51 protein-coding genes and 2 tRNA genes (1 of these 53 running past the window's edge) are annotated in these 57,671 nt (G+C 38.4%); 24 read left to right on the forward strand and 29 right to left on the reverse strand.

The genetic code is table 11. The features are described from left to right. The first annotated feature begins 196 nt into the window (after positions 1-196). Entirely contained in the window at positions 197-1,972 is a 1,776-nt protein-coding gene (locus J2743_RS11065) for a ribosome biogenesis/translation initiation ATPase RLI (protein WP_209627192.1), read from the forward strand. Between the two features lie 90 nt (positions 1,973-2,062). On the opposite strand, the gene J2743_RS11070 is transcribed toward J2743_RS11065, so the two are convergent. Beyond that, entirely contained in the window at positions 2,063-2,449 is a 387-nt protein-coding gene (locus tag J2743_RS11070; protein ID WP_245248297.1) for a PepSY domain-containing protein, read from the reverse strand. 139 nt (positions 2,450-2,588) lie between these two features. Between J2743_RS11070 and J2743_RS11075 the strand changes: the two genes are divergently transcribed. Then, positions 2,589-3,347, forward strand: a complete 759-nt coding sequence (locus J2743_RS11075) for a hypothetical protein (RefSeq protein WP_209627196.1) — start codon at positions 2,589-2,591, stop codon at positions 3,345-3,347. Positions 3,348-3,500: 153 nt separating this feature from the next. Here J2743_RS11075 and J2743_RS11080 read toward each other — a convergent pair whose 3' ends face one another. The 3 genes from J2743_RS11080 to J2743_RS11090 form a co-directional block, all read right to left on the reverse strand. Beyond that, complete coding sequence (locus tag J2743_RS11080) at positions 3,501-4,661, reverse strand: pyridoxal phosphate-dependent aminotransferase (protein WP_209627198.1); 1,161 nt, start codon at positions 4,659-4,661, stop codon at positions 3,501-3,503. A 182-nt stretch (positions 4,662-4,843) separates the two neighbouring features. Next, positions 4,844-5,542 (reverse strand): DNA repair and recombination protein RadB, encoded by a 699-nt coding sequence (gene radB, locus J2743_RS11085; RefSeq protein WP_209627200.1) that lies wholly within the window; start codon positions 5,540-5,542, stop codon positions 4,844-4,846. 111 nt (positions 5,543-5,653) lie between these two features. Then, entirely contained in the window at positions 5,654-6,259 is a 606-nt protein-coding gene (locus tag J2743_RS11090) for an L-threonylcarbamoyladenylate synthase (RefSeq protein WP_209627203.1), read from the reverse strand. Between the two features lie 193 nt (positions 6,260-6,452). Here J2743_RS11090 and J2743_RS11095 point away from each other — a divergent pair, with 193 nt between their 5' ends. Further along, the gene (locus J2743_RS11095; protein WP_209627205.1) at positions 6,453-6,863 is read left to right on the forward strand and encodes a hypothetical protein; all 411 of its coding nucleotides are present in this window, start codon (positions 6,453-6,455) and stop codon (positions 6,861-6,863) included. A gap of 4 nt (positions 6,864-6,867) precedes the next feature. Here J2743_RS11095 and J2743_RS11100 read toward each other — a convergent pair. The 7 genes from J2743_RS11100 to J2743_RS11125 all read right to left on the reverse strand — a co-directional run bounded on the left by J2743_RS11100 (position 6,868) and on the right by J2743_RS11125 (position 11,749). Beyond that, positions 6,868-6,950: transfer RNA gene (locus J2743_RS11100), tRNA-Leu, on the reverse strand. Between the two features lie 66 nt (positions 6,951-7,016). Beyond that, on the reverse strand, positions 7,017-7,151 hold the full coding sequence (locus J2743_RS12190) for a hypothetical protein (protein ID WP_280904800.1): 135 nt from the start codon (positions 7,149-7,151) through the stop codon (positions 7,017-7,019). 276 nt (positions 7,152-7,427) lie between these two features. Continuing rightward, positions 7,428-7,691, reverse strand: a complete 264-nt coding sequence (locus J2743_RS11105; RefSeq protein WP_209627207.1) for a hypothetical protein — start codon at positions 7,689-7,691, stop codon at positions 7,428-7,430. Between the two features lie 277 nt (positions 7,692-7,968). Continuing rightward, positions 7,969-8,051: transfer RNA gene (locus tag J2743_RS11110), tRNA-Leu, on the reverse strand. Positions 8,052-8,367: 316 nt separating this feature from the next. After that, a complete protein-coding gene (locus J2743_RS11115) occupies positions 8,368-8,823 on the reverse strand; it encodes a hypothetical protein (protein WP_209627209.1) in 456 nt (151 codons plus the stop codon). A gap of 444 nt (positions 8,824-9,267) precedes the next feature. Next, on the reverse strand, positions 9,268-9,666 hold the full coding sequence (locus J2743_RS11120; protein ID WP_209627211.1) for a response regulator: 399 nt from the start codon (positions 9,664-9,666) through the stop codon (positions 9,268-9,270). Between the two features lie 34 nt (positions 9,667-9,700). Then, positions 9,701-11,749 (reverse strand): sensor histidine kinase, encoded by a 2,049-nt coding sequence (locus tag J2743_RS11125; RefSeq protein WP_209627213.1) that lies wholly within the window; start codon positions 11,747-11,749, stop codon positions 9,701-9,703. Between the two features lie 442 nt (positions 11,750-12,191). Here J2743_RS11125 and pgsA point away from each other — a divergent pair, with 442 nt between their 5' ends. The 3 genes from pgsA (at position 12,192) to J2743_RS11140 (ending at position 13,768) form a co-directional block, all read left to right on the forward strand. After that, on the forward strand, positions 12,192-12,767 hold the full coding sequence (gene pgsA / locus J2743_RS11130; RefSeq protein WP_209627215.1) for an archaetidylinositol phosphate synthase: 576 nt from the start codon (positions 12,192-12,194) through the stop codon (positions 12,765-12,767). Between the two features lie 16 nt (positions 12,768-12,783). After that, positions 12,784-13,026, forward strand: a complete 243-nt coding sequence (locus J2743_RS11135) for a DUF357 domain-containing protein (protein ID WP_209627216.1) — start codon at positions 12,784-12,786, stop codon at positions 13,024-13,026. Between the two features lie 85 nt (positions 13,027-13,111). Beyond that, complete coding sequence (locus J2743_RS11140) at positions 13,112-13,768, forward strand: DUF434 domain-containing protein (protein WP_209627218.1); 657 nt, start codon at positions 13,112-13,114, stop codon at positions 13,766-13,768. A 107-nt stretch (positions 13,769-13,875) separates the two neighbouring features. On the opposite strand, the gene J2743_RS11145 is transcribed toward J2743_RS11140, so the two are convergent. From J2743_RS11145 to aksF, 3 genes are all read right to left on the reverse strand, one after another. Next, complete coding sequence (locus tag J2743_RS11145; protein WP_209627220.1) at positions 13,876-14,721, reverse strand: hypothetical protein; 846 nt, start codon at positions 14,719-14,721, stop codon at positions 13,876-13,878. A gap of 226 nt (positions 14,722-14,947) precedes the next feature. Then, positions 14,948-16,045, reverse strand: coding sequence for a fructose-1,6-bisphosphate aldolase/phosphatase (gene fbp / locus J2743_RS11150; protein WP_209627222.1), 1,098 nt, complete (start codon positions 16,043-16,045; stop codon positions 14,948-14,950). Between the two features lie 231 nt (positions 16,046-16,276). Beyond that, positions 16,277-17,290: a homoisocitrate dehydrogenase gene (aksF, locus tag J2743_RS11155; RefSeq protein ID WP_209627290.1), complete on the reverse strand. Its 1,014-nt coding sequence runs from the start codon at positions 17,288-17,290 to the stop codon at positions 16,277-16,279. 430 nt (positions 17,291-17,720) lie between these two features. Between aksF and J2743_RS11160 the strand changes: the two genes are divergently transcribed. Both J2743_RS11160 and J2743_RS11165 read left to right on the forward strand, forming a co-directional pair. Continuing rightward, positions 17,721-18,278: a HEAT repeat domain-containing protein gene (locus J2743_RS11160; RefSeq protein WP_209627224.1), complete on the forward strand. Its 558-nt coding sequence runs from the start codon at positions 17,721-17,723 to the stop codon at positions 18,276-18,278. Between the two features lie 177 nt (positions 18,279-18,455). Beyond that, positions 18,456-19,409 carry a malate dehydrogenase gene (locus J2743_RS11165; protein ID WP_209627226.1) on the forward strand — a complete coding sequence of 318 codons (954 nt, stop codon included), beginning with the start codon at positions 18,456-18,458 and terminating at the stop codon, positions 19,407-19,409. A gap of 181 nt (positions 19,410-19,590) precedes the next feature. On the opposite strand, the gene J2743_RS11170 is transcribed toward J2743_RS11165, so the two are convergent. Beyond that, a complete protein-coding gene (locus J2743_RS11170) occupies positions 19,591-19,848 on the reverse strand; it encodes a hypothetical protein (RefSeq protein ID WP_209627228.1) in 258 nt (85 codons plus the stop codon). 430 nt (positions 19,849-20,278) lie between these two features. Between J2743_RS11170 and pdxT the strand changes: the two genes are divergently transcribed. The 12 genes from pdxT (at position 20,279) to J2743_RS11230 (ending at position 31,581) form a co-directional block, all read left to right on the forward strand. Then, positions 20,279-20,863: a pyridoxal 5'-phosphate synthase glutaminase subunit PdxT gene (gene pdxT / locus J2743_RS11175; protein WP_209627230.1), complete on the forward strand. Its 585-nt coding sequence runs from the start codon at positions 20,279-20,281 to the stop codon at positions 20,861-20,863. Next, positions 20,851-21,768, forward strand: coding sequence for a class II glutamine amidotransferase domain-containing protein (locus tag J2743_RS11180; RefSeq protein WP_209627231.1), 918 nt, complete (start codon positions 20,851-20,853; stop codon positions 21,766-21,768). Before pdxT ends, J2743_RS11180 begins: the two co-directional genes overlap by 13 nt. Positions 21,769-21,779: 11 nt before the next feature. Continuing rightward, positions 21,780-22,469, forward strand: coding sequence for a GltB/FmdC/FwdC-like GXGXG domain-containing protein (locus J2743_RS11185; protein WP_209627232.1), 690 nt, complete (start codon positions 21,780-21,782; stop codon positions 22,467-22,469). A 2-nt stretch (positions 22,470-22,471) separates the two neighbouring features. Continuing rightward, the gene (locus tag J2743_RS11190; RefSeq protein WP_209627233.1) at positions 22,472-23,602 is read left to right on the forward strand and encodes a Coenzyme F420 hydrogenase/dehydrogenase, beta subunit C-terminal domain; all 1,131 of its coding nucleotides are present in this window, start codon (positions 22,472-22,474) and stop codon (positions 23,600-23,602) included. Next, the gene (locus tag J2743_RS11195; RefSeq protein ID WP_209627234.1) at positions 23,603-25,102 is read left to right on the forward strand and encodes a glutamate synthase-related protein; all 1,500 of its coding nucleotides are present in this window, start codon (positions 23,603-23,605) and stop codon (positions 25,100-25,102) included. Between the two features lie 515 nt (positions 25,103-25,617). Continuing rightward, complete coding sequence (locus J2743_RS11200; RefSeq protein ID WP_209627235.1) at positions 25,618-26,850, forward strand: ammonium transporter; 1,233 nt, start codon at positions 25,618-25,620, stop codon at positions 26,848-26,850. A 95-nt stretch (positions 26,851-26,945) separates the two neighbouring features. Then, positions 26,946-27,284: a P-II family nitrogen regulator gene (locus tag J2743_RS11205; RefSeq protein ID WP_209627236.1), complete on the forward strand. Its 339-nt coding sequence runs from the start codon at positions 26,946-26,948 to the stop codon at positions 27,282-27,284. A gap of 452 nt (positions 27,285-27,736) precedes the next feature. Continuing rightward, entirely contained in the window at positions 27,737-28,948 is a 1,212-nt protein-coding gene (locus J2743_RS11210) for an ammonium transporter (RefSeq protein ID WP_209627237.1), read from the forward strand. 29 nt (positions 28,949-28,977) lie between these two features. Then, positions 28,978-29,316, forward strand: a complete 339-nt coding sequence (locus J2743_RS11215) for a P-II family nitrogen regulator (protein WP_209627239.1) — start codon at positions 28,978-28,980, stop codon at positions 29,314-29,316. A 182-nt stretch (positions 29,317-29,498) separates the two neighbouring features. Continuing rightward, a complete protein-coding gene (locus J2743_RS11220) occupies positions 29,499-30,206 on the forward strand; it encodes an MBL fold metallo-hydrolase (protein ID WP_209627241.1) in 708 nt (235 codons plus the stop codon). Between the two features lie 81 nt (positions 30,207-30,287). Next, on the forward strand, positions 30,288-31,103 hold the full coding sequence (locus J2743_RS11225; protein ID WP_209627243.1) for an Fpg/Nei family DNA glycosylase: 816 nt from the start codon (positions 30,288-30,290) through the stop codon (positions 31,101-31,103). 118 nt (positions 31,104-31,221) lie between these two features. Next, entirely contained in the window at positions 31,222-31,581 is a 360-nt protein-coding gene (locus J2743_RS11230; RefSeq protein WP_209627245.1) for a PepSY domain-containing protein, read from the forward strand. A gap of 157 nt (positions 31,582-31,738) precedes the next feature. Here J2743_RS11230 and J2743_RS11235 read toward each other — a convergent pair whose 3' ends face one another. From J2743_RS11235 to pdxS, 5 genes are all read right to left on the reverse strand, one after another. After that, entirely contained in the window at positions 31,739-32,434 is a 696-nt protein-coding gene (locus J2743_RS11235) for a hypothetical protein (RefSeq protein ID WP_209627247.1), read from the reverse strand. Positions 32,435-32,471: 37 nt separating this feature from the next. Continuing rightward, entirely contained in the window at positions 32,472-33,785 is a 1,314-nt protein-coding gene (locus J2743_RS11240) for a hypothetical protein (RefSeq protein ID WP_209627249.1), read from the reverse strand. An 84-nt stretch (positions 33,786-33,869) separates the two neighbouring features. Then, positions 33,870-34,655: a tetratricopeptide repeat protein gene (locus tag J2743_RS11245; protein ID WP_209627251.1), complete on the reverse strand. Its 786-nt coding sequence runs from the start codon at positions 34,653-34,655 to the stop codon at positions 33,870-33,872. Beyond that, the gene (locus J2743_RS11250; protein ID WP_209627253.1) at positions 34,639-42,918 is read right to left on the reverse strand and encodes a NosD domain-containing protein; all 8,280 of its coding nucleotides are present in this window, start codon (positions 42,916-42,918) and stop codon (positions 34,639-34,641) included. Before J2743_RS11250 ends, J2743_RS11245 begins: the two co-directional genes overlap by 17 nt. A 250-nt stretch (positions 42,919-43,168) precedes the next feature. Further along, positions 43,169-44,050, reverse strand: coding sequence for a pyridoxal 5'-phosphate synthase lyase subunit PdxS (gene pdxS / locus J2743_RS11255; RefSeq protein WP_209627255.1), 882 nt, complete (start codon positions 44,048-44,050; stop codon positions 43,169-43,171). 372 nt (positions 44,051-44,422) lie between these two features. On the opposite strand from pdxS, the gene J2743_RS11260 reads away from it, so the two are divergent. The 3 genes from J2743_RS11260 (at position 44,423) to J2743_RS11270 (ending at position 46,343) form a co-directional block, all read left to right on the forward strand. Further along, positions 44,423-44,875, forward strand: a complete 453-nt coding sequence (locus J2743_RS11260; RefSeq protein ID WP_209627257.1) for a hypothetical protein — start codon at positions 44,423-44,425, stop codon at positions 44,873-44,875. Positions 44,876-45,464: 589 nt separating this feature from the next. Next, a complete protein-coding gene (locus J2743_RS11265; RefSeq protein WP_209627259.1) occupies positions 45,465-45,950 on the forward strand; it encodes a tetratricopeptide repeat protein in 486 nt (161 codons plus the stop codon). A 90-nt stretch (positions 45,951-46,040) separates the two neighbouring features. Beyond that, positions 46,041-46,343 carry a 4a-hydroxytetrahydrobiopterin dehydratase gene (locus tag J2743_RS11270; RefSeq protein ID WP_209627261.1) on the forward strand — a complete coding sequence of 101 codons (303 nt, stop codon included), beginning with the start codon at positions 46,041-46,043 and terminating at the stop codon, positions 46,341-46,343. A gap of 192 nt (positions 46,344-46,535) precedes the next feature. Here the strand turns inward: J2743_RS11270 and J2743_RS11275 are convergent, their stop codons facing one another. The 6 genes from J2743_RS11275 to J2743_RS11300 all read right to left on the reverse strand — a co-directional run bounded on the left by J2743_RS11275 (position 46,536) and on the right by J2743_RS11300 (position 54,145). After that, a complete protein-coding gene (locus J2743_RS11275; RefSeq protein ID WP_209627263.1) occupies positions 46,536-47,669 on the reverse strand; it encodes a DUF763 domain-containing protein in 1,134 nt (377 codons plus the stop codon). 141 nt (positions 47,670-47,810) lie between these two features. Next, complete coding sequence (locus tag J2743_RS11280) at positions 47,811-49,565, reverse strand: MJ1255/VC2487 family glycosyltransferase (RefSeq protein WP_209627265.1); 1,755 nt, start codon at positions 49,563-49,565, stop codon at positions 47,811-47,813. Between the two features lie 49 nt (positions 49,566-49,614). Continuing rightward, entirely contained in the window at positions 49,615-50,625 is a 1,011-nt protein-coding gene (locus J2743_RS11285; protein WP_209627267.1) for a hypothetical protein, read from the reverse strand. 51 nt (positions 50,626-50,676) lie between these two features. Continuing rightward, complete coding sequence (gene nadA / locus J2743_RS11290; protein ID WP_209627269.1) at positions 50,677-51,588, reverse strand: quinolinate synthase NadA; 912 nt, start codon at positions 51,586-51,588, stop codon at positions 50,677-50,679. A 237-nt stretch (positions 51,589-51,825) separates the two neighbouring features. Then, positions 51,826-52,605, reverse strand: a complete 780-nt coding sequence (mtnP, locus tag J2743_RS11295; protein ID WP_209627271.1) for an S-methyl-5'-thioadenosine phosphorylase — start codon at positions 52,603-52,605, stop codon at positions 51,826-51,828. A gap of 91 nt (positions 52,606-52,696) precedes the next feature. Further along, entirely contained in the window at positions 52,697-54,145 is a 1,449-nt protein-coding gene (locus tag J2743_RS11300) for an RtcB family protein (RefSeq protein WP_209627274.1), read from the reverse strand. Positions 54,146-54,450: 305 nt separating this feature from the next. On the opposite strand from J2743_RS11300, the gene J2743_RS11305 reads away from it, so the two are divergent. After that, entirely contained in the window at positions 54,451-54,804 is a 354-nt protein-coding gene (locus J2743_RS11305) for a hypothetical protein (RefSeq protein ID WP_209627276.1), read from the forward strand. 71 nt (positions 54,805-54,875) lie between these two features. On the opposite strand, the gene J2743_RS11310 is transcribed toward J2743_RS11305, so the two are convergent. The 3 genes from J2743_RS11310 to J2743_RS11320 form a co-directional block, all read right to left on the reverse strand. Beyond that, positions 54,876-55,838, reverse strand: coding sequence for a DUF2927 domain-containing protein (locus J2743_RS11310; RefSeq protein WP_209627277.1), 963 nt, complete (start codon positions 55,836-55,838; stop codon positions 54,876-54,878). Between the two features lie 128 nt (positions 55,839-55,966). Beyond that, the gene (locus tag J2743_RS11315) at positions 55,967-56,410 is read right to left on the reverse strand and encodes an archease (RefSeq protein WP_209627279.1); all 444 of its coding nucleotides are present in this window, start codon (positions 56,408-56,410) and stop codon (positions 55,967-55,969) included. 29 nt (positions 56,411-56,439) lie between these two features. Then, positions 56,440-57,671, reverse strand: the 3' portion of a protein-coding gene (locus J2743_RS11320; protein ID WP_209627281.1) for a CDC48 family AAA ATPase. It continues 1,051 nt past the right edge of the window; 1,232 of the gene's 2,283 nt are visible here — the last part of the coding sequence; its start codon lies beyond the right edge, outside the window — the gene reads right to left on this strand; the stop codon is at positions 56,440-56,442.

Genomic DNA, 57,671 nt, shown 5'->3' on the forward strand with positions numbered 1-57,671 from the left:
AATAAGGTTAAAAACCCAGAAAAACAACCAAAAAATAAAAAAAATAAAAAAATACCAAACCAAAAATAAAAAAACAAAGTAAAAAGAAAATCTCAATAATTTACAACAACCATAACATGTTCAACTAAAACTTATTGATTAAAGAATCTACATCTTCTTTGAATCTGAATAAAAGTTATTTAAGGTTTTGATAATTTTGAGTAGAATATCTATATTAGACCATGACCGCTGCCAGCCCAAAAAATGTAACTATGTATGCATTGAATACTGTCCTGGTGTGCGCATGGAAGAAGACACCATCACCATCGACCCCAAAACTAATAAACCAATTATATCCGAAGAGTTATGTTCGGGATGTGGTATATGCACCAATCGCTGCCCATTCAATGCAGTGAGTATTATTAACCTACCCGAAGCATTAGAAGACCCTATCCACCGTTACGGGCAGAACCAATTCGAATTATTCGGTTTACCCACGATAAGAGAGGGTTCAGTGGTGGGACTTCTGGGACCTAACGGTATTGGAAAATCAACTATCATACGCATATTATCCGGAGAACTGCACCCTAACCTTGGAAATTTTAATGAAGAAGTACCCTGGGACGACATAATCAACTTTTTCAAGGGTAACCAGCTGCAAAACTACTTCCAAAACCTTAGAGATGGCAATCTGAAGGTGGTACACAAGCCCCAGATGGTGGATCTTCTGCCTAAATTTGTAAAGGGAAATGTGGATGATCTTCTAAACAGCGTGGATCAGAGAAAACGTCTGGACTTTGTAACCGAATCCCTGCAACTGGAACCAATAATAGGGCGGGAAATAGCTAACCTTAGTGGTGGTGAGCTTCAGAGAGTTGCTATTGCCGCTGCCGTCCTTCGGGAGGCGGATTTTTATTATTTCGACGAGCCCACCAGCTGGCTTGATGTCCGTCAAAGATTATACGCCATTAAGGTTATCCGGGAACTGGCCAGTGAGGGAAAATCCATCCTAGTAATAGAGCATGACCTGGCAGCACTGGATGCTATTTCTGATTATGTGCACATCCTTTACGGTCAACCCGGAGGGTATGGTGTTGTCTCCCAGATGCGTGGTGTTCGAGTGGGAATAAACACCTACATCAATGGTTATCTCAGGGAAGAGAATGTCCGTTTCCGGAAACAACCCATTGAATTCCATGTGCGGCCTCCCGCTGCTAATGTTGATAGTGAATCCATATCTGCATACAGTACCCTTGAAAAATCCTATGACGGCTTCCATCTACAAGTGGATGAAGGAGAAGTGCAACACGATGAAATATTAACCGTTTTCGGACCCAATGGTATTGGTAAAACCACATTTGCCAAGATGCTGGCTGGAGTGGAAAAACCTGATGATGGGAAGATAAAAAAGAAGGTTACCATCTCCTATAAACCTCAGTATCTGATTTCCGATTACACTGGAACAGTACAGGAGTTTTTATACACCACAGCCCCCAATTATGGTACTAATCTCTTCAAAACCGAGATCATGAAACCATTCCTCCTGGAAGAACTGTTAGAGAAGAAGATGAATGAGTTAAGTGGTGGTGAACTCCAGCGATTAAGTGTGGCTATTTCCCTTTCCCAGGAAGCAGATATCTACCTTTTCGACGAGCCCACTGCTTATCTTGATGTTGAGCAGCGCCTGAGGGCAGCCAGGGCAATACGTCGAGTGGTTGAAAGCCGTAACGCCGCTTCAATCATTGTTGACCACGATATCGTGTTCATTGATTATATTTCCAGTAGGGCCATGGTTTTCACTGGACAGTCTGGTGTGGAAGGCCATGCCACCAGCCCCATGGATCTGCGTTCTGCTATGAACACATTTCTGTCTGAAGTTGGTGTTACCTTCCGCCGTGATAAAGAAACACGAAGACCCCGGGTCAACAAGGAGAACAGTTACCTGGACCGGGAGCAAAAAGAGAAGGGAGAATATTACTACCTGAAAAGTTGAATTACCTCCCCTTTTTTACAATTTTTTTAAAATCTACCTTAAAAAAACCCATTTAACCTAAAATTCTTTAAATTTAATGTATTAAACTCTTTAATCTACTTTTTTACCTGTCCTGGCATCAATATAGATATTATTTATGAACTTATGGTCCCTGGTATAAACCGGAACCTGCCAGACATTTATCCTTTTATAGGTGGTCTTCACTGGTTTTCCCAAGATAATACCAGGCCCAACATATTTTTTTGCCAGCTCTCTGGCCTTCTCTGGTGATATATCATGAGGTGGGGGAGGGTTATTTTCTCTGGGCTGGTTGGAAACTGTAGTGTTATTTACAGTGGTATTATTAGCTGTGCTAACATTTACAGTGCTATTGGTGATGTTAGTTGTGTTATGGGTAGGAAATAGGTCTACGGTAAACAAAAAAGCTGCTATGGCAATAATAACAACGGCAATGACAACCATGGCCACAGTAATCATCTTCAACACTTCACTCCCCTAATTTATAATTTCATTCGAATAAATTATAGCTCATACTATTTTATGATTTTAACCATTTGTAAATATTAAAAATCAGACAACAACTATTATAATTGATTTTTTTATATATAGAAAAATAATGATCAACACCATCACCACATACACAACCACAACAACTTATAGCACTTCTCCTACCCTCACCCTAATTGTCCTAGTTTTTACAGTAGCTTTCCTGGTTGTGGTGGGTTTTATATATCACCTAATCCGGAATAAAGAGTATAAAAACACACTACCGGCTAGTATTATAATTGGATTTGTTATCAGTTTGTTATTCATTTTAGGGAGTGATATGGCCTTTGATTCTGTATCCTATAATCTGAAAGTGATTCAAAACACATTATTTTTTATCATCTCAGTTATGATAGGTGGTTTCGTTGCTGTAAGCCTGAAAAAATTAGTTTATGGAGATAAAGTGAAAGAATCTCAGGAATCATCTCCAGAAAAAAGCTCAAAAGATTCGGAAAAATGGTGGAATAAGCAAAGTCTAAGAACTCAGTCTGTAATTATTTTAATTTCCTGTTTATTATGTCTTATCCTGCTTATTGGTGCGGTTTATCTTTTTAACCCGGTTAAGAATTCTGTTGAAAGTAAGGTTAACCTTGGTCTTAGTAGTTCTTCCGTAAATGAAGTTATAAGCATGAATTACACTGATGATGCCGAAGGTTTCATCATCATCATTCCCAACAACACCACCAAGTTCAGCTTAACTGGTTATTCAGAGGCCAATTCAACAGTTAAAATAACTTCAAGGGATCTTAACTTATATAACCAGACCATGCCCCTAGATTTAAACGATCCATTATTTGAAGGTGGGATATATCCATTTAATTATAAATAAACATACCTGAAAATCTTAACGTTGTTAAAATTACATTGAAGGCAACAAAACCTGGAAAAAACAGTACTTCCATGAATGTGACCCTTAAAAAAAATAATTAGTAACTGAATTGATTTTAAAAAAAATTAGTCAACTAAAATAAAAAAAATAGAATTATTTAGAAGCCTTCAAGGCTTCCATTCCTTCCAGGAAACATTCAACAAAGTATTCCACCTGGTTGGTGGGTATGGAGAAGCTCACTCTGAGGTAGCGGTGACCGAATTCTTTGCTGGTGTAAGATCCTTCTCTGGTGAATATTTTACGCTCTATGAGATAGTCTGCCATTTCTCGGGGTGTGACACCGGTGTCGATCATGTCAATGGCCATCATATTACCGTCTGAGGGGTAAACTGGTATGAAGGCTCCTTCCACCTGGTCCACGACCTGTTTAATGATGTCCTGGTTCTGGCGGGTGATTCTTTTGACTCTGCCCAGCCATTGTGGTTTGGATTCTATGGCTGCCATGGCACCGTTCTGAGCTACCAGGTTGGTTCCCAGGTCGTTGATGACAATGGAGCGTATGGAGTTGATTATTTCCGGTACTCCTACCACTGCACCGATTCTCATGCCAGCCATTCCATATATCTTGGAAAAACTGTACACAGTGGCGGTGTGTTCTGGACAGATCTCTGCCATGAGCTGATGCTCACGTGCAAAATCACGATAAGTGATATCATGTAAAAGGTAGATATCATGATCTTCTGCAATATCCTTGAAGTCCTTTCGCTCCTGTTTGGTGTAAGATGATCCCAATGGGTTTAAGGGATCCACCAGGGATATCAGTTTGGTATTCTTGTCCAGATTCTCCCTAACCAGTTCAGGGGTGAGTTTATAACCACATTCTGCACTGTATATAGGCACAGATTTGACATGGTCCCCAAAACGACTGGCAAAATTATCAATGATCAGGTATCCGGGGTCGCAGGTGATGGTGTTATTCTCTGGTTCCAGAATGTCATTGGCACATAGATACAGCGATTCTGTGGCCCCGGCAGTCACCAACATATCGTATTGGCTGCCCAGTCCCAGATCCTCCATGATCAGTTCCCTAAGACGAGGGAACCCTTCTGGTGGTGGATATTTACAGTAATCATTGTCCCGGATGCTGGCCATCATGGCTTCCATGACCCCGTTCTGGCCATGGAGATGGTTGGTGTTTTGACCCATCCAGATCATGTCCGGGTCATTGTAAACATAGTTAAAGAATTCATTAGCTGTTTTAAAGCCTTTAGGTAGTACTTTTGCTGCTTTAGCATACTTTTTGGGTGAAATCATATCTCTCAACACACAAATATCTTCACTATTTTGTTTTATATGTGTAAAATTAGGATTACCATGAGCGAAATTAAAAGCCCCTCTAAATTATGGTAATCGCCAAAATACCATTGGTGAAGGTGAATTACGATTCTATTTTATCTCATTCTAATTTCTATTATCACTTAATTTAAAACTATCCCTTACCTGAGCCCATTATCAACAATGTGAAAGCGAGTACGCAGTCCTTCAGGTCGGCTGCGATGCCGTTTTAAAATGGCGTATCTTTCCCCACTAACATCTCCCCTTTCCAGTTCAACCATGATCTTACTGCGATACTTGAGAATAGTACCTCCCACTGGTTCCACCATGCCTTCACCCTCAAAACTGGCGTAAACCTGGTTGGTGATCACCACAGCAATGTCGTGTTTGCGGGCCAGTCTGGTGAGGAGACCCATCTGCTTTCCGAGTTCTCGTTTTATCTGGGATGCATCACCATCAAGGACCCTGTAAAGGGCCACTGCAGAGTCCAAAATAATCAATTCCGGCTTTTCCCCAGATAAAATCATTTGTTCAATTCTGCGCAGGACAGCATCCTGCTCAGCAAAGGTAGATGGTTCGAACACAATTATATTAGAGGCAAGTTTACTGAAATCTGTTCCTGAAATCTGTTTAACTCTTTCAATGGACAAACCGCCCTCAGTATCGATGAAAATTCCAGTACTGCCGTTTTTGGCATTCCGAACCAGGAGATTGAGGACTATGTTGGTTTTACCTGATCCAGGTGGGCCATAGAATTGGGTGATAACTCCCTTCTCCACCCCACCCCCAATAAGGGAGTCTATGGGTGATGAAGTGAGTATCTTACCCTTCTGTTTCATGTTGGATAAAATTTCGGACATTTAACCCCTTTACAGATTATATCTTTATTATTCTAATTAAATTTCTATTATCTTTCTATTAAATATAAAATTGTTTGTTATATTTTTAATTTGCAATCACTACCCTCATAACTAGAGTAGTTTTTCCATTCCTGCCCCTTCCCTTAAGATGAGTGGAGGTGTGACTGTGAGATCCAGCACCGTAGAGGAAACTCCACCAGGACATGGACCAGAATCAATGATCATATCCGGATGATCATCCAACTCATCACGTGCCTCCTGGGCAGATTTAGGCGACGGATGCCCAGATATATTGGCACTAGTAGTGGTTATGGGGAATTCCCTGGAAAGTTCCCTGCAAATAGCATTATCAGGAATTCTGATCCCGATTTTATCTGTTCCAGGAGTGATCCATGACGGAACATCATCCTTCCTGTTGAGTATGAGAGTGTATGGTCCTGGGAGGATCTTACGAATAATTTTTTCAGTCTGCTGGTTCAGTTGTGCCACCATTTTAATGTCTTCTGTTTTTGAGAGGCAAATGGAGATGGGTTTATCTGAAGATCTTTTTTTCATCCGGTAAATATTGTAAACTGCTTTTTTATGGAATATATTTGCTGCCAAGCCATATACAGTGTCTGTAGGATAAACTAAAGTTCCACCCTGCTGTAATATGTCCCTGGCCATTCTTATTTTTTCCTTTTCCGGATTTTCTGCATTGATTTTAATAATTTTCATTTGATCTTCCTTAAATAGTGATGTTTCAACTTGTTATTAAACCAATGATAGTTTACTGCAAGATAGTTATTTAGTTATTCAAGATAAAAGATGTAGTACAATTGGAAGATATGCGTGGATGTTGTAAGGGGAATATTCTCCAGTGATCTGATATTATGTGTGTAAAGCATCAAAAAATTTATTGGTGGGATGGATGATGGAACAAATTGCAGAAACTTTCAATAATCGTTTTGACCATTGGAATATCACTTTACCTGAAGGGGATGTTGAAGGTAGGTGCAGTGGGCATGTCCAGCGATCTGGCTGGCTGATCCAGTACTGTTTTGGAGAAGATGAGAATGGGGAATATCTGGATTACTATGCAACCCATAGGATGACTGATGATGAGCATGTGCGTATCCATGCAGATGGTGAGGTGAAGGATCTGCCAGCTTTAAGCAGTATACATTTGGTCAGTGAGGACCCTGAAGAAAATAATCGGCTGGAAAAGGAATACTACCAGGAAAATCAACGGGTTGCGAGAATGCTGGCTGAGAAGGGTTTTGATAAATTCACCATTAACATGTTTCTGCATGCTGGGCTGGATAAGAAAACAGAAGATTGAAAAGTGCAGGGGAAGGGATTCGAACCCTTGAAGGCCTACGCCAGAGGATCTTGAGTCCACCCCCGTTGACCGCTTGGGTACCCCTGCATCCATATAGGTATGGATCAAACCAGTATATCTAATTTTTTTTAAGATCAATCATCTAGGGTAGGACTATCTGTGTTGTTTGATATATTCTTTGATGGCATCTTCAAGTCCTTTTCTTCTGGATGTGTATCCATTTTTCTTTAAAACTCTATCAAATTCGTTTATTAATTCTTTTGGTAGTGTGGTACTTAATCTGTTCATATGGTTATCCTCCTTCTATCGCCCCCATAACTTGCATTATTATTACTTTTTTTAAAATTTATATTATATAATCCTTTTGGCTTATTAAAATTGTCTTCGTTTTCATCCTAACTCACATTCTTAGTTCGTCCTATAGGAAGCTTCAAAAAGTTAGGGATTTAAAGGAAAAATATCCTTTTTTTTAATTTCTTTTTTTTAATTGTATACAGTATTTATGGTTGAGAATATAAAATCTAAAAAAAGTTTTGGGTTGAATCTATCTCACTTATGTGGAATTCATTCCTTGCAAGTGGTTATCATATAGTTTATATCTTCTTTTATAAGTTCTAACCTTTCATCGATGGTTTCATTGGAGACAAGTTCTTTTTCACTTATAGAACTAACAATTAAGATGTCGTCACCTTTTTTCTTGATATGGTAGTGCGCTAAATGTTCCAGTGGGCCTATATCACATGTTTCAAATTCTTCTTCAGTCAATTTGACTTCAAATGATACATCCCACATTACGTATTTTTCAAATTTAACCATTTCAAGATCCATAACATCACCATTTTCTTAGGATATATTTTGTTTACCTCATTGAAATTAAGATGTAATAATTTTACATACTATGATAAATAAATCTATTGTAATTTTTGTATAATTTAGTTATTTCAACAAGTTAAGTTATTAACCGTCCCTTTTCTTGTCAAATTTTGATGTAACACGTTTCATCCCCCCCAATTTTATCAAATTTTATTCTTTAACAAGTCAATAGAATAATTTTGAGAATTTTAGTAAAAATATCCATAAAATCAAATTTTAAAATCAGATTGAGTGCAGGGGAAGGGATTCGAACCCTTGAAGGCCTACACCAATAGGCCCTGAACCTATCCCCTTTGACCGCTCGGGAACCCCTGCATTTTAATATATTTTTTGTGATTGTGAAAAAAATATCGGCAGTTAGAAACTTAGACACTGGATATATAAATAGTTTGGTTTCATATCCCGAACTTCTCAAACTTCACATTTCCAATATCCCCTAACGTTCTAAACCTTTTTTAAAATCACCTAATTCCTATCTGGATATAATACTAGTTTTGTAAACTTAATAAATTGATCCATTACCATCTACCCAAAAATGGGAAAAAATAAAGTTAAAAATAAAAATCCTTTAAAAAATAAACAGGAAATCCGTTTGGATGAATCTCATCCAAGGTTTCTACAGTAATCACATTCAAGGTGGTTCATTTATGGTTTGACCAGTAGTAATGTCCTGTGATTCTATCCCTATGACTTCACCAGTAATAGCATCGACCTTAACATAGCCCACCACTGTTCCTTTGGCATCTTGTGCATCATCACTGGTCACAACCATTGGAACATAGTACACATCCCCTTTCAGGGTAGGGCTGCCTGCTCCAAAATTCGAATATTTAGAACTGGAACTTAAATAATTTGAAGCAATGGTTTGGGCCTTGGATGCGGATATAATATCAGACTGAGAACTCTGATCCTGCTGATTCTGACTATCTGATGTACCAACGTTGTTGTCACCATGCGAAATGTTGATGGTACCATTGGTACCATTGGAAGTAGTATTTTCAGATGATTGCATCAAAAGGTATCCAACAGCAACTATTGCAATAAGAAGCACTATCACTACTAAAATAAGAATATGTCTCATCCTCATCTAATAAAACCCCCTAAATTTTTATATGCCCCTACGGGATAATGATATTAATCCATCAAATATTTAAGATGTTAATTATAATCTCAATGGGACGGTTAAGTATAATTAGAGACAATATTATGATTAGGAACTTTAAAACATAATTCAATGTTTTAAAAGGATTCTGTACACTTCGTTGGATTACTATATCCATCCCGATATCACTATTTATAAAATATGTATTTACTCTTATATTATAATTATTAAAATCAAATGTTAATATTTTTAAAAAGGTTCCCTTGAAAATTTAGATATCTACCTAAGGTATCGTTTTGGCGGGAAATATCATCTTTTTATTTTTTTTGGGATATTCCCAGTAAAGATCTCATTAGGATGGTGAAGATTATTGTTCTGCCTGTAAATATCAATTAGGGAGAGATAATGAATATACATTGTAAGGGTTAATTATTCTTTTCCAATTCTCGGACCATTTCCCACACCCTGTTTCATGACCATTTCCAACGCAAGCTTCAACTCACCGTCATTAAATGGTTTAACAAAGTAGGCAAGTGGAGAAGTTTCATAGGCTCTTTCCATCATATAATCCGTTGAATGAGCAGTAATATATATCAGAGAGACTTCCATCTCATCCAAGATTTTCCAAGCAACTTCAACTCCATCTTCGTCTCCCCTGAGTCTTATGTCCATTATCAATACATCTGGTCTCAACTCCCGGGCCATTTCCAGGGCTTGTTCTCCTGAAACAGCAATTCCCACTGGAGTGTAACCCCAGTTACTGAGTTTATTTTCCAGTTCAAGTGAAGTTATACATTCATCTTCCACTATCAATACTTTCTTATTCATAAATATATCTCCTAACTGCTCCCAAACCATTTTTTTAATTATCTTTTCCTCTTTTTTGATTGTTAGCGGGAAATTTTATAACGAATTTAGTGCCTTTCCCCTCTCCTAACGTTATAAATCCATCAATTTGACCCACCAACCTGTTTACAAGTTGTAATCCAAGTGTTTCAGTCCGATCCAACTGGAAATCATCAGGTAAACCTATTCCATCATCTGCAACCGTCAAATGATAATAATCACCAACTAAACAGACATTTAAAGTTATTTCTCCCTTACCCTCAGGAAAAGCATATTTTAAAGAGTTGGTGATAAGTTCATTAACGATAAGTCCTAAAGGTGAGGCTGTTTTAACATCGATTTCAGCTTTTTCTGCACGTATAACTGTTTTTATTTGGTGAAATTCCATTTTATAATTGTCAAGAAGGTATCGCATGATTTGGTGTAGGTATCCTTCTAAATCAACACTGGAAAGGTCTTTACTTTGATAAAGTTTCTCATGGACCATTGCCATGGACTGCACCCTGTTTTGACTTTCCTGGAGGGCGTTTTTAACTTTTTCATTGTCTAAATACATGGATTGAAGTCTCAATAAACTGGATATCACTTGCATGTTGTTTTTCACCCTATGGTGGACCTCCTGGACCATGACCTCTTTTTCAGCCAGAGATTTTTTTAAAGTTTTTTCATATTCTTTTCTATTGGTGATGTCTCTCGCCACTGCCACCACCACATCATGACCGAAATAGGTTCCCTTATTGATTTTGATCTCCTTAGGGAATATTTCACCATTTTTACGCATCCCCCAGAACTCAAAGGTCTGGGTTTCTCCATCCAATGCCCGGTAACCTGTATTCACAACTTCAGTCATGTCATTTTTCCCAGGAGCCGATAGCATGTCCAGAGATTTCCCCAATATCTCCTGTCTACTGTAACCATACATGTCCAAAGCTCCCTGATTAACCTCTAAAAACTTTATTTCAGGATTTATTACATAAACTGCATCGTTTATTGTGTTTAAGATACATTGATACGTCTTTTTACTTTCTTCCAGTTTTGCATAGGATTTTCGAACTTCTTTATTGCTAATTGCCGCCCTTATGAGTGCCAAACCAATTAAAAGTCCCCCTCCAAATAATAAAACTTCAAAAACACTTTCAAAACTAAAATATGCCCATATAAGTAGAATGTATGCTACGCCCCCCAGTAGTAAAGCAACATTGGTTTCAAAGGGGATTTTGAATCGCCAATATTCAATGGAAAGATCCTTAAGTACTTCTGGAGGATGGCAGCGGATCTGTACCAGGCTGGCCAGGATTATGCACAGACAGGCAGCAATCCAGAACAGGTTTTCCATCATTCCAATAGAGTATGCTCCCAAAATGTTTCCATAAGCGAAGGTTATGGTTGCTAAAACCTGGAATGCAACACTAACAATAATATATGGCATTGGCCCTTTTTTAAGGTTGCCAGCGTATGAAACAAACAAGTAAATAGTGAAAAACATTAGGGCAGATATTAATATGATGTTCAACCATATGACTGTTAAATCAACAGAATCGATCTGGTTCCGTCCAATAAACGGTAATATCAAAAAAGACCAGAAGAACATGGTGAGTGTAACCAGCACCATACAGATTTCAACCAACCTCCGGTACAAGTTCAGGATGTCAGTATGTGGTTTTGGCATTAAATACAGACTTATACACAAGAAGACAATCCTAAAACCAAAGCAAACATAACCGTAGGTCAAAAAAGATGGATCTGTGAGTTTGGAATTCCATATTGACCATAAAATATCACCCATAACCCAAAATGCCTGAGCTATCAATAAAAACAGCCATGCATGATAATAACTCTTTCCATATGTTTTGGAACGTTTCACAGCATAGTATACCATGATCAAAGTCACTGCACTGATGATGGGAAGTAAAAAATTGCTTATACCATCAAAAACACTTGAATTATTGATAAATATTATGGTAAAGAAAGCATAACCTACAATAATAAGGATAGATAGTAAAGTTACTTTTTTGAAGGCTTTGGTTGATATTTTACCTGTGGAAATGTTTTCTATAAATTTCATATAAATACTGAATTCTCCAGTTGTTACAATCTCCTGAATTAATTTGATCTTATTAACTAATAAAATTGTTGGTAACAAACAATTTCCAGTTTGGACAATAATGAAACATGCCGACTAATTAATTAATGAAATTTCAAACAAACAAAATGTGACAAATCAGCCAAAATTACAATATTTTGTTTATTAGGGTTTTATTCAGAGTTTGAATGTTTAATACAATTTATTGTAGAATAATATAAGTTTACAGGTTTTTTATAATTAGAGATCCACAAATTAGGGTACAACCTCTAAATTTTAGAATTTTTTTTATACTTCTTTAGGCAAGGTTTTAATAATATCAGCTTTTAATTGGATAATATTGTTAATTTAGATCACAGAATTAATTATGAATTTAAAATTAGAGAAATCTGTATATAATATTATGAATATTCGGTGTTAAACTATGCTAAACAAATTAAGGCCCCAATTTCAAAGATTAATCAGTCCCCTGGCCAGTAAAATCAGCTTACACCCTAACATCCTCACTATTATAGGTCTACTAGTAAGCCTCCTGGCAGCCTATGCCTTCTCCCAGAAAAACCTCCTGGCGGGGGCACTCCTAATACTCTTAAGCGGCTTTTTCGATGTGATTGACGGGGCAGTAGCCCGGAACAACAACACTAAAAGCAAATTCGGAGGGTTACTGGACTCCACATCCGACCGTTTCGCAGATGCCTTCATAATCATCGGAATCATATACGGAGGATATGTGAACTGGCTCTGGGGAGTTCTGGCACTCATAGCCTCATTCAGCGTTAGTTACGTACGTGCCCGGGCCGAAGTGGAAGGAATAAAGTGTGATGTGGGAATAGCAGAACGAGCCGAACGCCTAGTTATAATTCTAGCCGGTGCATTCATTGGATACTTTACAAATCCCCACTTTTTTATGTCAATGGCCATTCTCCTGGTAATAATACTGGGATATATTACAGTACTGCAACGAATTTATCACTCCTGGAAGGAACTTAAAGAACTTTGAAGTGTTAAGTGATAATATGGATGCAATAGAAAGAATCGAAAAGGATTTAGACCTTTTTGCAAAAAATATAAAAGAAATAGAATCTATAAAAGTCCGTGGTGAAGAGGAAAAAATAGTCCAGATGGCCAAAAACTACAGAGATGATACCCGATACTACTTGGAGCAAAAAGATTATCTGACATCATTTGGCTGCATAACCTATGCACATGGACTTCTAGATGCAGTAAGAATTTTACATGACTTAATTGTTGATGAATGATGTTTTACTTTCTCTGTTAACAGTAAATCCTCTTTGAATCAAATAAATTTAACAAAAATATTCCAGATAATATATTAGGGATTAAATGAATACTCAAGATGAATCATTATTAGAAGCCAAAAAAGATTTCAGATATCTTTTAAATCGTGCATTTCCCAGGACTGGTGCTTTAAAGTTTGTGGGTGATCATTACCTCCTGGATGAGACCCAGAGAAACTATCTCAACCGCACTGTTTTCTCCAACCAAAAAATGGAAACCCGAAAAAGGAAATTAATCCTTTTATCAGAGATAAAGGATAAATACGTCCTGGTAGATGGTTATAATGTCCTTATCACCACTGAAAGTGTGTGTAAAGAGGAGGAAGAACTTCTGGTAGACTGTGATGATGGTGTTACCCGTGATGTTAAAGCGGTTTTCGGTAAATACAAAGAAAACAAAGCCACCAAAGAAGCTTTAACTTCCATTATATTACTTCTGAAAATTTTCAACCCGGAAAAGGTACTCTTTTTTTATGATAGTCCGGTGAGTTTAAGTGGAGAGCTTGCCAGAACCACCCAGGAAATCCTAAAATTCCATAATGTTCCTGGGGATGCTCAAACTGCAGCCAATGTAGATGGCAAGATCATCCAGTTATCCCATGATATGGACAGTGTGGTGGCTACTAGTGATGGTATAATAATTGATAAAGTGAACCATGTTCTGGATATACCGGGTTACGTTTCAAGAGCCCGTAAAAAATAAAATTAATTAAGGACACCATTTTGAATTTAACATAGCATGTAACCTATTGACTGTATGCCTCCATAATAATGATTGTTTATACCTCCACACTACTGATTTGAACCACACTACTCACCCTCTTTTACAAGATATTCATAGGTAAAAATAGCAATTATTGCAAAAATAACGTCCATACTGTTTCGGATAATAAAATCCAAATAAGTTTGGAGGATGAAACTCACAATCAAGGCATAAGCAAAGTTCAGCATGAATAGATAAACTCCAAATATTATTCCAAAACGTAGTGATGTATGAAGCGGTGAATCTGTTTTTATAGCTGGCCTCAATATGTAGTAGTACAGTATACCTATTCCCAATCCAACACCCAGTACCCATATTGTTGTATTTAAAGGTAGAGTTTGAAAGTTGGAGTAAACCCGGAATACATTGTAACTTATTAATCTACCCAAAAGGAAGATTATGGGTATGACCAGGATCAATAATTTGTTTGAACTTTTTTCCATGTTTTCATCGAGTTTTGTGTTAGTTGCTAAGACCCATCCTAACAAGATACCCAGTATGAGAAATTGACCACCATCAACAAGCATCCACACCAAATTGGTAAATGAAAATGTTGTAGTGGAGGGTAAAGGTTCTAAGTAAAGTAAAAAAGTTAATATACAGAAAAAAAGACCGTATATAAACCCTTTAATCAGTTTAGTTTTTTGGAGTCTTTCCTGAATAAATACAAATATGCATCCCAGTAAAACAAAGTAAATAAATCCGTAGATAAAAAATGCTAAAGGTAATAATCCTTGCTGCACAATCACACTTGGTTGCATTACTGATTCTCCTGAAGGGAGTATTCCATGCAGCAAAACATTGAATGAAGATGCTAAAAAAGCTGCAACCAATAGTTTCCACCATTGTTTCTTTAACTTGTCGATGCTAATATCCCTACTATTTGAAATCATTGAACATCTCATCTATTAAACAATTATTGACTATACTGGTGTTGTAATTTAACAATCTTAAATATGATGCCATTAAGCCTGAAAAAGAGTGTAAAAAAATCAGAATTTTAGTCTTTATATGATATGGATTTAAAAAAAATCCGAATTAAAAAAAAATAAGATTTTTGAACTTCATAAGGCATATTACGAAGCTCGTAGAATAATCAACTAGTTTTCAGTGGAGATATTATTCAATATCTTCAAATCTGTTGCCTAATTTTTCCATCACACCAGGAAGTGTGGTGTATTCCATTTCATCAGCGGGTAATCTGTGAGGTTCAAATGGTCCATGTCTTCTCATGTAATCAGCAATATCAGATGCCAGTGCTCTGGATCTGTCATATGATGGGTCATCAAACATGTCGGATGGTCCCACAAGTTCACCATCAGCTATCTGGAAACCAAGAGCCATGATCCTTGGAGGTCCGTCGAATCTGACGGGGTAGGCGTTTTTCTGGGCTACAGGCATTAGTGGCCCGTTGTGTGATCCCCTCATCCATCCACCAACTAGGTGTGGGAATGCGAATGGTTCCACAACTTCTCCAGCTGCTGGGAATCCTGATTGTGCTCTTACAACAGCTACTGGGTCATCTTTACCCACGTATTTTCCTGCCATGAGGTTTAATCGTTCGGTACTGACGGATGCAGCTATTTCATTATCGTCTCTTCTACGGATACGTTTTATGACGTATCTGCTGATGGTTCCAAGAAGTGCCAGTAAATCGTACATTTCATCAGGACAGGTCATTTTAACTTTTTTGTGTTCCATGACGTCATACACTTCAAATTCAAATCCGTTGTGCATGGATGGGTCAATTACCAGACCTGCGGTGGTGAATGGGTCTGCGAACATTTTATATAGGGGCATGTTAAATGCACCTGGTTCGGTTTTGTCACAGCAGAAAACAACCACTGGGTCACTGGGTCGTTCTTTAAATTCCATTTCTGCAACACCAGGACCCATACCTTTGATGTTTCCTGAAAATGTGTCTGATAGAAGGTCCTGACCTGCACCGTATAGTTTAAGTTCTTTTGCAACAGCGGTTCCTTCTAAAAAGGCATGCCATGCCAGTTTGTGGATCTCTTCGTTTTCTTCACCCTGCTGGTGGGTCATGATGAGCTCAGTGTCATCACCACAATTGGTCACATAATAATCAATGAGAAGCTCTTCTTCCTTGGCTTTGGCGAGAATATCTTCACATTTTTTTAATATTGCGGGGTGAGCTAATCCATGACCTGCTATACTACCAACGTCTGCTTTTATTACACTAATGGTGGTTTTCATACTTTTACACCTCTAAAAAATCATGAACTTCTAAAACAGCATTATTCTGAATGCTGTAAAAGGGCTGTTCGAGATAATGAATATAAACCAGTCATCTTAATGAGAACTAGCTTAGAAACAGATTTAAACTGTTTAACAAACCCTTTCTTATTGATGAATTATGATGAAGTAGACATATAAAATTTACTACTATATTTTTCCCATCCCTCTGATTTTTGACAATCATAACGGTTAATTTTCATCGAAATATTCTCTGACTAACTGGGCCATCTGCATGGTGGTAGATGTTCCTCCCATGTCCGGTGTGGTGGCTACTCCTCCCTTTAGAACCCTTATAAGTGCCTGTTCAATTTTAAATGCATCCTGGTGTTCTCCCAGAAACTGTAACATTAGACAAGAAGATAGGATCATGGCAGCAGGATTGGCAACACCTTTACCTGCAATATCCGGGGCAGATCCATGCACCGGCTCAAATAAACCATTATCATCCCCAATGTTAGCCGATGGTGCCATTCCCAAACCTCCTACCAGTCCTGCACCCTCATCAGACAGTATATCCCCAAAAAGGTTGGTGGTGACCATTACTTGAAAGCGATGTGGATTGGTAACTAGAAACATGGCAGCAGCATCCACATAAACTTCATCGGTCTTTATATCCTTATAATCATCCAAATTTTTGTATTCTTCTGCAACTTTCCAGAAGGTTTCTTTGAATACTCCATCTGTTTTTTTAAGTACATTGGCCTTATGTACTGCACTAACTCTGGATTTACCCTGTTTAAGTGCCTGTTGAAAGGCAACTTTTGTTATTCTTTCTGATGCTTTCTTAGTGATGACCCTTAGAGCGGTTGCCCCGTCTTCAGTGTATTCTTCAATTCCAGAGTAAAGACCTTCTGAGTTCTCCCTAACAATGAGCAAATCCAGATCATCGTACATTGATTTTGCTCCAGGATATGATTTGATGGGTCTTAAATTGGCATAAAGATTCAACTCTTTCCTGAGGGTGATTATTGCACTTTTTTGACCTGGAACCGTAGTTACTGCGCCAAAAAGTGTTGCATCAGAATTTTTAGCCATCTTGATAGTTTCATCAGGCAAGGTAGTCCCGGTATCATTATAACAAGCATTACCTGCCTTGGCTTCATGAAATTTGAATTGGATGGGAGTTGCTTCTAAAATGTAGAGTGCTGCTTCAGTTACCTCCGGCCCTATTCCATCCCCATGAATCACAGTTACATTGTACATAAGAAGAACTAGGTTGATTAAAGTATAAATCATTAATTATCAACAAAATTAATTAAATAAAAAATGAAAATAAGATGATTAAATCCATTTTAAAAGTCATATACTGAGTTGATGGTTGCATAAATCAGGTTTTACTTGTGATTGTTCATAAAAAATAGCTTGGGAAGTTAATCATTTTGTAGGCATACTATTACGCTATATATGTAGACTATCAAAAAAAACCCAGTACCATTCCGTGATCACCTTGTGTTTTGCACAAATTTTACGTAAAAATTATGATTATATAAAAAATAGTGATGGAACTATACTAGTATCATAACAAAAAAATATATGGACCATTAGAAACATAATACTATTTTTAATCCATATTATATGGAACACACATTAAAAAACCTCAATTTACATTAATTTTTCTAGGGGAGATACTATTATGGAAGTTGAAAAAAACGTTGCAAGACTGATTGAAACTTTAAAGGATGACGATGAGCATGTACAGGTTCAGGCCACAGAAATGCTGGAGGAAATCGGAGAACCTGCAGTGCCTCAGCTTATAGATGCCCTGGATGATGAAGATAAAAATGTAAGAAAGGGATCTGCAAGAGTTTTAGGGCTTATTGGTGATGTACGTGCCATTAAACCCCTTATTGAAACCATGAAAGATGATAATAAGTGGGTGCGTAGGGCTGCCTCAGGAGCCTTGAGTAACATGGACAAACGTGCAGTAGAACCCCTGATCCAAACTCTTAAAGACGATGACTGGAGAGTGAGGGGAGGAGCTGCCTGGGCACTTGGAAATATCAAAGCCCCTGAATCATTAGAACCCCTGATGGGGGCAATGAGTGACGATAACGGCTTTGTCAGGGCTGGTGCTACTATGGCCGTTGGAAATATTGGAGGAGATGCTGCCCAAAAGGCACTCGAGGGAGTTCTTAATGATAAAAGCAGTTACGTCCGTAGAGTTGCTGAAAGTTTCCTAAACAAGGAATAACAATCATTATTTTTTTGCATTAAGAGCATTAAGAAAGATGAACACCTAGATATAATAATATAAAAATTAGATCAAATTGGATGGTTAAAGAGAGATATAATCAGAAATGGATTAAAATCCTGTAAAATAAGATAATCCTGGGCCAGATCTGCCGTTATATCTCTAGAAGGTATCAATATGAAAGTTAGTGTTATTGGAGCATCAGGTCGGGTGGGTAAAGCTGCTGCATTCTGCCTGGCTGAAGAAAGTGTTGTAAGTGATATGGTGCTGTTATCACGAGAAAAAAGTCTGGATCAGATCCAGGGAGAAGCCCTGGACATGAAAGATGCACTGGCTGCTAAGGATATTGGAGTGTCCATAACCCCTTCTTCTAATTTTGAGAATATGGAAGGTTCTAAAATTGTGGTAATTGCTGCTGGGGTCCCCCGCACTCCAGATATGACACGCATGGATCTGGCCATTCCCAATGCAAAGATTGTAGCTCATTATTCAAAGTTAGTGGCCAAATATGCTCCGGAATCCATAATTCTGGTCATAACCAATCCAGTTGATGTGATGACCTATGTTGCTTATAAAGCTTCTGGATTTCCCCGAAACAGAGTTATTGGACTGGGAAATCACCTTGATTCATTGAGGCTGAAAAACCTTTTTGCCAAACAATTCAACATTCACGTCAGTGAGGTACACACTCGAATAATTGGGGAACATGGCGAACACATGGTCCTGCTTTTAAGTTCCACTTCTATTGGTGGAATACTGTTTAAAGAGTTTTCCCAGTACCAATCATTGGACTTGGATGCAATCATAGAGAAAGTTAAAAAAGCAGGAAGTTACGTTATCAACAAAAAAGGAGCAACTGAATACGGACCTGCTTTTGCCATTTCTAATATCGTGAAAACTATACTTAACGATGAAAAGAGGATACTGACTCTCACCACATTCCTGGATGGAGAAATTTATGGTACCAATGATGTTTGTCTGGGAGTACCTGTTAAGTTAGGGAAAAATGGTGTTGAAAGAATAATCAAAGTCAATATGAGTGATGATGAATTAAAAGAGTTCAAGGTAGCTGCAGAGGCTGTGAAAAGTTCCACTCAAGAGTTAATGTCAAAACTCCCTGAAGACTTATGAATTGATAACTTCTTTTTTTAATAACTTACTTTTGAACTTATTTTTCACTAATATGGAAGATAATCCAATTATTTTATTAAAAATCTGACAATATCTGGATCAGATCAGTTCCCCAAAAAAATAAAAAAAAATGTAGGGCCCTTTTTTTAACCCTATTTAAAAAAATTAATTTAATTCCATATTAAGTGGTCTGATTAGTTGGTGTATTGGTAGGTTCGTTCTTGGGTGTATTCGTTGGTGTCTGTGTGTTAGTATCTGTTGTAGGTGTATTATCTTCTACTGCTGTATTTTGAGTGTTCCTGTAATAGGTGTAGCCACCATCCTCATAGTCATTACTAGCTGTATCATCAGAATTGTTAGTTATGTTAAGTGTTAGATTCCCGGCAGAGTTTAGAATACCGGTGAAATAACCACCAACAAATGCTAATACAACTAGCACCGCAATTAATGCGATTGGTATTTTATCCATAATAATGCACTCCCTAATTTCATATGATAAACTTGTAGATCATCCTATATTCGAAATTTCAAATTTCAAAAAATGTCATTTATGCATCTACTTTAGTGTATCTTCTTATATATTTCCCTATATAATAAGATTCCTCCTCATAATTCAACAAGATCCCCCTACATTGATCTTATTAACACCACTCCATAAGAAAAATTTATATAAATGTTCATTATAATTAATATTAGAATCTATATTTTAAACATTGTATAAATAAAGTACCTGATTGAGAATTTTGTTTCAAAAATAGTGCATATCGGAAAAGGATTTCCGGTAAGTTTATATTCTAGGTATAGTAAATATGATTGCTTATCAACGATAACAAAAACTACACAAAAACAATAATAATAAAGGCAATAAAATGATTAAAATTGGAATTTTAGACTTGCAGGGAGATGTTTCCGAGCACCTGGAAATGACCAGGAAAACTTTAAGGAAAATGAACGTGGAATCAAAGGTTTCAACAGTTAAAACATCAACCGAAGTTGCAGAATGCCATGGAATCATTATCTCTGGAGGAGAAAGTACTGTTATCGGCAGACTCATCCATGAAAAGGGCATTGACCAGATTATTAAGGAAAACAAAATCCCTGTAATGGGGACCTGTGCAGGAATGGTGATATTAGGACAGGAAACTGACTATGATCAACCATTACTGGGATTAATACCAATGAAAGTTAAAAGAAACGGTTTTGGAAGGCAAAAAGCCTCATTTGAAGCTGAATTAGAATTAAAAATAACAGAAAATCATTATCCTGGAGTTTTCATCCGAGCTCCCTATGCCTTAACCGTTGCCCAAGAAGCAGTTCCCCTGGGCAAAATCCATGATAAAATCATCGCTGTAGCCTACAAAAATCATGTTGCTACAGCATTTCACCCCGAACTTACTCGCGATACTAGAATTCATGAATATTTTATAAAGGAGGTATTAAATTGTGTGGAATAGCCGGAGTGGTATTTAAAGATAAAAAACTTCATCCAGTTGGCAAGTTCATGACCCACATGCTAAACGCTCTACAGCATAGGGGTCCTGATTCAGCAGGTTTCGCCCTTTATGGTGGTCTTGGACTTGGAGAACATGAATATCTACTGAACATAGAAGTTAAAGAAAAACCAGGACTCCTCGAAGACGTTAAAGCCAAAGTGGAAACAGCCTTCCCCATTGAAAGTGAAGAAATCATTCCTTCGGTGGAAAATTACATCATATACCGTTGTAAAGTTAACCTGGACTCATTCTCACAACTGAAACCACTGATTATGGATGTGGATGAAATTGATGATGTTATCGTCTTGAACGGAGCCCATTCTTTTGAGATGATTAAAGATGTGGGACTGGTAAAAGACATAGCTGCCCGTTACAACACTGAAGATAAGATGGGTACACATGCCATTGGCCACACCCGTTTCTCCACTGAAAGTATAGTGGACCGGTACCATGCCCACCCTTTCCAGAGTTACATCATACCCGATATCACCGTGGTGCACAATGGCCAGATCACCAATTACTGGAAAATAAGAGACCCCTTAGAGCGTAAAGGCCATATCTTTGAAACCGATAACGACACCGAGTGTATTGTGCATTACATTGCAGATAAATTAGCCCAGGATTACAGTTTAGAAGAAGCTCTGGAACAGTCTGTGAAGGACATGGACGGTCCTTTCTCCTATATTGTAGGCACACCCAATGGGGTGGGAATTGCCAAGGACCAGTTAGGCCTCAGGCCAGGGGTTATGGCTGAAAATGATGAAGTGTTTGCAGTTGCCTCTGAAGAAGTGGCCCTCCGAGAAGTAATGGACACCTCAGATATTGATCAGATATCTCCAGGAGAAAGCCGTGCTTACACCATTTAGGATGTGGGAAAATGAAGGAATTGAAAATTAACGCTCAAGAAAAATCACCCCGGGAAATTAACCGGACAGTTAAGCAGGCAACCAAAGAGAACGATCGTATTGTGATTGAAAACCCCAATGCAATGCATTACCTCCTAGCCGGACTAACCGAACCAGTTGATGTGGTGATAGATGGATCTGCAGGTTACTTTGTAGCAACTATGATACACGGAGCCAGAGTACATATCAATGGAAATGCTGGCTGGTTCCCTGCAGACAACATGACCGCAGGCGAAGTCATTATCGATGGTTCAGCTGGAGATGGTGTAGGCCAGGGAATTTACGGTGGAACTGTTGTGGTACATAAAGATGTAGGTTCTCGTACCGGAGAAATCATGAAAAATGGAACCATCATTGTGGGAGGAAATTCCGGATTCATGAGCGGGTTGTTTATGATGGGCGGCCGAATAATAGTCCTTGGAGACATTTCAGATGATGCAGGAGAATCCATAATCCGAGGAACCATCTACGTAGGTGGCGAGATCAAAAGTCTGGGTAAAAATGCTAAAATAGAAGAACTGGAAGAAGAAGAAACATCCGAGTTAAAAGAACTCCTGGAAAACTACGACTTCCACCTTGAAGAAACCAGTTACCAAAAATTCCGTAAAATCGTACCACGCAGTGCCAGGCCATTCTATGGTCAGGAATCAGAGGAGGGATGAAAATGACCCAACCCCCTAAAGACCAAAAGAGTGTGGCTCTGGTGGGAACTCCCTGCCACATCATAGCTGCAGAAAAAATGGACCACTACCACGATATCATTGGTGATGTTCCAGTGGATTTCAAGTTAGGACTCTTCTGTATGGAAAATTTCTCACACACCTACCTTAAAACATTCTTATCTCAAAATAACATCAAAATGGATGATGTGAAAGAGTTCAGAGTGGAAAAAGGCCAGTTCTGGGCCTACCTGAAAAACGGCGAGGTATTCAAAGTACCATTATCCAAAGCCAAGGCCTGTATGAGGAAAAACTGTCAAGTGTGCATGGATTACACCTCAGAACTGGCTGATCTTTCAGTGGGTAGTGTGGGCTCAACTCCAGGATGGTCCACAGTCATCGCCAGAACCGAAAAAGGCCTTAAAGCATTACAACAAGCTGAAAATGAGGGTTACATAGAAACCAAACCCATCAAAGAGTCAGGAATTCTTTTATTAGAGAAATTAGCTAATAAAAAGAAGGAAGAAAACAAGGAAGAAATACGAAAAAGAGAATCTGTTGCTCGCCCTGTTCTCTACCGTAGATACATTAACGACGAGGAATTCACTGAAGAAGTTGCTTCCTGCCAGTTTGATGACCTGAAATCCGATGTTATTGATGTGGGTAGCTGTGTACTCTGTGGAGCCTGTTACTATGTCTGTCCTGAGAACATAATAACCATTGAAGATCGAAAACCACAACTAAAAGGGAATTGCCCCCCGGAATGTAACCTCTGTTATGTAGCCTGTCCCCGCACCTACCTATCACAGGAAGTTTTAAACCGGGACCTGGATCAGGAAGCCCTGGGAAACTACATGAAAATAGTATCTGTCCGTGCAACCCGTGCTAAGGGTCAGGATGGAGGAGTGGTTACTGCTCTTTTAAATTACCTTTTAGATGAGAATATAACCCAACAGACCATTGTGGTGGATAAAAGGGATGATAATCCCTGGAAACCAGAGGCCATTCTAACTTCCCAAGTGGAAGATGTGATTAAAGCCGCTGGTACCAAATACTCTGCCTGTCCTGTTTTCAAAGTACTTAAAGATAACACTGAAAAGAATTCCGAAAAAGAATCTGCAAAGGAGGTGTCCTAGATGCCTTTTAAAATAGAAAGAAACCGGGACTTGTGTCTTAACAACTTTGACCGTCCAGGTTGCTGCTGGTATCTATGTGATAACCGGGATGAAAATCTCTGTAAAAACTGCTATTCCTGTTACAACAACTGCCCACATGATGTTTACGAGATAGTGGATGATGAACCATACCCCCTGCACCATGAAAACTGTGTGGGTTGCCGTATATGTGAGGAAATGTGTCCCAACAATGCTATAGAAGTCAGGGCTGTGCCTCAGGATGTGCGAAATGTGTGGAGCTTCAACGATCTGGTGGAAATAAACCGTAAATCCACCGAAGGATCCTACAAGGTCCGAGGATGCGGTGCCACTCGACCCATTCCCACCTTTGATGACCTGGTGATTGTACCAGCCCAGGTTTCCCGACCACCCATCGACAAGTACAGGGAACCTTGTAACACTAGAGTAGTTCTGGGAAGTCGTTACGCTGAAAACCCACTGGTTCTGGACACACCTATCATGATCGCGGCGATGAGTTTCGGAGCTTTATCCAAAGAAGCCAAAATCGCCCTGGCCATGGGCGCCACCCTGGCTGGTACTGCCACCAACACTGGTGAAGGAGGAATGCTCCCTGAAGAGCGCAGATATGCCAATAAACTCATTGCCCAATACGCATCTGGCCGTTTCGGTGTCAGTGCTGAGTATCTGAACAATTCAGATGCAGTTGAGATTAAAATAGGCCAGGGTGCCAAGTCAGGTATGGGAGGCCACCTCTTAGGTGAGAAAGTCACTGCTGAGGTTTCTAAGATAAGGATGATACCGGAAGGCACTGACGCCCTGAGCCCAGCCAGGCACATGGACATTGTGGGGCCCGAAGATCTGAGCATGAAGATCAGCCAGCTCCGGGAGATCACCGATTGGAAAGTACCTATAATGGTGAAATTCACCAGTGGAAGGGTCAGTGATGATGTGAAGATCGCTGCCAAAGCCGGAGCTGATATTGTCGTAGTTGATGGTATGCAGGGAGGAACCGGAGCTGGACCTGATGTGGTCACAGAACACAGTGGTGTTCCTACCATTGCCTCCATTGTCGAGGCAGACGAAGCCCTCAAACATATCAACCTCAGGGAAGAGGTGAGTCTGGTTGCTGCCGGTGGAATAAGAAACGGTGCCGATGTTGCCAAAGCCATAGCCCTGGGAGCTGATGCATGTTACATTGCCACCAGTGCCCTGGTAAGCATAGGTTGTCGTGTTTGCCAGATGTGTTACGCTGGAACCTGTCGTAAGGGAATTGCCACCCAAAACCCACAACTCAGACGGAGACTGGACTACATTGAAGGTGGAAAACGTGTGGCCAGATACATAGAAGCCATGACTGAAGAAGCAGTCATGTTAACCCAGCAAGCAGGGAACACCGATCTACTAAAATTAGAAAAGGATGATCTCAGGGCTCTTACTGTAGAGTCATCAGCCATGACTGGAGTGAAAATGGCTGGTCTAGAAGCGCCAATCAAAAATTAAAAAAGTTTTGGGAATTTATTTTTTTCCCATAAATTTATACTTTTTTTACTTTACCTGATTTGAACTCTTTAATAAATTTTTATTTTGCCTGATTTGGCAATTTTATCTTTATAATTTTCTATTTTATTTGATTAACTCCATTAAAATGTATATATTTCCTTAATACACATCAATACCATTTTTTTAGAATAATAATTAAATTGTAGGACTTTTTATCATTTCAAATTTGTCCAGTTTATTCATTATCTATCTTATTTGATGGTAAGTTATATCTTTTTTAGAAATGGGAAAGGTTATATATTAAAAAATTTATAATCGGAAATATGTTTCCCCCAGCCTATTGCCACTCAGTACTATGTATTTTTTTAAAAAAGCTAGAATGAGTTTAATGTAGGAAAACATCTAAAGTTTTTGAGAATTTTGGTCGAAATGTAAATGATTAAAATTTAAAGGAAATTGAAAATGTAGATGAATCTATTTCATTTAAAAAGGAGTTAAAAAAGGAGGAAAAATTAATGGATCCTATTTTTAGTAGTGGTGACACGGCATGGATGTTGATTTCCACTGCCCTTGTAATCTTAATGACCATACCCGGAGTAGCCCTCTTCTACGGTGGGCTAATCCGGAGAGAAAACGTTTTAAACACATTGTTTCTTTCATTTATAACCTTCTCCATTGTAAGTATACTCTGGTTTATATATGGATATGACCTGGCCTTCGGTGCAGATGTGTGGGGTGTGTTAGGCAACCTGACCAATCCTTTCTTCAATGGGGTGCTAGAGTCAGGAACTCTTTCTAGTTATGCTCCCACAATACCAACTGCCCTTTATGCTGTATTCCAGATGACATTTGCAGCTATCACTGTAGCACTTATTAGCGGGGCTATTGTAGAAAGAATGAAGTTTTCTGCCTGGTTGGCCTTCGTACCATTGTGGTTAACATTGGTATATATTCCTATAGCCCATTGGGTGTGGGGAGGAGGATGGCTGGCACAAATGGGTGTTCTGGACTTTGCTGGAGGGATCGTAGTACATTTAAGCTCAGGTATAGCTGCTCTGGCCCTGGTTTTATTAGTAGGAATTCGTAAAAATGCTAAACTACTTCCCCACCACCTTGGGTACTCAGTGATTGGTACTGGACTTTTATGGTTCGGTTGGTTTGGATTTAATGCAGGATCAGCACTGGGTGCAAGTAATCTGGCAGTTTCAGCCATGATCGTTACCAACACCTCGGCAGCCATGGGGATGCTGACATGGATACTGATGGACAAACTGAATACAGGTAAACCAACCCTTTTAGGTGCTTTATCCGGAGCAATAGCTGGTTTAGCCACAATAACACCTGCAGCAGGCTACGTGAATGTTACTGCTGCTATAATAATTGGTTTTGTATCATCAATTATCTGTTACTATGCAGTAAGTCATCTCAAACCATTAATCGGTTATGATGATGCCCTGGATGTATTCGGAATTCATGGAATGTCCGGCATTATAGGAACTCTGGCTACCGGTATATTTGCTACACCCCTCATAAATAGTGCAATAACCGGTGGAGTTATAGCAGGTAACCCTGCCCAACTAGGAATTCAATTTTTAGCAGTTGTTTCTGTGGGACTTTACTCCTTCATAGTCACTTACCTCCTGGGTTGGGTTATTAACAGAACCATTGGTCTGAGAGTAGAAGATGATCATGAAGTGCAGGGTCTGGACATTAACCTACACGAGGAATCCGGTTACAGACTATCATAGGCAGTTATAAAAGTAGGACTGTCAATTAATCCTATAAGGATAAATAGATTGTAAACAAATCATTCCTTAAAGAACCATATGATTGAGGTGATAATATGAAAAGGATCATAACCATCATCAGGCCGGATAAACTTGAAGATGTTAAACAGGCCCTGGAAGACATTGGCTGCCATGGGATGACTGTTAAAGATGTTAAAGGAAGAGGAATACAGTTGGGAATAACTGAAAGTTACCGTGGTACTGATTACAAAGTTGATCTATTACCTAAAACTCAGATTGAAATTGTGGCTAAAACTGAGGATGTGGATGAAATTGTGGATACCATTACCAAATACGCTCAAACAGGCTGCATTGGTGATGGAAAGATTTTTATATCACCTGTAGAAGAAGTTATACGTATTCGTACCGGTGAAAGAGGAAACAAAGCCGTATAATTCAGATACATGATGATTTTAAATGTTTTTTTCTTCCTATTTTTTTATTTTTAATGACAGTGTTATAGTGCATTAAAATTTATTCATTAAAAAATGCAGATCTGTGTTTATTGTTGTAATATCTATCTAGAAATTCCAAAAATAATCCGGTAATTATTCCATCTATTACTTTTTTTTATAACCTCCTAATCGAAACATTTATAAGAGATTAGAAATAATAATCAGTTGTCGGAAGTATGTTTCCGATATCCGGCAAATTGGGGTGAAATCTTTATGAAATAAAAAAAGATATAAAAAATGCTTTAGGCCCCTTGACCTAAGCTAAAAATAGCTAAAATAACTTTAATAAATAAAAAATAATGTTTGTATCTTTGTTTACAAATATACTGAATAAAATTCAATTTTTTAAAAAAAACCAAAAAAATACAATCGATAATTAGGAGGAAAAATCAATGGATGTTTTAAATTCTGGTGACACCGCCTGGATGCTAATTTCCACTGCACTGGTACTGTTAATGACCGTGCCTGGAGTAGCACTTTTCTACGGAGGTCTTACCAAGAAAGCAAATGTATTAAACACCATGTTCATGTCCCTTATTGCATTCTCCATTACCAGTATCATCTGGGTATTATATGGTTATCAGTTCGCATTCGGGGCAGACATGTTGGGAGGAATAATTGGAAACCCTGCAAATCTATTGTTTAGTGGAATAGGAGTAGATCAATTATCTGGAACCATACCAGAAACTGTATTCATAGCTTTCCAGTTGACGTTCGCCGCCATAACAGTAGCTCTGATTTCTGGAGCTGTAGTGGAAAGGATGAAGTTCTCTTCATGGATGGTATTCGTTATTGCATGGGTATCCTTGGTATATGTACCTATAGCCCACTGGGTATGGGGTGGAGGATTCCTGAGCGCCTTAGGTGCCCTGGACTTTGCAGGAGGTACCGTAGTACACGTTAACTGTGGTGTAGCTGCCCTGGCCCTGATACTGCTTTTAGGTAAACGTAAAGAAGTTAAATTATTACCACACAATCTGGGATACTCTGTTATTGGTGCTGCACTGCTATGGTTCGGTTGGTTCGGATTCAACGCAGGATCAGCCCTAGCTGCAGATGGACTGGCAGGTCAAGCGTTCATTAATACTAACACTGCCGCTGCCGCCGCCATGATCTCATGGGTCATAATCGATTACTTGAAAACCGGTAAACCAACTGTTCTGGGCGCAATAACCGGTGCAGTAGCTGGATTGGTTGCAATCACACCTGCAGCTGGTTTCGTGACTGTGCAGGCTGCTGTGATTATCGGTCTATTGACCAGTGTAGTTTCATACCTCTCCATAAGCTACCTGAAACCCAAACTGGGTTACGACGATGCCCTGGACGTATTCGGTGTCCACGGAATGTCTGGTCTATGGGGTGCTCTGGCTACAGGTTTATTCGCCGCCCCATTCATCGGTGAAGCATCAGGACTATTTTATGGTAACCCTGAACAATTACTGATCCAGATAATAGCCATAGTCGTGGTAGCTGTTTACAGCTTCGTGGTCACCCTGATAATAGGTAAAATCATTGACATGGTCATGGGATTACGCGTGGAAGATAAAGAAGAAATCGAAGGACTGGACATTTCTCTACACGAAGAGACCGGTTATCGTATTTAATCAATATACGCGAGCCATGAGGTGATATCATGAAAGAAATTGTGGCCATAATCAGACCAAATAAATTAGATGAAGTTAAAGATGCCCTTGAAGAAACTGGATGTCATGGAATTACTGTGACCGAAGTTAAAGGACGTGGAAGACAGTTAGGAATAACTGAAAGCTACAGAGGAAGTGATTACAGAATCGACATGCTACCCAAAACCCGTCTGGAAATTGTGGTAGAAGATGAAGATATGGAGAACGTAATTAAAACCATTGTAGAAACAGCGCAAACCGGGGATATTGGAGATGGAAAAATTTTCATCTCAACGGTGGACGACGTTGTCCGTATCCGAACAGGAGAAAGGGGAGAAGAAGCAGTTTAACTACCTCCTAATCCTACCTTCATCCCCCCTTTTTTCCCTTTTTTTATTTTTTTAATGGTTAAATTCACATTTTAAATAATATCTTAATATTAACTCCATCTTCTTTTCCAGCAAATAATTAAATTTATATAACTTTACCTTCTCTTTGTTAATCAAAGTATGATAAATGGGAAAGCATAATCATGTACCAGGAAATAATCCCAAAATTATATTTAATTAAAACCGGCAAACCCAGTTGCCAGTCCTATCTCATCATTGGAAATAAAATGAATGTTCTCATTGATCCTGGCATAAATCAGAATTTTGGAATCTTAAAAAAAGATCTGCACGATATTGGAATAGACATAAACTCGTTAAGTATGGTTATAAACACCCATGAACACGTGGATCACTTTGGAGCCAACATTTACCTGCAGGATAAGTTGCCAATTATAGCACACCGATATGCAGCCACCAAAATAGCATCTGCAGATGACGAGGTACTGCTCTGCCGGGCACATGGACATGACCCCCATGGTTATCACGTGCACTTGTGGTTAGAGAATATGAATGTGATTGACATGGGAAACTGGTTTTTGAAGATATTCCACACTCCAGGACATACCTCTGGATCACTGTGCATCTATGAGCCCCGTGAAAGAATACTGATCTCTGGTGATACCGTATTTGCCAGGGGCACCATATCCAACATATCCAGCTCAGGAAGCTACGGTGAATACATAAACTCCCTGGCCCGGCTGAATACTATGAAAATAGACCTATTATTACCTGGTCACGGTAAAATATCCACCAATGTAGAAGAAGACATTGAAAAAGCCATCGAAAACGCCAATCATAAACATGAAGAATTTTTAAACCAGAATAAATTACCGGAAATTCAGAATAAATAAATATAATTAATCAAACCAGCATAAAGGCATTTGAAATTACAATGTAAAAATCCATGATTTAAAACATTTTGAGTGAATAAAATGCCTGAACTTCCCAGTGTTGCGATCTTTAAAAACTATTTTGATGAAACTTCCCTGAATCAATCCATAAAAGATGTGAAAGTTTTAAGTCCAGAAATTCTGATAGACACCAGTACCGAAAAGATGAAAACAACCCTAAAAGGGCATAGATTCATTGATAGCCAGCGCTATGGAAAATACCTTTTCGGAAAACTGGATAATAACCTATTTCTGATAATGCACTTTGGAATGACCGGATATCTAGATTACGTGTCTGAAAATAATCATAAACATCATCAACTCCTTTACAGTACCAAAAGTTCCAAATATCCCCGGCTGATAATCCAATTTTCAGGCGGTGATGTTCTTGCCTTTGATGATGCCCGTAAATTAGGTAAGCTGGGTATAACCAGGGCCCCAGATAAATTTATTGAGTTGAAAAAATTGGGTCCTGATGCACTGGAAGTAAATTTTGAAGATTTCCAGGAAATGGTTAAAGGAAGAAAGGGAATGATCAAACCACTTTTGATGAACCAGAATGTGATTGCGGGCATTGGCAATCTTTACGCTGATGAAATATTATACCAGAGTCATGTGCATCCCATGACCCATGCCGATAAGTTAAATGTCTCAGATTGGGAAGATCTCTTCAAAAATATGAGAAAAGTACTGGATACAGCCATAGAATATCATGACGAACCAGGATCTCTCCCCAAGTCCTATTTACTTCCTCACCGGTGCCCTGGAGGGGAATGTCCTGAAGGGGGAAGTTTAGAAGTTATAAAGGTTGCTGGTAGAACCACGTTCCTATGTCCTCATCGGCAGAAAATAAGGTAAACTCGGTATTCTGGAACTTTTTATTCTAGAAATAAATTTATAGGATTAAAGACATAAAATTAAAGGTTAAAGTGATGTTTATTTGCTCTGAAATTCATGAAAGTGAGGGGAAGAAAAAATGATTAAAAGATTAACTCTGGCCCTGATGGCCTTAATGGTTTTAATTGTGGTGGTTTCTGGATGTACCAGTGAGAATAAAACTCAGAATAACACCCAGAACATTTCTAATCAAACACAAAACAACAGCACTACTAACAGCACAACCAACAGTAATATAAAGTCACCTGAAGAAGCTAAAGAAATAGCTCTACAATTTGTGGACGAACCCGGTGTAACTGCAGGAACACCCGTACTCAACACGGTTGATGGAAGGCAGATATATGTAGTTCCATTATACCAGAATGGAGAGGCAGTAGGGGAAATAGAGCTTGATGCTAAGACCGGAGAAAACCTGGGAGGAGCTGGTGGGGCCCCTTAAACAAATCCAACTTTTAAATTGCTGGTTTAAAAAGAGAGGTTTTGATAATAATGTTTTATCGAAATCTCTAAACTAAACAGATAATAGTACCACCTATTAAAACACCAGCAACCAGTAACTTTTTCTTATCCATAACTAAACTTCCTTATTTAAGGTTTTATTCTGGATAAAAATCCCTTAAAATATTTCTAAATGGTTTTGATTTGGGATATTCCCAATTTTTCTTAGTAAGTACTGCATCTACTTGCTTTAATGTCAACCAATCATCTGTCCCCGCAGCTTTATTAAAATCCTCTAATGTATTCTTGCTTTTACCTGTTGTAACATCAACATAAATATACTTAACTGTCTTATCTGTGCCATTTTCATTAAAGTCAGTGGCAAAAGGTACTTTCCATATTTCTTTACCATCCATAGTTACTTTTTCAGGTTTACGGCATAAATTACCTAATCCTTGAATTTGAGCAATATAGAGTGCTTTCAATTCATCAAAGGACCTCCATTCACCATCATTTACTTTGCTCATTAAAGTTTTTGTATCAATAGTAACAATAAAATCAATTTTTTTAGGGCTAGAATCAAATTTTACTATCCAATATTTCTTATCAGAAGTCAAATAAACATCTTTCACATCAAACATATGAAAATTTTTTCCCATATTCAGTCTTGCTACAGATACCGCTGTTGCCTGTGGAGTGGAATTATCAAAAGAAGTAGTACTAAAAGAAGAAGGATCAAAATGTGTTCTTCCATTAAAATCAGATATAACACTCAAAGCAAATGACATGAATGTAACAACAGAAAATAAAAATACAACTAAAACAACACTAATCAAAAGCTTTTTCTTATTCATAATATCTCTCTAAAAAGTTTATTGTAGATTTCCAATCTCATCCAACATTATCTACGGATATAACGCGTATAAGCCCCACATTGTCTGTGGGAATGTCTCCAAATTTCCTAACAATATGCTCTTTATTATTCGTATACGCATGTGAAGGATCACAATCTTTCCATTCACCATCACAGCGTATTTGCACCCAATAATGATGTTCCTCCTCAAGGTATACACATCGAACATCATCCTTAGGTATGCCCGAAGCTAAGGCAAGATTGTAAACAATTCGCGTAGTTTCTGCGCAGTTTGCTTCATTATATTTGGCCACATCCTCAATAGGGCAACATATGTTATTGTGTGCATGCCAAAATGTTACAACATTGTAAAACACATAATTGAAGACCGCTTGTCCTTTATCGTAATTCGTATTTAAAGTATAATTTCCTTTGATATCATTTGCCCATTCTTGTATATATGGATTCGATGGCGAATATGTGCTCTTTTGATAATCGTTTCCAAAAAACTTACTAAAAAGCCAATTGTATATAGCTAACGGCGTATAATTCTCTGTAGAATCATAATTTCCTGTAACAGAATAAATTATATCCATATTCCTAATTATATCATCTTTATAAATATCAAGCTGTCTCTTTATTTCAGTTTCATTTATTATTCCAGGTTTAAGATTATGAAACACTTCCATTGTCATCAATGGAAGTAAAAATGGCCCATAAATTTCAGGAGGAAGAACTTCACCATTAAATATTGTTCCATTCACTAAAACAATATTGACCAACGAAACTGTGCTATTATTAATCGAATCCAACCATTCAGACCTAACATTCGGATCACTACTGGTTAAGTTTTCAGCCCGTTCAATTCGGTTGTCAGTGATCTGGTTATGATAACAATACACAGCACAAATACCATTAGCAACATCTCTGACAATGCCAGTGGTTGGATCGAGTAGAAGAATCATGTCATCTTGGTCTTTGATTTTATAGATGATATAACCATTACTGTAGAACAGTTCAGGTGTTTCACCATTGATGATGCGTTCTCCGATTCCCATGGTTACAGAACCAATAGCACCACCATCTGGGTTTCCTATTTCCTGTTCAATGGGTGAAAAGGCAGAGGAACATGCAAATCTGAAGGCCCAAACATTACTGGCAGTTCCGTTTACATCCATACCCATCCTGTGATCCATTTCCCCAGTTATATAAGATGAGGCCGCATCATCACAACAGGAAACCACTATGGGTGTGGTGCGACTCCAGGTTACATTAAATTCACTGGCAGCTTGGTCTGCCACCATGTCATGGCATTTGATATTACGAGCGACATGAGAATGTTCTGTAGACACTTTCATATCTCTTGAGCATTTATAAAGACTTATTATTTGACCAGCACCATGCCAACTGTTAATGTGGTTGTAGCGATGAGAAACTTAAGACATTGAAGATAAAATTTTATCTTTAGCTTTTTTAGCTGGTTCAAAGTCAGAATTTACATCTAATACTCTGTTGAAATACTCTAAAGCTTTTTGCGGTTTTTTAACTAGTACAAGAGTAAGACCTTTATAAGTTAATGCTTTTAAATTATCTGCATCTAATTTCAAGGCCTCATCAAAACATTTAAGAGCGTCTTCATACATTTCAAGATAGTTAAGAGTATCACCTTTATTAATCCAAGCATCAACGAAAACAGGGTTTATATTTAAAACTTTGTCGAAGCACTCCAAAGCATTCTTGTAATTCTCAAGATCTTTGAAAATCATTCCCTTGCTGTTCAAGGCCTTAACATGGTTTTTATCTAACTTTAAGGCATGATCATAATTATTAATTGCCTCTTCAAATCTCTCCAGATATCTGAGAGCATTCCCCTTATTATTCCATGCTGAAGAAAAATTTGGTTTAAGTTTTAGGGCCTTATCAAAAGATTTTATGGATTTCTCATACTTTTCAAGACCATTAAATGCATTTCCTTTATTATACCATGCTCTGAAATCTTTTGGATTTATTTTTATAGCTTTATCATAACATTCCAAGGCTTCAGAATATCTACCCATCTTACTAAAAGACACTCCTTTATTATACCACACATAAAAATTCTCAGGATCTAACTTTCCAGCTTTATCATAACATTCCAAGGCCTCCAAGTAATTACCCTGATTCTCAAGTCCAACACCCTTCTTAAGCAAGGATTTAAGTTTGTAACTATCGAAAAGTCTCATTTAGTTCCTCCAATTTTTTAGGCCAAAGTCCTTCAGGCCAAAACTCATAAAGGAACCAGGTTCCAACTACCACGTCAATTCCAGATGTTCCTATAACAATATCTATCGCACCCCCCACATAATCCCCAGTTTTCAATTTACCATATCCTTCTCTTATTTTATTTACAAAAAATCCTAAAAATCTTGTTAAACGATCATCAGGAGGTACAGAACCACCAACTTCCGGATCTTCTGAAAGCTTTTTTGCTTTTATTTCAATTTCCTTACCTTTTTCTCCACTAAGTATTTTTTTAATTTCTTTCCACTCTTTTTTACTAAATAAGTCATTAAGTAATTCTGTGTCATCACTTTCACTTAATACCATAAGAAAATAAGCTGATTGCCAGTATGCATCTTGTAGTTGTGTGATTCTTGTTGGTGGTTCATCATATAGTAACCAGTTTACCACACCGAAAGTAAAGGGGAATGTCTCTCCGTATATTTCCCTGCATCTTTCGGGAGGCAGCCATCCTTGATCAACACAGATATAGAATATAACACAAGCTACTGTTATACCCGCCCCAACAGGAGGAACAATCCATGAATAGGCAACTAAAGTACTTAAAGCGGTTCCACCAAATAAAACTGTTCCAGTTCCACCTGCTGTGGCACTAGCATCGGCTATTGCACTCATGCCTACTAAAACTGCAGCTGAAGAAGCCATGGTAATTTCTGCCGTGGAATTCAACCATTCCGGCTGAACATTCGGATCACTGCTATTTAAAGTTCCCAACACCTGAATCACATGATCTGTGATCTGGTTATGGAAACAGTTCACACCACAGATGTTACTATAAACATCCCTGACAATACCAGTCACTGGATCAACCAAAAGTATCAAATCATCCATATCCCTAATCTTCAACACGATATAACCATTATTATAAAACAGATCTGGTACTTCACCATTAAGAATCCGTTCCCCAAGTCCCATAGTCACAGAACCAATCGCTGTGGTATTCCATATGGTGTCACTCACCCCCTGTTCAATTGGTGAAAATGATAATGAACAGGCAAATCTGAAGGCCCAAACATTACAGGGTGTACCATTTACATCCATACCCATCCTATGGTCCATTTCTCCAGTTATGTAAGTAGATGCTGCATCATCACAGCAGGAAACCACTATGGGTGTGGTACGACTCCAAGTCACATTAAATTCACTGGCAGCTTGGTCTGCTACCATATCATGACATTTAATTACCAAAAGGGATGTGAGGAATGTTCCGTAAGCTGCTTTCATTGCCCCTGGAGCATATAAGGATTGTTTATCCAGCCAGTATTGAACCACTTCATTTGTTACTTTGGTGGTGGTTATGGCGAAGCTTCTGACACCCTCATAACCCACATCATAGAGTGTTCCGTTTTCATCTTCCATATATCCATCGAAGTATATCATAGGGCTTATTCTGACTATGGGGTTTCCTGGGAGGTTTATACTTATTGTTTCGTTGTTGTCAGGGTCCACAATGCTTATGGTTTGAGCAGCATCACCAGGATAAACCATAGTAAAACCAACCAGATCTATAAATTCACGGCGATGATTTTTAATGAAAGAAGTTTCATTATCCGTGAAATTATTCTCTACCTTAACCAACAACAGAACAAAATCCTCCAGTTGATCAAATGTCATGTTTTCAAGATGATAATAATTAATAATGGGCTGTAAATACTGGTTAGGCACGAATGTGGTAGATTCCACTGGATTTAAGAACAAACCATTAATGTATCGAATTTGATTAAATACCTCCGCAGAATAATCATTCTGATAGGTAAGATAAGCTGCATTCACCACATTACAACTCTTAACTATGTTCCCATTTACAATAAGATCCACTTCCCCATGGAATAAGCTAGTTTCCTTCCAGAGAACACTGACCCATGTTGTTGGATCATTTAAGGGTATTTCATAGGTAAAGTTAAGTTTTTGATTGGTGTTGGAGGCGTTTACAGCTGAACCCACAACATTAATAAATGCTTTGGCAGCCCAGTCCACACCTGTGAAATTATAAGCACCATCAACTGCAGCCATGACAACTGTAACATTTTGATAATTAGGATCCAACACCAGGGTGGATGATGCTTTACCTTTTAGTGTATATTGTAACTGTTGGAAAGTGTTAGTACCATACTGGGCGTGGAAATACACAAGTATACCATCGGGCACACAACCCTGAATTGAAGTATCTATATCATCACTGTTAAATGTCAGATCTGCAGTTATGGTTGCTCCGTATATCATACCATTTGCTACTTTGTAAGAGGTAGGATAAACTGTAAGTATGAGCCAGGGATCGTAATCCACATTTCCATTATAAATAATTATGTCTGCTGGTGTATCTGTAAACGCAACACTTGGAGTGTTATTTTCATGACCCCACCAGTTGTTAGTGGCGTTGACCATAACGAAAGTTCCATTTGCAAAAAGACCGTATGTGTTTCCATAGATTTGGTTAAAGTGTATCTGATTATCTGCAGATGTGTAAAGGCCAATACCACACAGGTTATAGGTTATGGAGTTTTCAAGGATCTCGTCATTTGAAGCATTTATATATATTCCATATAAACCGTTTTTGTACAATTTATTCCTGGAAATAATGTTATTATAAGAATCCAGAGAAGATGTACCTACCCAATTATATGAAACGTTATTTTTGGTAATTGTATTGTTATTTGAATAATCTAAACCAATACCAACATTTTCGTTGTTCATGATGGTATTATTTAGAATAGTGTTTCCAGTGGAATTGTAAAATACTATGCCATTGAAATTCTCAGTTATATTATTGGAATAGATGGTGCAGTCAGTTGCTGAATTCAAATAAATTCCACAATTATTGGTGGCATTGATTAAGTTAAAGAATGCAACAACGGTTCCACTACCCCATTTAGAAATATAGATGACAGGATTTGAAGGATTCGATGCATGCACAGTCACATTACCTTCTGAGATAATGGTGAGGTTTTTTGCCACAAAGATGTTTTCGGTGTATGTCCCATTTGCAACCACAATAACATCACCATCACTGGTTAAAGTGTCACTGACGGCTCCCTGTATTGTGCTAAACGATTTACAAAATTGTTTAGAAACAGTTTGGTTATAATTAAAGGCTGTAGAAGCTGTAATCGTAGTTGCTCCAGATGATGGGCTGGATGTGAGTGTAACTGTTGCTTTACCTCTTTTGGTGGTTGCTGTGGGTGTTATGGTTCCCACTGTAGTGGTGAAATTTACAGGTAAACCGTCAGGTAGTGTTCCAGATGATGATGTGTCATTTCCGTGGTTGTCGTGAGTTAAATCTGCTGTTATTTCTGAATCAGAAGTATCATTCTGCGTTACATGGATAATAGAACCAGTCAAATCAAGAACAAGCCATGGATCATAAATCACAGTGCCATTCTGATTCCAAATATTATAAGGTGTGGATGGCGTGTTGGGTGAAGCAATATATGTCACATTGTTTGATCCCCACCAGTTATTGGTAGCATTTGCAGTGCTGTTATTTGACAGTTTAAGTCCATATGTAAATCCACTGATTCTGTTGAAGTGGATTTCCACAGAAGAGTTAGAAAGTGAAATTCCAGTACCAGCATACATACTAGTAATATCATTACCGTATATTTGGGTATTTCCTGAATTTCTGATTGTTATTCCACAATTTTTAATAGTATTCTCAATTATATAGGCAGTGGAATGATTATTGACATATATTCCCACATCTTCAATGTAATTTCCGTATAAGGCATTATTTTTTGAATAATTATTTAAATAGATTCCACAAGCTTCCATGAGCCGCTTTACACTGTTACCATATACGGTGTTGTTGCTTGAATTACTCAAATAAATACCACAGCTGTTATCATCTGAAAAAGTATTTCCTCCTATAATATTGTAATCTGAATCAATAAGCTCAATACCGCCAGTATAAGTTAACACATTATCCACAATAGTACAGTTTTGGGTGGAATTTAAAAATATCCCCGGATAACTAGATTCGGCAAGAGTGAGTCCTGTGATGGTTGATCCACTACCTGGACTGGTAATGGTGAACACAGGTTTGAGAGTATCAAGGGGTTTTATAACCACGGGACTGTCTGAGGTAGAGGTTATGGTGACTTTTTTGTCAACGATTATATTTTCGGCGTAGGTGTAGATTCCACTATTCACGTATATAATATCCCCATCTTTTGTTTTGGAACTGTCAATAGCTGCTTGAATAGAACAGTAACGATCATCATTTACTTTCACTGTGGCAACTGGGAAGAGGTTGATGTATTCGAAGTTGGAACCAGGATCATTAAGATAAGTTACCTGCACATTTTCAAGAGTACTGCCACCAGGATAATTGAAGGTAAAATGGAATGAGTTCTGGAAATCCAGCCAATGATGTTGTATGAAATAAATATCTCCAGCAGTGATGTTAACATCGCTTTGTATGGTTTGCCAGATTTGATTATAACGTACTGTGTCTCCGGCGTTGTATGCGTTGTTTAAACTGTATATGTAGGGTAGATCGTAACCAACAAAATCACGCGAATACCTAGTATGACTGTATTCAGGGAAATAATTCAGTAAATTGGTATCTATACATCTGGCCCAGTACCAGGACGGTTGCAGAGAATTTCCATTAATAAATAGCTTGCTAAATACCTGAATATCATCTACATAAACGTTGATATTGCTCAGATACACTTTTCGTAGATTCGTCCCAGAATAAACAAATAATGGTTCGTCAAATTGCTGGTTTATGGTGATTGTTACCCAATTTCCTGATTCATTTATTGGGATTTGTTTGTTGATGTCCAACAGAACATAATTGTAGTACAAAGATGGGTCAAGTTCCTCACAGAAGTAATATTCATTTTCAGAGAAAAATTTCTGAATATGTATTTGACCAGAAGTATTGATTACATAATCCTGGCTTTGAATCGGGGCCTGATTACCTGCATCATCTACTGCTATAAATTTTAGTGTAAGACTCCTGATAATGGTTAAAGGGCCAGTATATCTATAGCTAGAAGTGGTAGGGGTGTCACCGTTAGTTGTGTAATAAACAGCTGGGTTAGGGTCTAAATTATCTGTTACAGTTAAAGTTACAGTTTGCGTGGTGTTGTATGTTCCGCCTATAAGATTGGTGGTTACTGTGGGTGCTGTGGTGTCAATGGTGTAGGTTATGGTTAGTGTTGTGCCTGTGTTGCCTGCTGCATCGTGTGCATAAAATTTTAAGTTTGTTATTCCCTGATCAAGGTTTAAAGTAATAGTTTTAACATGATTATTCCATGATATGCTGTTGTTAATACTGTAATATATTATGGGATTTGCATCAAGGTTATCTGTTGCAGTTAATGTCACGGATTTTGTGGTGTTGTAGGTTCCGCCTGCAATATTTGCAGTTACCGTTGGTGCTGTGGTGTCAATGGTGTAGGTTATGGTTTGTATTGTGCAAGTATTGCCGGCGTTATCTATTGCCATAAATTTTAGAGTGGTGGTGCTGGTGATATTGATAGAGTTTGTGTATCTTGTGCTTGAGGTTGTGGGTGTACAGCCATTGGTAGTGTAATAAATAGTTGGGTTAGGGTCTAAATTATCTGTTGCAGTTAAAGTTACTGTTTTTGCGGTGTTGTATATTCCGCTGGCTAGGTTTGCAGTTACTGTTGGTGCAGTGAGATCAATAATATAAGTAACTGTCTGATTAACACAGGTGTTACCAGTTGAATCACGTGCATAAAATTTGAGGTTTGTTATTCCTTGAGAAAGATTTAATGTAACACTATTAACCTGATTATACCATGTACTACCATTATTAGTACTATAATATACAACAGGATCAGAATCAAGATTATCTATTGAATTTAAAGTCACAGTCTGTGTTGTGTTATATATTCCACCTGCAAGACTAGCTGTTACTATGGGTGCTGTGGTGTCAGCCGGCTCTGTTATGGTGATATTTGTTGGTGCAGTCTGCCCATCCAGAGTAATGGTGATGGTCGCTGTTCCGGAAGTGACTGTTCCACGATTGAATGTGGAAGTGGCTTTCCCATTGCGGGTGTAGCTAGGTGTAGTTATAATACCCAAATTGGTGATGAAATTTATGGTAACATTATCAGGAACATGTCCTTGAGGAGATGTATCTGTACCGTTACTGTTATAGGTTAAATCTGCTGTTACACTTGCATTTCCACCAGAATTAACAGAAGAAGTATTTATACTTAAAACTAACCATGGATCGTAAGTTACTGTACCACCAAAGATAAAAATATCACTAGGATAACTCGTTGAAACTATAGGGCTGTTAGAACCCCACCAATTGTTAGTTGCGTTTATAACACTGCTTCCTATGGTGATGAGTCCTACGCTGGTTCCAACTATGCGGTTGAAATGTATTTCTGCTAAAGAGTTATAAACTCTAATACCATATCCTCCTCTGATATCATTTTCACATATTTGAATGTTTTCTGATGTGATGATGCTAATTCCATCTTGGATGTTGTTGGCACTGATCTTAGCACCAGAATGGTTTATGATATAAATTCCCACTTCACCATTACGTTCAATATCATTCCCTACGATGGTGTTATCAATAGAATAATAACTTAACATGATTCCAGAACTGTCCATTGTTCTGGACACAGTATTCGAGTACAGTGTATTGTTACATGAATGAGTTAAGTAAATTCCACCTGCATTATCATCTAGAATATTCCCAGATACTGTGTTGTTATGGGAATTGTAAAGAGATATTCCTCCTGTAAGGGTTAAGATGTTGTTTAAAATATAGCATTCATTGGTTGAGTTTAGAAGAATACCATATGAAGATGTGTATTGGGTAATAGTGAAACCTTCTATTACTGAATCACTGCCAGAACTATTAATAGTGAATGTTGGGCTTGAGGGATTACCAGATCGAACAGTAACATTACCATCAGAAAAGATGCCTAATTTTTTGTCAACCACAATATTTTCAGTGTAGGTTCCATTCTCCACCATGATAATATCACCATCAACTGTTAATACATCCTCAACAGCCGCCTGTATGGTGCTGAAAGACTTACGGAACGCCCCGGAAACTGTTTGACCATCTAAAGTTGCATTAACAGTTGTTGCACCAGATGATGGGCTGGAAGTGAGTGTAACTGTAGCCTGACCTCTTCTGGTGGTTCCAGTGGGAGTGATAGTTCCCAGATTGGTGGTGAAATTCACTGGCAAACCATCAGGTATTGTTCCAGAACCAGAGGTATCCTGCCCATGATTGTTATGGGTTATATCAGCAGTTATCTGAGAGTTGGATGTGTTGTTATGTGTTACATGAATCACTGCACCACTCACTTTTAGGACTAACCAGGGATCATAAGTCACGGTTCCATCATAGATTACAATATCTGCTGGTGTGTTAGAGGAGGTGATAGTGGGGTTGTTGCTACCCCACCAGTTATTGGTTGCATTTAAAAAACCAGCTAAATCTGAATAAACACCGTATTGATTTCCGAATATCTGATTAAAGTGCATTTCGAAGTTAGATTCAAAGAAATAAACACCATAATTGTTGTTGGATATTATATTTCCATAGAGGTAGTTATTATTAGAACCCTCAATGTAAATTCCAAAACCCCCATTATTCGACACAATATTCCTAGAAATCAAATTGTCACGTGAATAAATCCAAATTCCAGCATAGTTGTTGGAAATATTGTTTCCAGTTAGCGTATTATTTTTTGAATATAAACATATGCCATAGCAGGTGTTATTTTGAATGTAATTATTAAATATATTATTGTTTGAGGATAAACCAATAATACAAAGTCCATTCCTGTTTCGAGTTATCTTATTTGATTGGATGGTGCAATTGCTTGCAGAATTCAGACGGATCCCAGAGGAAAAAAAACCGGTGCCGCCAGTTATGGTAAATCCTGTGATGATTGAACCACTGCCATTTAAATTTATTGTGAAAACTGATTTTGAAGCATCATAAGCCTGAACCGTGACATTGCTACTATTAGACTGCAAATTCAATGTCTTGTTAATAATGATATTTTCAGTGTAGGTATAAGCAGAGCCATTAGCATCGTTAACTATGATTATATCACCATTAGATGCATTATTAACCGCAGCTTGAATGCTGCTACCTGGATTAACTGTCCAGTTGACATTAGCTGCAGATACTGACCCAAAAACCGAAAATAAAAAAATAACGCCTAAAAACACCAAAAATAATCTAAATCTATACACTATAATCCCCCACAACTCATGCTTTTTAGTAATATTTATCTATTTATATATAATATCTGATTTCATAATAAAGCTTGATAATAACAGGAATATAATATTTTCTATTAAAATAATATCAACAAAATTAAATACAAAGAAAAAAAATGGTATATATTTTAAAAAATTAATGAATTTCCTCCATCTTTTTAGGGACTGTAAAAAAAGTTATTAATTTTAAAATATAGATAAAAAAAGAAGTTAAAAAGAGGTTCTACCAACCCCTATCCTGCAACCTCTCAGATTCTGGTATCTGACTTATTTCCAGTCCAGGCATGGCTTTACCCAGATCTCGGCTGACCTCGGCTATGATTTCTGCATCTTCATAGTGGGCGGTTGCCTCGGCTATGGCTTTAGCCACTATCTCCGGGTTTTCGGATTTGAATATTCCACTTCCCACGAACACTCCATCTGCTCCTAGTTGCATCATCAGGGCAGCATCAGCTGGTGTGGCCACTCCTCCGGCAGCGAAGTTAACCACAGGCAGGCGTCCCTGTTTCTGGGTTTCTTTAACCAGATAGAATTGTGCTTCTTCTTCCCTGGCTACTGTCCATAATTCTTCTTCTGTTTTGTCGGGAAGTTCCCGGATGGTCCCCTGGATCATGCGCATGTGTCTGACTGCTTCCACCACGTTACCTGTGCCTGCTTCTCCTTTGGTCCGGATCATAGCCGCGCCTTCATCGATTCGGCGGAGAGCTTCACCCAGATTCCTTGCTCCGCAGACGAATGGTATGGTGAATTGTTTTTTGTCTATATGGTATTTTTCATCGGCAGGGGTGAGTACTTCACTTTCATCGATCATGTCCACACCCAGTGATTCTAAAACCTGGGCTTCTACAAAGTGGCCGATACGTACTTTGGCCATCACCGGGATGCTGACTGCATCCATGATCTCGGTAACCTTGCTGGGATCAGCCATTCTGGCCACTCCTCCAGAGGCGCGTATATCTGCTGGGACTTTCTCCAGGGCCATTACTGAGACTGCTCCTGCTTCTTCAGCTATAGTTGCCTGTTCTGCGTTGACCACGTCCATGATCACTCCGCCCTTGGTCATCTTGGCGAAACCCTTTTTCAATAGTTCAGTTCCATGTAGCATTTGTTATTCCTCCATTAGGGATTATACATTTATTAGAAGTATTTTTCTAAAAATTTAACCCATTGAATTCCCAATGAACATTCCAAAAGATTTATAATATGATTTGAATGGGATCTGTAGGGAATTTGTTTTTATCCAAAATTTTTAGTATACATTACTTTCATCTTTCTTTAATGGGTTATTAAAATTTTGTACATTCATGAAACTGAATTAGGTGCCATCAGGAAAACGATAAGTGGAGATTCTTAAGTAATAAGGGATACATAAATTGATTAGGTAAATATCATTTTTTATCCCGCTTTTAATGGGGGTCTGGCAACGGGAGATTCAGATGAAAGAATCGTTATCATTGAAAAATTCACCAAGTACAAGTTGTATCTGGAAAAAAACCGACCAAAATTAGTTGATGAGCTTTACAGTTATTATCATCAGGAAAAGGATGATAATATTATTTGGAGGGTTGATGGTTCATCTGGTGATAAAAATCCCAAAGAAGTGGATTATATACGTTATGACAACCCCTATGAGGCTTATCTTAATGCTCAGATCAGGGTTGGTGATGCTCTTATCCCCATCCTGGAAGAACATATCGCCTTTCTGGAATATGATGAGGACATTGATTTGGTTCTAGAATCCTTTGAACATAGTGTTTATCAGGTTAAAAAACAGACCTATACTGATGTTGAAGACTGGGAACAGCTCATTGATCATTTGTCTGAAGACAGATTGGAGGAGATCAAGAATAATCCCAAAGGACATGGGGATCTCCTAATTAAAGAACTCATCTGGATCAGGGACTATGAGAATAAATGGATGAAAAAGTAAAATTTTACAATGTTATTTGACTGGTGTTTTTTTAGACCATCACTCATTGAATTTAACAGGATTAATTCTTCCCCCTCAATGATGACTAATTCTCTCACTTAATGATTAAATCTCCCACGTGATGACTAATTCTCTCACTTAATGATTAAATCTCCCATATGATGACTGATTCTCTAACCGGGAATTTCCATATTTGGTTCTCTGTTAAAAATAGAACTACCAATCAAGAAACCTATCCATCTTATCAGTATTGTAAAGGATTGTATCTAAATGTAATGAATAGTAATTATATAAATTACATGATAATTTCCATTGACAAAAAAATTTTCCATTGCAAATTTGTAAACTCGAGGGAGAATTTTTTTAGTAAATTTTTTTAAAAATTGGGTTAGATGATGGATTTTTTTACCGTACCCACAGCAACTTCAATTAACAGCAGTGAGTAATACTTTTTAGTGTGTATTTATTCATAAAATAAGGAGTTATTTAGAATAAGAACTTAATAATAAGCACCAAAGATAAATTAAGAAGAGATTTGAGTTTACTAAAAAACTAATCAATAACGAACAACAATGCAAGGAGTGATTTAATGGCCACCAAAGAAGCTGAAATGTTTTATAAACAAGCTATGTCATATTTAGACCAGGGAAAGATTAAAAAATCAATAGAATTTTTTGAAAATGCATTGAATGTTGATAGAGATTATGTTTCTGCCTGGAATGATAAGGGAGTAGCCCTAATGGAACTGGGAAAATATCCAGAGGCACTTGAATGCTTTGAACATGTTATCCGACTGGAACCTGGTGATAACATGGCCTGGTACAACCGTGGATACGTTCTTATGATCTTAGAAGAATATTCGGAAGCTGTAAACACTTTTGACCTGTTTCTGGCAAGATATTCTAAAAAGGATGATTTCTATAAATACGCTTTGTACATGAAGGCCAAAGGATTATATTCTCTAAAAAAGTATGATGAGTCTTTAGAATTAATTAAAAAAGCTCTTAAAAAGGATAAAAAGTTCAAAGAAGCCAGAGAACTTATGAATCTCATTGGAGAAGAAAAGACAAAGTAAAGTACGTTACCAACAATATCATAATTTAATGCCTGAAGTTAACGGAGAAACGCGATTAAAAGAGAATAATCAAAAAAAATAAGTGGTTTTATGAGAGCACCAGAGCTTTTAAGTCCGATAGAGATAAAAACTAGAGCATCCGGCCTTAAAAACTGGTCTGTTTTGGAAGACCATTCCTTGGTAGCAGTTTTCGAATTTCCTGACTTTGCAAACGCCCTTGAATTCACAATCAAAGTAGGTTTAATATCAGAAGAGATGCAACACCACCCTGAAATCAATTTATCATGGGGAAAAGTGGCTTTGGAGATAACTACCAACGATCGAGGCGGTTTAACCGAACTGGACTTTTCATTCGCCAAAAGAATCAATGGATTGATTAAAGCGAATGAATAGATTTTATGAAGATCTGCCTGTAGATTTGACTATCTTTTTTTGATCAGTTACACTTGAAATGTATGTCTACAGGATGATCTGATCACTCCCCCACTGGTCAAATTTAATCAAATTTAACCCCTTGTTTATAAATAAGATATGAAATTTGACAAAACACATTAATTATCAAAAAATTGTGTTTAATGGTTAAAACTAATTGTTATCCTGACCAATTAGATTTTCTAAACGTTTGATTGCCTGATAACGATCCTTTTTTTCCAGCCGAGCCTGTTCCAGTGCATCCTTCAGGGTCCTGATAGAGTGATCATACACTTCCCTGTCCACGGGGTAGGGGAAACCATCCTTACCCCCATGGGTGAAACTGTATTTAACTGGGTCATCCCAGCTAGGCTGGTCCCCATATACCAAATCAGAGATCAAGGCCAGTGCACGTATCTTCTTAGGCCCCATGCCTTTTAAAGAGACGAGTTCTTCATAACTTTCAGGTTGCAGTTCCCATGCCTTTTTTAGAACTTCAAATTCTCGGCAGGATAGATCTGTGTCTAACACTGGATGGTGGCGGGGTAAAGTGAGTTCTGGGCAGAATATATCAAGATTGGTCTGTTTTATCTCAATTTGAGGTTTTTTCTGGAAGTACTTTTTCAGATGTTCAGGATTATCCAGAACCAGATCCAGACTGGTCTGTCTTGAATCGTAACTCAGATCAGATGTCATATCCAGGCTTTTTTTCTCCTGCAGGTCACAGCAGATCCCAGTGTGGGGTTCATTAATGTAGTTTTCCACAGAATCAGAGAGCCAATGGTAACGACGGGCATACTTAGTGGATTCATTCATACCCTGCTGCACCACAGCCCATTTACCCTTTTCAGTTAGGAAAAAAACGTGATGGTAAAGTTGGTAACCATCCTGTATACATGAATTATCGATCTTGGCAGAGATCTTACTGGAATATACCAGCCCATCCAATTTTTTTTCAGAAAGTGAGAATAATTCACCGGCACCCTGGATTTCCCGGGGTGTTTGGCGTGACGTGCGACCTTTACCCCCTGCAATTAGAATACCATGTTTTTCAGGGTTTATGGATGTTTTTAAAGCACCACAGGTTGTGGTAGTGGTACCGGAACTGTGCCAGTCAAATCCCAACACACAGGAAAATGCCTGGAACCAGTGGGGATCCGAAATCCTGTACAAGAACTCATTGGCCCCATATTCATATATCACAGCTTCAGTAATAGCCCCCGCCAGTTTCACCATGCGTTGAAAAAGCCATCTTGGTGCCTTCCCACCATGCAGAGGTAAGTTGGCTATTCCACTCCGTGAACTCATAGTAATTGATCTTTTCTTAAAGAGTATAATCTTTAGCCTAAGAGCACAAGAGAAGTATTAATTTTAACTGAAACCCCATTTAACTAAAAAATAAGTTACCAATTAAATGCAAATGGAATAATTCAATTAGATTCTAATGTTTTAATGGGTGCATTTGTTAATTATTCTGTCCAGTTCTTCAAGGATTGCCTGATTATGGTCATGATAGAAATAGTTCTTGATGTTTTTCCGGTATTCATCAGATCGAGAGAAGAAACGTTGGATATCTTCCATTTCCACTTCTTCATGGAATTCTCCATAGCCCAACCTGTCCAGGTAAATGGCATTTAAAATCTGTTCGAACTGTTTTTTCACCGGAATACTCAAAACAGGTTTTCCAAGATATAAAGCCTCACTTATAAGGGTAAATCCTCCATTAGAAATTACAGCTCGAGCTTTAGCCATATCCTGAAAAAATTCATCCTCATTAAAAGTTTTAAACAATAAGTTTTCATCTTTTTTGTCCTGGTGGAATCCATAAACCACAAATTCATCATCAAACTCTTTTAGGATATCCAGCAATGTGAGGTTAGAATCACTGGTCTGGTAAACCATTACCTGTTCTCCATTATAGGGTTTAAGATTCATTATCTCATCACGTAGAACTGGAGGGAAATATTTAGCCTTTTTAGGATTTTTAAGTGGAGGATAAAAATAGGTGGTTATCAGGTATCGGGTAGGGTGTTGAATGAATGATCTGACCACTCCTTCGGCAGCTATTCTGTCTGTACGGTACTTTCGGGGTATTTCTAACTCTGCCTGGGTGAGAACGTGCATGTTATCCAGGCTGATTAAGGGGATGCGCAGGATTTTTGATAAAAGGTTAGAATAGAATTCAAAGTCAGAAATGATAAGGTGAGGTTTCACCGCCTTTGCAACACTGTACATGAGACGTAAACTGCTTTTTAAGTCTCCGGGGAGATCTTTCATTCCTTTAATGAAGGTTTTGGCATTTTGGACTGTGTTATCCTCATAAACTGTGTTAAATCCACCAATTTCATAAACATTATCAAAACGGGCAGAAAGGTAACGGTAAGCACGGTCTGATGCAAATATATGGACTTCATGATCTTTGGTGAGATGATTAAGAAGAACTTTATCCCTTATGGCATGACCCATTCCCTCTCCACACACTGAATAAAGTATCCTCTTCTGGTCAGGGTGGCCAAATGTGTAGTCCAGATCTTCAGCTGTTATTTGCTTGCCTCTGAACTGGTAGAAAGTGCTTTTTGCATACTTAAAGGCCACATTGCGCAGTCCTTCTTCCTGAACTCGGCGGGTTGAAACAAGAAGTTTTGGACTTCTGAGGACCTTGAATTGGCTTATGGCACCTATGCGTTCTATGTAGTCAGTGTCCTCTCCAAAATCCAGGTCTTCATCAAATCCTTCCACCTCGTCATGCAGTTTTCTGGTGGTGATTATTCCATAACACCCTGCACCGTGAGGTTTGATGTTTTCCACCCTTTTCATGAAAAAATTAGCAAAATCATGGGTTATCTTGTTTAAAAAACTGTCACTTAACGGTGCGATCTGGGTGATGGCAATCCCCAGTTCTCTCTGTTGAAATTCATCCAGGCATAATTTCAGGTAATCCCTGGTCAATATCACATCTGAATCAAGAAATAGTAAAAATTCACCCTGGGCTGCTTCAGCTCCACGGTTACGCCCAGTTGCAGGCATTCCTCCTTTAACAACTTTACATCCCCATTTTTCGGCAATTTCTCTGGTGCGATCCTCAGATCCTGCATCAGCCACTATGATCTCATAGTCATTGAAATCCTGCCTTTTTATACTCTCCAAGAGAGGAGGAAGGTAATATTCTTCATTGAAGGTAGGTATAATAATTGAAAGCTTCATTATTCTCCCAATACGTTAAATTTTTTTCATTTAAGATAGTTTCGATTTCCTAGAAGTAGGAAAAGAAATCCCATGTCATGAAAAATCCATCAGCACGACCCTGATAGGTTACAAAAAGGCTTTCTAGGGTTTGTTTATCACTGACACTGGTATCCATTCTGATCACAGTCCGATTACCCTCTTTTTGGGTGCTTAAAACATTATAATCACTCAGATCAACGGGTTCAAACTGATTTATAACTGTTATTTCACGATATGAACTGTTATTTCCAGCTAATTCCAATCCCACTCCAGATAACACTATAAGACCCATGACAGCAATGGGTATGGCGAGTTGTCTAAACTGGAAAGGCGTTCTAACAAAGTAGATGAGTATCAACAGACCCAGACCAAAGACTAATGGTTGACTGTAAAGACCCCCATCCACCATACCAATAATGGCAATAGTCAATGCAAAAGCTATTAAAACTTTTTGAACTGGTTTTCTCTCGTCTAAAGAAAATAGTCCAGTGATACAGGCCAGGGGCAGGGTGATTAAGATGAAATAAGCCCAGGGGATAACATCAGGATACAGACTGCCTCCGGTGTGTACATGCTCTGGTACCAATCCTCCCATACTATCAGCCAGGTGTCCGAAAACTGATTTGAAAACATGAGTATGCATAGGGCTGGTTGAGGTGGAAGTGGGATTAGTGGAGACAAAAATTGTTAAAGGAGACACTCCATACTTCAGACGGATATAAAATTCGATTAGAACACCCACCACACAGGTTAAGATAATGATGATCAGGGTCCATTTGAAGAATTTTTTGCCATCAGGACTGTAGTTGGTAATTTTCTCTTTTATAGGTGTTAAAACTCCCCATGTATTTATTAAAGAGTTTAACAGGAGAAAACTGCCCATTGCTGCCATGAGAAGGACTGCTTTACCCTCTGATGAGCCAGATAAAAGTGGCCAGGTGATCATCATCACCACTTGATCCAGTGGTGATGTGACATAGACGAAGAGTCCTAAAAGTATCAGGAAAAATCCAAGTAATCCTATTTTATCTATTTTCAATCCATATCACCTTAAAATGATTAATATTTTCCAATAATTTATCATGGGGATTTAACTGACTTCCAACATCTTTTCAACTGCACTGCGAGCCTTATCTGCAATTTCCTGTGAGACAGTGACCAAGAATTTTTCCTCCATCAGGGAGCCTTTAACCTTTTCCAGGGTATGGAGTTTCATGGTTTCACAGATAGCTTCATCCAGTAAAGGATATATTAGTTTATGAGGATATTCTCGTCGGAGTCGGGTTATCATGTCCACTTCAGTACCAATAAGAAAAGTTTTTTGGGATGATTCTGCCACATGTCGGATCATTCCCCCGGTGCTTAGCACATGGTCTGCCAGTTTCTGCACTTCACCATCACACTCCGGGTGAACCAGTACCTCTGCATCAGGATAATTTTCACGTGAAAAGGTAATATCTGCAGAGTTAAACATTTTATGCACGTAACAGTGACCTTTTTCTGGTATGGGTATTATTTCTTTATCGGTCTGCTGTTGAACATGCCATGCAAGGTTCATATCCGGACCAAAGAGTATCTGGTCCTCATCCACACTTTTTACTACTTTGACTGCGTTGGCTGATGTGCAAAGGATGTCTGCCTCGGCTTTAGCCTCGGCCATGGTGTTAACGTAGAGTACCACAGCAGCATCAGGATATTTCTCTTTGTATTTGCGTAATTCTTCTGCAGGGAGCATGTGTGCCATTGGACACTCTGCCTGGGGATCTGGAATCAATATCTTTTTTGATGGATTTAAAATGGCTGCAGTTTCTGCCATGAAATCTACTCCACAAAAAACAACCAAATCGGCATCTTCAATTTCAGAAACCTTAATACACAACTCCAGAGAGTCCCCCATGAAATCTGCAATCTCCTGTATCTCAGCAGGTTGATAATTATGAGCCAATATTATGGCATTTTTCTCTTTTTTAAGTTTCAAAATCTCTTCCTGGTCAAGGTTCAACCTAATCTCTCCTTCATATCATCTTCCCTTGTAAAATCCCTTTTAATGATAAGTTTATTGGAAAAAATGGTAAAAAAATTGGATTATTGGTAATCAGATAAATTTGTTTTGTCTTTCCCAACTAAAAAATATTTCCATCTGATAAAAATATCCATTAAATTCTGCTTAATTATATTTGATTACTCCATACTGAATAAATTGTTGTTTATGACATCTAGATTTATTCTATTTTTTGGATTATTCTATTTCTGCACCTTCCAGTGCATGGCTGCAGGGACATTCCCTGTTATCTGAAATGTTAAGTATGGAGTTGTGAATGAGTCTGGTTAATTCTTTTTTCTTCTCTTCTGCAACTTCAAATACCTCATCTAGGGTAATTTTCTCTGAAGATACAGATGCAGCATAGTTAGAGACCATGCATATGCTGGCGTAGCACATTTCAAGTTCTCTGGCTAGGACAACTTCAGGAAGACCAGTCATTCCCACCACGGCTCCTCCAATCTTACGGAACATTTGGATCTCCGCGGGAGTTTCAAATCTGGGACCCTCAGTGCAAACATATACTCCACTTTCAACCACCCTTCCATCCACTTTCTGTCCATTTGAGATTAAAGTTTGCCTCAGTTGTGGACAGTATGGTTGTGTGACATCCACATGGACTGCCCGATCATCATAAAATGTGAAGGGCCGACTACGGGTGAAATCCAGAAAATCATCTGGTATCAGGAATTCTCCGGGTTTTAAAGATTCATTAAGAGATCCCACAGCATTGGTTGCCAGGATCCTATCTACTCCTAACATTTTGAGAGCATAAACATTGGCCCGGTAATTTATCATGTGAGGTGGAAGATCATGGCCCTCTTTATGGCGTGGTAAGAACGCAACCTCGTGATCTTCAAGCATAAAAATTGATACAGGTGGAGATTCACCGAAAGGAGTCTTTAAAACCTTTTTTTCCTTTAGATTTCCCCTTTCAACTAGTTTGTAAACTCCGGTGCCACCAATAATTCCCATCATATCTTCATTTCTCCTGGTGATAAGAAATTTTATATTACAATTGATTTGTTAGTCTGATTTGTTTTAAATTTATCTGGATGTTTACCTTAATCTATCCTTTAGCCACTCCCATTGGTACCATTCTTCCAACTAATCTGGAAATACCTGATTTATGTACAGTTTGAACCACCTGATCAACATCCTTATAGGCGCCAGGTGCTTCTTCAGCCACTACTGGCATTGAATTGGCTTTCAAATATATTCCTTTATTTTCAAGGACTTTCAAAACCTCTTCACCATGGTAGGTGCGTTTAGCACCGGCCCTGCTCATCTGGCGACCTGCACCATGGGCAGTTGAACCGAATGTTTCCTCCATTGCAACCTCAGTTCCATGTAAGACATAGGAAGATGTGCCCATTGTTCCTGGGAGCAAGACTGGTTGGCCTACTTTCTGATAAGCTGCAGGTAACTCTTCTCTCCCTGGTCCGAATGCCCTGGTGGCTCCTTTACGGTGAACATAGAGTTGAGTGTCTTTTCCCTTAATAGTGTGGGTCTCTTTCTTGGCAATGTTATGAGCCACGTCATAAACAATTTCCATGCCCATATCCTCTGCATCAGCATGGAATATTTGTTCAAATGATTCCCTCACCCAGTGTACTATCATCTGCCGGTTGGTCCAGGCATAGTTAGCTGCAGCAGCCATTGCAGCGAAATAATTCTGTGCTTCTTCTGATTCTGCAGGGGCACAGGCAAGTTGCCGGTCCGGGAGTTCGATCTGGTAATGTTTGGCTGCTTTGTCCATAATACGTAGATAGTCACTGCAAATCTGATGTCCGCATCCTCGACTGCCAGAGTGAATCAGTACAGTTACCTGATCCTTTTTCAATCCAAATGTTCTGGCTGCATCTTCATCGAATATTTCATCAACTTTTTGAACTTCCAGGAAGTGATTACCCGAACCTAAACTGCCCAATTGGGGTATTCCCCTTTTTTTGGCCTTATCACTCACTTTGGAAGAATCAGCGTCATCCATACAACCATTTTCTTCCAGGTACTCCAGGTCTTCTTCCCAGCCATAACCGTTTTCAACAGCCCATCGTGCCCCATTATCCAGAACATCATCGATTTCACCCTCACGAAGCCTTATTTTTCCTTTACTCCCTAAACCTGAGGGCACGTTTTTAAACATTACATCAACCAGTTCTTTGATCTTGGGTTGAACATCTTCAAATGTGAGGTTTGTGCGTAAGAGCCTTACCCCACAGTTTATGTCGAAACCAACACCTCCAGGGCTTATTACACCTGTGCGGGTGCTGAAAGATCCTACTCCCCCTATGCTGAACCCGTAACCAAAATGGATGTCGGGGAGTCCAATAGAAAATTTCTGTATTCCTGGTAGGCAGGCTACATTTGCCACCTGGTCTACTGCTCCTTTTTCCAGTGTTTTAATAGCATCATCATCCAGATATATCCTGCCAGGAACCCTCATTTCCTTCTTATAATCCCCTGGAACTTCCCAAACGCAATCTCGTACCTTTTTTAGAGTTTTTTCTGTGACCATAAAACCAATCTCCTTAATTAAGCCAGCGACTCCTTATTAATTCTTTCTGAGTCTATTCATCTATTTTAAAATCACTAATTATGAAATTTGATACTGGTTGAATACAAAGTCTTTAGTTATTAGATTAGTTATTATAATGTATCTCCTATACCAAGATTTCTATTTTTACATAGTTTGACAACAACATGAACTAAACCAGAAATCATAAAATAAATGTTTTCAAATAAAATAAGGTATGGATTGGGAAAAGTTTTAAGCATGAAGATGATTTTAATTGTTTAACCAGAATCAAGGGGACATGTTCAATGAAATCAAAAGAAGAAGTCAAGATAAACAAGAAAGATGTTATGGGTGTGATGCATGTTTTTACTCGTGTCCCTCCCCTCATGTTGAAGATGGTTGTGAAAAGAAATAAAAACTTGGTTAAATCATTCGAATCACAAATAAAAGATTATTATGGCAAATTAACTGACGAAGAAATTGCCAAGATAGAAAAAGTCATGGAAACACCAGTACCTCAACTTCAAGGAATATTGAATGAAGCTTACATAGAAAGTGGGCAGAAACAGTTGAAAATACTTGCTGATCCTAAAGCAAAAGACTTTATTGAAAGGAATTTGAGAGAACTTGAACTTTTATTATCATCAATGAATGAATAATTCCATGATCAGACTGGAAATTTTATTATGAGATTAAAAACCAAATACAACAAAAGGAGTATGTTGTAAACCTAAAAAAAGTTTTTTCTGGAATTATTCAAAATAGTCTCCACTTCCCTCCTGGACATGTTAGGCAATATATCCTTACGATAAAGCATTCTCATCATGGTTTTATCCAAGTCAGAGTATTCAGTGATATCAGGGCCACCAGGACATAACGCACTATTTTGATTCTGATTATGATGCAATCCAAGACTATGGGCCAGTTCATGGATGATAACATGGGAACGCCGTTTTTGGCTCAGATTGTCAGTTCCAACGAATACTTTGGCTTTGTAAATTTCCCCAGCAGAGTTACCTCCATAAATACCACTGGTACTCACCAACCAGAGGGTGAAACCATCAGCTTCTGAGGGGTTAACAGAATACTGGGCAAATTGTGCGTGAGGAATGAAATATATCTCAATATCAGGTTCCATTTCATTTTTATCATCAAGTACAAGTTTTAGGCCTCCAACATTTCCATTAATATCATTAACCGCCTTTTTAAGAGTATTAATATCTTCCTGGGTGGGAGAACCCATGATTCGAACTCTTACAACATTAATATTCCATTTACCCACCCGATCATATTTATTACCATAATCATCAGGACTGAAAGCTGTTTCCATAAAAGTGTCGATCTGTTCTTGACTGTATTTTTCATTTTCATTGGAAGAACCAACACCATAAATTTCATTTTGATAAAAAACACCTACAGATATAATTAATATACCCACTACCGCTACTATAATGCAGATTTTGAAGATATTCTGAGACAGGAAGTTTCTAGATGGTTTTTTCATCCCTTCGTAGTTTGGAATTTCCAGTGCATCATCACGTTCTTCATGAATTTTGGATACTTCCCAATCATTCCAAGACTCAATCACTCTTAATTTACCGCCACAATCGCATTTAAGAATGAAATCTTCGGGAGATTCACCTTCCTGAAGTTTGTAACACCCTCCACATTCTTCACAGACTAGATAAGGCATGATAAATCACTACCCATGATTAAAGCCAGAACAAACCAATTTTAATGTTATTTAAAGTATTATCATGTAAAGTTCTAACACAAACTAAAGGTACCCCATGTAAAGTTTTTTTCGTGATCTAGAGTGTTTTACGTATCTAAAATTACCTGCAACATGTAACCGTTTTCTTTCTTAATTTCCATTTGATGGAAGGTGACTGCTTTAACTTCAATTCTTATTTCATGGTTAGATTGCTTGAATTCTTCCCCCCAAATCTTGGAATGGAGAACAATATTACCTGAATTGCCCGGAGTTATCTTAACACTGAATTGGGAGAAAACCAATCCTTCATAGTCATGGATGAAGAGTAATTCACTTAACCAGTCATAGAGAAGGGCCTGTTCATCTTCTGATTCCAGCTGGATATCTCGCTTAATCAGTGGTTTAACACGGGAGGTGTCAGTCATGACTTCAAACATTGCCAGAGCAGCATTCCCAAAAGCCTCATCCAAGGTCCCACCATATGCCCGAAAGCCAACATCAGCAGTTACATCAAAGTATTCATATTTAACTGTATTTTCTTTTTTATCCACTTGATTAAACCTCTTTAATTAGACTAAAATTAGGCTACTTCTCGGGGGAACTCTTCTCGCACCTTTTTAGGTTCCAATCCTCTGCCAAGCTTCCTGGCAATTTGCTCATAATATTCCGTGGTTTTAGGAGTGGTTGAGGGGTTGATTTTCTTTAAAGCAGCTTTAAAATGCCGGTAAGACACTTTCTGAATATTCATATCTTCATGAAGTGCGATCATGCCTGCTTTACGACATAAAACCTCAATATCTGCCCCAGAGTACCCTTTTGTCTTTTTGGCAAGTGTTTCAAGTTTAACATCATCATCCAGGGCCATGTGTTCAACATGGACTCGGAGAATTTCTTTTCGCGCATTCTCGTCTGGTGGTGGTACCAGTACAACTTCGTCAAAACGTCCTGGTCTAAGTAGTGCAGGGTCCATCAGGTCCGGCCGGTTGGTTGCCCCTATAACCACCACTCCTCTAAGTTCTTCCAGGCCATCCATTTCTGATAGGATGGTGTTAACCATGCGCTCGGTAACTCGGGGTTCACCGGCTGCGGATCCTCTGATGGGTGCTATGGCATCGATTTCATCAAAGAATATAATGCAGGGAGATGCCTGCTTGGCTTTTTTGAAGATTTCGGCTATTTTTCGTTCTGATTCACCGAACCATTTACTCAATATTTCAGATCCTTTAACTGAGATGAAGTTGGCCTTGGATTCTGTGGCCACTGCCTTTGTAAGCATGGTTTTTCCGGTTCCAGGAGGTCCAAACAGCAATATACCCTTGGAAGGTTGTATTCCAATGCGTTGGAACGACACAACATTACTCAATGGCCATTCCACCACTTCTTTCAAGTTTTCTTTGAGTTCATCCAATCCTCCTATATCATCCCAATGGACATTGGGAACTTCGATGAACACTTCTCTCAGTGCAGAGGGACTTATGGATTTCATGGAGTCGATGAAATCATTTTTGGTGACGAAAAGTTTGTCCAGAACTTCAGAGGGTATTTTCTGGTCTTCCAGATCAATATCTGGCAGGACTCTTCTCAGGGCGTTCATAGCAGCTTCTCGGCAGAGTGCTGCTAAATCTGCACCTACGAATCCGTGAGTGGCTTCTGCCAGCCTATTAACATCCACATCATCAGCTAATGGCATTGCACGTGTATGTATTTCCAGTATTTCAGCCCTACCATCCCGGTCAGGAACACGTAATTCAATTTCCCGGTCAAAACGTCCAGGTCTGCGCAGGGCAGGATCAAGGGCATCAGGACGGTTGG

The sequence above is a fragment of the Methanobacterium petrolearium genome (assembly GCF_017873625.1).
Taxonomy (GTDB): Archaea; Methanobacteriota; Methanobacteria; order Methanobacteriales; family Methanobacteriaceae; genus Methanobacterium; species Methanobacterium petrolearium.

Coding starts and splice junctions, on each gene's coding strand:
- J2743_RS11070 (WP_245248297.1), bottom strand. CDS start 2,449: ATGATTACTGTGGCCATGGTTGTCATTGCCGTTGTTATTATTGCCATA.
- J2743_RS11075 (WP_209627196.1), top strand. CDS start 2,589: ATGATCAACACCATCACCACATACACAACCACAACAACTTATAGCACT.
- J2743_RS11080 (WP_209627198.1), bottom strand. CDS start 4,661: ATGATTTCACCCAAAAAGTATGCTAAAGCAGCAAAAGTACTACCTAAA.
- radB (WP_209627200.1), bottom strand. CDS start 5,542: ATGTCCGAAATTTTATCCAACATGAAACAGAAGGGTAAGATACTCACT.
- J2743_RS11090 (WP_209627203.1), bottom strand. CDS start 6,259: ATGAAAATTATTAAAATCAATGCAGAAAATCCGGAAAAGGAAAAAATA.
- J2743_RS11095 (WP_209627205.1), top strand. CDS start 6,453: ATGATGGAACAAATTGCAGAAACTTTCAATAATCGTTTTGACCATTGG.
- J2743_RS12190 (WP_280904800.1), bottom strand. CDS start 7,151: ATGAACAGATTAAGTACCACACTACCAAAAGAATTAATAAACGAATTT.
- J2743_RS11105 (WP_209627207.1), bottom strand. CDS start 7,691: ATGGATCTTGAAATGGTTAAATTTGAAAAATACGTAATGTGGGATGTA.
- J2743_RS11115 (WP_209627209.1), bottom strand. CDS start 8,823: ATGAGGATGAGACATATTCTTATTTTAGTAGTGATAGTGCTTCTTATT.
- J2743_RS11120 (WP_209627211.1), bottom strand. CDS start 9,666: ATGAATAAGAAAGTATTGATAGTGGAAGATGAATGTATAACTTCACTT.
- J2743_RS11125 (WP_209627213.1), bottom strand. CDS start 11,749: ATGAAATTTATAGAAAACATTTCCACAGGTAAAATATCAACCAAAGCC.
- pgsA (WP_209627215.1), top strand. CDS start 12,192: ATGCTAAACAAATTAAGGCCCCAATTTCAAAGATTAATCAGTCCCCTG.
- J2743_RS11135 (WP_209627216.1), top strand. CDS start 12,784: ATGGATGCAATAGAAAGAATCGAAAAGGATTTAGACCTTTTTGCAAAA.
- J2743_RS11140 (WP_209627218.1), top strand. CDS start 13,112: ATGAATACTCAAGATGAATCATTATTAGAAGCCAAAAAAGATTTCAGA.
- J2743_RS11145 (WP_209627220.1), bottom strand. CDS start 14,721: ATGATTTCAAATAGTAGGGATATTAGCATCGACAAGTTAAAGAAACAA.
- fbp (WP_209627222.1), bottom strand. CDS start 16,045: ATGAAAACCACCATTAGTGTAATAAAAGCAGACGTTGGTAGTATAGCA.
- aksF (WP_209627290.1), bottom strand. CDS start 17,290: ATGTACAATGTAACTGTGATTCATGGGGATGGAATAGGGCCGGAGGTA.
- J2743_RS11160 (WP_209627224.1), top strand. CDS start 17,721: ATGGAAGTTGAAAAAAACGTTGCAAGACTGATTGAAACTTTAAAGGAT.
- J2743_RS11165 (WP_209627226.1), top strand. CDS start 18,456: ATGAAAGTTAGTGTTATTGGAGCATCAGGTCGGGTGGGTAAAGCTGCT.
- pdxT (WP_209627230.1), top strand. CDS start 20,279: ATGATTAAAATTGGAATTTTAGACTTGCAGGGAGATGTTTCCGAGCAC.
- J2743_RS11185 (WP_209627232.1), top strand. CDS start 21,780: ATGAAGGAATTGAAAATTAACGCTCAAGAAAAATCACCCCGGGAAATT.
- J2743_RS11190 (WP_209627233.1), top strand. CDS start 22,472: ATGACCCAACCCCCTAAAGACCAAAAGAGTGTGGCTCTGGTGGGAACT.
- J2743_RS11195 (WP_209627234.1), top strand. CDS start 23,603: ATGCCTTTTAAAATAGAAAGAAACCGGGACTTGTGTCTTAACAACTTT.
- J2743_RS11200 (WP_209627235.1), top strand. CDS start 25,618: ATGGATCCTATTTTTAGTAGTGGTGACACGGCATGGATGTTGATTTCC.
- J2743_RS11205 (WP_209627236.1), top strand. CDS start 26,946: ATGAAAAGGATCATAACCATCATCAGGCCGGATAAACTTGAAGATGTT.
- J2743_RS11210 (WP_209627237.1), top strand. CDS start 27,737: ATGGATGTTTTAAATTCTGGTGACACCGCCTGGATGCTAATTTCCACT.
- J2743_RS11215 (WP_209627239.1), top strand. CDS start 28,978: ATGAAAGAAATTGTGGCCATAATCAGACCAAATAAATTAGATGAAGTT.
- J2743_RS11220 (WP_209627241.1), top strand. CDS start 29,499: ATGTACCAGGAAATAATCCCAAAATTATATTTAATTAAAACCGGCAAA.
- J2743_RS11225 (WP_209627243.1), top strand. CDS start 30,288: ATGCCTGAACTTCCCAGTGTTGCGATCTTTAAAAACTATTTTGATGAA.
- J2743_RS11230 (WP_209627245.1), top strand. CDS start 31,222: ATGATTAAAAGATTAACTCTGGCCCTGATGGCCTTAATGGTTTTAATT.
- J2743_RS11235 (WP_209627247.1), bottom strand. CDS start 32,434: ATGAATAAGAAAAAGCTTTTGATTAGTGTTGTTTTAGTTGTATTTTTA.
- J2743_RS11245 (WP_209627251.1), bottom strand. CDS start 34,655: ATGAGACTTTTCGATAGTTACAAACTTAAATCCTTGCTTAAGAAGGGT.
- pdxS (WP_209627255.1), bottom strand. CDS start 44,050: ATGCTACATGGAACTGAACTATTGAAAAAGGGTTTCGCCAAGATGACC.
- J2743_RS11265 (WP_209627259.1), top strand. CDS start 45,465: ATGGCCACCAAAGAAGCTGAAATGTTTTATAAACAAGCTATGTCATAT.
- J2743_RS11270 (WP_209627261.1), top strand. CDS start 46,041: ATGAGAGCACCAGAGCTTTTAAGTCCGATAGAGATAAAAACTAGAGCA.
- J2743_RS11275 (WP_209627263.1), bottom strand. CDS start 47,669: ATGAGTTCACGGAGTGGAATAGCCAACTTACCTCTGCATGGTGGGAAG.
- J2743_RS11280 (WP_209627265.1), bottom strand. CDS start 49,565: ATGAAGCTTTCAATTATTATACCTACCTTCAATGAAGAATATTACCTT.
- mtnP (WP_209627271.1), bottom strand. CDS start 52,605: ATGATGGGAATTATTGGTGGCACCGGAGTTTACAAACTAGTTGAAAGG.
- J2743_RS11300 (WP_209627274.1), bottom strand. CDS start 54,145: ATGGTCACAGAAAAAACTCTAAAAAAGGTACGAGATTGCGTTTGGGAA.
- J2743_RS11305 (WP_209627276.1), top strand. CDS start 54,451: ATGAAATCAAAAGAAGAAGTCAAGATAAACAAGAAAGATGTTATGGGT.
- J2743_RS11310 (WP_209627277.1), bottom strand. CDS start 55,838: ATGCCTTATCTAGTCTGTGAAGAATGTGGAGGGTGTTACAAACTTCAG.